We start from the raw sequence: 54532 nt of genomic DNA, 5'->3' as shown, positions 1-54532 counted from the left end.
TCAGCGTGCTGCAACCCGGCGACATCGACCCGGTCGAACTGGGCCAGATCACGCTGGCGCGCTTTTCCAACCCGCGCGGCCTGACGCCGGTGGGCGAGACCTTTTTGATGGAAAGCGTGGCCTCGGGCCCGGCCATCGTGGGCGAGCCGATGGCCGATGGCGCGGGCGCGATCCGGCAAGGCGCGCTTGAATCCTCGAACGTCAACGTGGTGCAGGAGCTGGTCGAGATGATCGAGGCTCAGCGCGCCTACGAGATCAATTCCCGCTCCATCTCGGCCGCTGACGAGATGATGCGCTACCTGTCCAACAAGCTGTGAGCCCCCGTATCATGACCCGTTCCACCCCCCTTGCCATGCTGGCGGCCCTGTCGCTCGCCGCCTGTTCCGAAACCGTGCAGGACCGCATCGCCGCCGACTGGGCGCCGGTCTACCCTGTGCCCGCGATCGAGACGACACGGCAGATGCCGACCGGCGCGATTTATTCAGAAACCGCCCCCGGCCTTTTCGCCGCCGACCGCCGCGCGGCGCAGGTGGGCGACATCCTGACCGTGGATTTCACCGAGCGATTCAGCGGTCGCGACGTGCAGGGCACCAGCCTGTCGCGCAGCGACGCCTCGTCGATCACCCTGCCCAGCGGGTTGCCCTTCGGCATCAACGATGCCGATCTGACCATGGGCGCCGAGCGCAGCTTTTCCGGCAGCGGCACCACCACGCAATCCAATTCGCTGACCGGGCGTGTCTCGGTCACGGTGGTCCGCGTTCTGCCCGGCGGCAATCTCGAGGTGCAGGGCCAGCGTCGGCTGACGATGACGAGCGGGGTGGAATATGTCCGCCTGCGCGGCGTCGTGCGCCCCTCGGACATCTCGCCTGACAATGTGGTCCGCTCCGACCGGCTGGCGCATGCCGAGATCGAATATGTCGGCGCCGGTCCCGCCTCGGATGCCGCGCGTCAGGGCTGGATGCGTCGGCTCGTCGACACGGCGTCGCCGCTGTGACCGGGGGGATCGCCATGCGCCGTCTTGTCCTTGCCCTCATGACTGTCCTTGCCGCCGCTGGCCCAGCCAGCGCCGACCGCCTGCGCGACATGGTGTCGGTCGCGGGCCTCAGATCCAACCCGCTGGTGGGCTACGGCCTTGTCGTCGGCCTCTCCGGCTCGGGCGATGGCAATGCGCAGCTGACGCGGCAATCCATCCAGTCCATCGTCTCGCGGCTGGGTCTCGAGGTCGAGGCGACCGCTTTGGACGCCCGCAACGCCGCCGCTGTCATGGTGACGGCCGAATTGCCCCCCGCGATGCGGCCGGGCCAGCAGATCGACGTCACCGTCTCGACGCTGGGCCGGGCCGAAAGCCTGCAGGGTGGCACGTTGTTGATGACCCCACTTCTGGGCGCGGATGGCGAGGTTTATGCCATCGCGCAGGGCAATCTTGTGGTCGGCGGCTTGGGCGTCAGCGCACGCGACGGCTCGTCCTTGACGGTGAACATCCCGACCGTGGGCCGCATCCCCGGTGGCGGCACGGTGGAGCGGCTGGTCGAAACCCCGTTCCTTGAGGCCGATTATCTGGTGCTCAACCTCAACCGTGGCGATTTCCAGACCGCGGCCGCGGTGCAAGATGCGATCAATGGCGTCTTCGGCGGGGGGGTCGCGCTGGCGCTCGACAGCACCTCGATCCGGGTGCGCGCGCCGTCGAACCCGTCGGACCGCGTGGCCTTCATGGGCATGCTCGAACAGATCGAGGTCGAACCCGCAGGCCCCGCCGCGCAGGTCATCGTGAACGCGCGCACCGGCACCGTCGTCATCGGCGGCCCGGTCCGGGTGACGCCCGCGGCCGTCTCGCATGGCTCGCTCACGGTGCGGGTAAACGAGAATTTCAACGTCGATCAGGCCGCCACGGTCGTTAACGGCGCAGGCGGCACGGTCGTGGTGCCGGGCGAGGCGGTGGTGACGCCCGACAGCGAGATCGTGGTGGATCAGGAGCCGGCCGTTGCCTTCGTCTTCGATCCCGGCGTGTCGCTGTCCGATCTGGTCGATGCGATCAACGCGGTTGGCGCGAGCCCCGCGGATCTGGTGGCGATCCTCGAGGCGCTGCACCATTCCGGCGCGCTGCGCGCCGCGCTGATCGTGATCTGAGGGGATAGACCATGGACCTGCCCCTGATCCGCCCGCAGATGTCGTTCCGCCCCGAGGCCCCGGTCAGTGCGACCGATCCGGCGCTCTTGCAGGCCGCCCAAGGTTTTGAGGCGATCATCTTGCAGCAGATGCTGCAGACGGCGCGCGCGGCCAGCCTTGGTGACGGGCTGTTCGAGGGCACGGGGTCAGACACAACCAACGCGATGCTCGACCGTGCGCTCGCCGAAAGCGGGGCGGGCCGCGCGGGTCTGGGGCTGGCCGAAACCATCGCGCGCCAGCTTGCGCCGCTGGCCGCGCGCGCCGGGCAAGGGGGCTGATCCATGGCTGACCTGTTCTCCATCGCGGCCAGCGGCGTTGCCGCGGCGCGCACGGCGCTGACCGTGACGGGCGAGAACATCGCCAATGTCGACACGCCCGGCTATCGCCGCCGCGACACGCTGCAGACCGAGAGCGTGGGCGCCGAGGCCTCGCCGTTCTTGCGCGGCATCGATCAGCAAGGTGTTCAGGTCACCGAGATCCGGCGCGCTTTCGACATGCTTCTGGCGGCCCGCGCCCGCGATGCCACCGGTGCCTTGGCCGGTGCTCAGGCCACGGCGCCGCATCTTCGATCTCTCGAAGCCAGGATGATCACCGATGGCGGTGGCCCGCTGCCGCAGCTCGATGCGTTCTTCGATGCGGTTGGTGCGCTGTCGGCCGCCCCCGACAGCACCGGCCTGCGGCGCGTGGCCCTTGAGACTGGGCGCGGGCTGGCCGCCAGTGTGGCCGATCTGGCGCTTGGCGTGGGCGCATTGGCGCGGGGCATCGCCGAGGAACGTGAGGTGGCTCTGGATCAGGCGAACCGGCTGCTGTCGGAATTGGCCGATCTGCAGGGCAGCTTGGCCGTGTCCAAGGGAACCGGCGCGCGCAACCCGCTGCTCGACCGGCGCGATGCGATGTTGCAGGAACTGGCCGGGCTGACCGACATCACCGTGACGATGGCCGAGGGCGGCCTTGCCGAAGTGCGGCTGGGCAGCCTTCCGGGTGGCCCGCTGCTGCTCGCGGGCGCCAAGGCCGCAAAGTTGGAAGGGGGGCCGCCGGGCCGGCTGGTCGCGCGCGCCATCGAGCCGGGACAGCCCGTGCAAACCCGCGCGGTGACGGGTGGCACGCTGGGCGGGCTTGGCGCCGCCGCTGCCGCGCTGGCCGAGGTGGCCACTCAGATCGACGACTGGGCCGGGGTGATCGCGCGCGACCTGAACGCGGCACATGGCGAAAGCCTCGATCTCGAGGGCCGTCCGGGGGGGGCGCTGGTCTCGCTGGCGGGCTGGCGTGCGGACGCGGTGGCCACCAATCGCGGTGCGACGGCAGCGAAGGTCACCGTGACCGATCCCGCCGCGATGCCCGAAGGGCCCATCACGCTTGTCCATGACGCCGCTGCGGGTCTGTGGCGCGCGCTTGGGCGTGACACGGCCGAATTGGCCAGGGGGGCAGGGCGGATCGGCCTGCCAGGGTTGATGGTCGAGCTTGACGGTCTGCCAGCCGATGGCGACCGGATCGTGCTGACCGACACCAGCGGCTGGGCCGGCCATATGGCCTGGCGGATCGACGATCCGGCGCGGCTGGCGTTGGCGGGGGCCACCCGCGTCGAAGCCGCGCCCGGAAATGCCGGGACCGGCACAATCCTTGTCGCGCCCGCGATCCCCGCTGCGGCGGCGGCACCGGATCTGGCCACGCTGTTCGGCGCAGGCGCGACGGTGGAGTTCTTGGGCCAAGGTGTCGTCGGACGCCTGCCGCAGGGCACGGTGTCGGCCACTCTGGCAGCGCTTCCCCGTCTGGCGACGCAAGACTTCGCCTTGGCGCCGGGTGCGCTGGTCGAGGGTCTGACACTGGGCAGCGGCGAAAGCTTTGCCGCGCCCGGACCGCTCGCGCCCGAGGATTTCGCCGCCGCGCTGAACAGCGGCGCGGTGCGCGGAGCAGATGGCCGCGTCTTGTCCGATCTGGGCCTGAGGGCGGCGGTCGAGGATGGCCGGCTGACCCTTGCGGCGGCCGAGGGAGCCACGCTTCCGTCTGCTTCGGTGCAGACATCGGCGGGCGCCGTCGCGGGCCTTATGGTGGCGGATGCCGCGCCTGCCGCCACGCTTGCGATCTTTACCCGTGAGGGGCGTCAACTGGCCGGTCCGCCCTTGAGTGCCGCGCAGGCGCTGGCGCTTGTGACCGAGGCGAACGGCTTTTTGCCCGGTGCCGTCTATGGCTTTGCCGGAGCGAGCGACGGGACGCGCCTGTCGGGCATGGGAGATTTTGCCCTGAGCCTTGGCACCGGCGCGGATATCGCGCCTTTCACCGGGGCAAGCGCTGCGCCGCGCTTGGCCGAAAGCCACCTGTCGCTGGACGGGCCGGGGGTCGCGGGCAGCGTGATCTTGCCCGAAGGCACCAGCGCCGCGCGCCGCGCCGCCCTGATCAGTGCGGCCCTGCCGGTCGAGGCCAGCGCGCTGACCATGGTGGAACTGGCCGCGCCTGCCTCGGGCCGGGTGAGCCTGACGCTGACCGGTGACAACCTGACCCCGCGCGCCATCGCCGCCGACCTGTCGGCAGGCGGTCTGGGCGCGCTGGCGGCCGCGGTCAACGCCGAGACGGCGGCCACCGGCATAAGGGCCGAGATCTCGCCCGATGCGGGGCGGCTGGTGTTGATTCATGGGGGTGGCGCCGACATCACCTTGGGCCGCGTGACCCATGACGGCGGCGGGGCGCTGGCCTTGCAGCGCCTTGGTGCCGATGGTGGTGTCTTGGGTGGTGCGGTGAGCCTGTCTGGCACCGGCCCCGATGGCGCGCGGATCACGGGCGTCGTCACGCTGGCCGGCCCCGGCGCGCTGTCGGCGAGCGAGGACGGGGTCCTGCGCTCCGGCACCGCCGACGCCTTTTTCGGGGGGGCGATGACGCGCGCGGTCTCGGCGGCGGGGGCCGTGCAGAGCTTGCGTTTCGCCGGGGCGGAGGGGTCTGCGGGCCTTGCGCCGGGGTTGGCCGTCGGCCTGCCGGGCGGGGGCGAGGCAAGGTTCGGCCCCGATCCGGCGTTGGCCGGTCTGTCCGGAACCGATCAGGCGGCCGCGATGCTGGCGAGCCTGCGGGTCGAGGCCCCCGCCAGCCGCCTTGTGGGCGCCCCCCTTGCCGAACCTCCGCCGCTGGGCGCGCAAGTGAAGCTGACCCTTGGCGCCGACGGTTATGCGATCCGCATGACCGAAATAGGGCCGGTGGTGGAAGGTCCCGAACCGGACCGTCTGACCGCGCGCTTCGACGCCGGTGGCCGGCTGGTTGTCGAGACGCGTGGCGGTGACACCGACGGTGCGGCGCTGATGCTGGCGACCGATGCGGGCGAGGCGGGGCGTTTCGGCCTTGGGCTTGCCGATGCGCCGATGACGCAGATCCTTGGACAGCCGCCCACTGCCTTGCCCGCGACCTTCGGGGTTGAGCTGGGCGGCACGCGGTTTGATCTGACCGTCAGCGGCGGCGGCGTGACGCTGCCGCCGGGTTTTCCGGGCAGTGCCACGATCGACGCGGCGACGGGCGGCGTCATCTTGTCGGTCGACCCGCACGCGGGCGCCCTGCGCATCCCGCCCGAGGCCGGGGCCAGGGACGCGGGCTTTGCCACGCTGGGGCTGAGCGCGCGGCTGTCGGGCGACACGCTGACCCTGACCGCGACAGATGCGCGGCGGCTTGACCTGCGCGCCCTGCCCGCAGGCAGCGGGCAGATGCTCAACCTCGACAGCCCGTCGGGTGAGGAACTGCTCGTGGTCATGACCGGGGCGGGCGCTTTGCGCCTTTCGGGCCAGATCACGACCGATCCGGCCGCCGCGCCGGGGCCGCGCGAATTGCGCGTGCTCGATGCCGCGACGGGCCGGATCGGACTTTACGACAGCGCCACCGGGACCCAGATCGCCACCCGCACGCTCGATGCGGGCCGCAGCGCCACGCTGGGTGGCTTCGCCGTCACGCTGGGCGGCGCCATCGCCACCGGCGACCGTTTTACTCTGACGCCCAACACACTTGCGCCGTCGGACGGGCGCGGGGCCGAGCGGCTGGCCGATCTGGCGCGCCGCGACAGCACGACCGACCGGGGCGGGTTCGCCGCTCTTTACGCCGACCTGCTGGGCGGGGTCGGGGCCAAGGTCTCGGCCGCGAACCTGCGGGTTGTCACCGCCACGACCCAAAAGGAAAGCGCCGACCGCGCCGAGGCGCAGTTGAGCGCGGTCGACCTCGACACCGAGGCGGCACGCCTCTTGCAGCAACAGCAGGCCTATCAGGCAAGCGCGCAGGTTCTGAGCGTCGCGCGCCAGCTGTTCGACACCCTGATCAACGCCTTGTGAGGCCCCGATGACGCTTGGCACCTCTTTGTTTCATAGCCTGAACACCGCAGCCTTCGGCCGGCTCGACACCAAGATCGCGGATCTGCAGACGCGGATTTCCGAAGGCCGCAACGACCCGCGCCCGTCCTCCGATCTGGGCCGGGCGGCGCGCCTGTCGGCGGCCGAGGATCAGCGCGCGCTGCTGGCGCGGTTTTCGACCACAATCGACCGCGCGACCGAGCGGCTGACGCTGACCGACACCACCTTGGCCGAGATTTCCACCGTGACCCAGCGGCTGGGCGAGATCGCGCTGCGCGGCGCCTCCGCCAGCACGCCCGACACCGAACGCGTCTCGCTGGCGACCGAACTGTCGACCTTGCGCAAGACACTGGTGGATCTGGGCAATGCGCGCGACGCCACCGGGCGGCCGCTGTTCTCGGGCTACCGGGCGGGCGTCGATCCCTTTGTCGAGGGACCGCATGGGGTGAGCTATCAGGGCGACGGTGGCAAGCACCGGCTGCGGGTGTCGGAAAGCGCGCGGATCGCCACCGGGCTGAACGGGGCCGAGGTGTTCATGGGCATTCCCGATGCCACCGGCGCGCGGCGCGACCTGTTTGGCATGATCGACGATCTGGCGCGCACGCTGGGCCGTGGCGGCAACGCGATGGTCGAGGCCACGCGTGCAAAGGGCGCGCTGACCCTCACGCCCGACCTGACGCGGACGGCTGCGGATTGGGGGCTGACCATCGAAGGGCCGCAAGGCACGGCCCGGATCGAGGTGGCGCTGGTCGCGGGTGCGCTTGGCCCTGCGGTCGAGGCGATCAATGCGCAGGCCGCCGCCACCGGGGTCACGGCCACGCTGGACGAGGCGGGCACGGGGCTGGTGCTGAGTGCGGCCGGTTCGGTCGGGGTCTCACGCCTGTCGGTGTCGCCTGCAAGGGGCGGCATCATTGCCGATGCGGGCGGCGTGCCGATGCTGGCCGAGGGGCGCGGTGCCGATGCGCTGGTCGCAGGCCTGCGCAACGCCGCCGAACATATCGCCGACCGCCGGGCGGAGGTCGGTGCGCTGGGGGCCGCCGCCGAGCGGCAGGGCGAGTTGGTGACGCGTCGTCAGACGGAACTGGCCGGCGTGATGGCGGGGCTGGAGGATCTCGACGTGGTCGAGGCCGTCACCCGGCTGCAGGAACTGATGCTGACCCGGCAGGTCAGCCAGCAAAGCTATGTCAAGATCGGGCAGTCCACGCTTTTCGACTGGTTGCGTTGATGGCGCGCGCGGCCGCCCTTCTGGCACTGGTTGCCGCGCTGGCCCTTCCGGGCAAGGCGCAGGCCACGGCGCCCGATTGCGAGGCGCTGGCCGAGGAGGCCGCAGCGCTTCACGGTATCCCCGAGGGTGTGATGGCCGCCATCGCGCGCACCGAAAGCGGCGGGGGGCCGCGCGCCTCGGCCTGGCCCTGGACCCTGAACATGGCGGGCGACGGGATGTATCTGGAAAGTCAGGGGGCGGCGCTGGTGCAGTTGCGCGCCGTGCTGGCCGAGGGGCAGCGCAATGTCGATGTGGGTTGCATGCAGATCAACTGGCACTGGCATGGCGAAGCCTTTGACAGTCTCGAACAGATGATCGACCCGGCCGCCAACACCGATTACGCCGCCCGCTTTCTTGTCGGGCTGTGGCGGCGCGAGGGCACCTGGGACGCGGCCGTGCAGGCCTATCATTCCGCCGACCCCGAACGGGGCGCGGCCTATCTGGCGCGTGTCGAAGGCAATCGTCGGACCGGCGGGGGCGGGGGCGCGCTTGTGGCGGCGGCCCCGGCCCCGGTCGCCCCTTTGGCCGCATCTCGCGCGGGGGATGGCCGCTTTGTCAGCCAAGCGCCACTTGTATCCCTTTCGCAGGGATCCGAGGCTGTGGCCCAAGACCCGGACCTGCCGGAGACGCCGGACACGCGCCTTGCGGCCCTGCCCGAAGGCGCCTTGCCTGACCTGCGCGCGGCGGCCACGCCCCGTGTCGCGGCCCCGATCGGCGACACGGACCGCCTGTCGCGCATCCGCGCCGAATTCGGCGCGGCGATACCGGCGGTCACACGCCCGTGATCCGTTCGCCAAGACAACTATCTTTAGTTTGACCCCACACCTACGGATGCCCAGGGCGTCGACCCCTCTGCGCGCCGCACCGGGGTAAACTCTTTCGATACACAGGTTTGTGAGGGATGCGAATCCGGTCCCTTTGAAGAAAGAAATTTTTCGAAAGCGCATCATGTCGACCCATTGGACCAGCATCTCCGCCGCGACCACGCCCGATCAGGACCTGCGACTTGCCCATCTTCTGGTGGGCGAAAGCCCGGCGATGGCGCGGCTCAAGACGATGATCGCCCGCGTTGCCCCCAGCCCCTTGCCGGTGATGGTGCAGGGCCCGACGGGTGCGGGCAAGGAAGTGGTGACGCAGGCGGTGCACATGCTGTCGGGGCGTCCCGGCCCGCTGGTCGCGGTCAATTGCGCCGCGATCCCGGCCGATCTGCTCGAATCCGAATTGTTCGGGCATGAAAAGGGCGCCTTTACCGGCGCGACCGACCGCCGCCCCGGACGGGTGGAACAGGCGCAGGGCGGCACGCTGTTTCTCGACGAGATCGGCGACATGCCCCCCGCGCTTCAGGCCAAGCTCTTGCGCGTGCTGGAAACGCGCCGCGTGCAGCGTCTTGGTGGCCGCGAGGAGATCGAGGTCGATTTCCGCCTTGTCACCGCGACCCACCGCGATCTGTCGCAAGAGGTCGCCGTGGGCCGGTTCCGTCAGGATCTGTTCTACCGCATCAACGTCATCGGCCTGAGCGTGCCGGGCCTGTCGGATCGGTCCGAGGATATTCCCGCGCTGCTCGACGCGATGCTGGCGCGCTACCGGGTCGAGGCCGGGCCGGGCATGGCCCCGCGCTTTTCCACCGCCGCGCTGCGGCTGTTTTCGGCGCATGTCTGGCCGGGCAATGTGCGCGAACTGCGCAACGTCTTCGACCGCGCGGCGGTGCTGTTTCCCGGCGAGGAGATCGGCGCAGATGACGCGCGCATGTTGATGATGGTGCCGGGCCTGATGGCCACGGACGCCGAGATGCCCCAAGGGCCGCGCAGTGCGCTGCCCGATGCCGATGGCCTGCGCAAGATGCTCGAGGGCGCGCCGTCGCTCCATTTGCGGAGCTATTTGCAGGACATTGAGGTGGCGCTGATCGAGGCGGCGCTCGACCTCAACAAGGGCTGCGTGGCGCAGGCCGCAAGGTCGCTGCGCCTGAAGCGCACGACGATGATCGAAAAGATGAAGAAGCTCTCGATCACCCGTGCCATCGCCTGAACCGGCGTGGCCGGGTCAGCGCTGCGCGTTGAAACTGTCGATCAGGCTGGTCAGATATTCGCCCGTACTGTTGAGCTGGGTGATGACCTTTTCCATCTCGGCGAACCGGGCGCGCATCCGGGCCTCATAGGCGGCGGCCTGTGTACCCAGCGTCTCGATCGCGTCGCCATCTTGGGCGAGCGAGGCCTCCAGCCTGTCTTGCTTGCGGCTGATGACGCCATCGCGCCCGGTCGCCGCGTCGATCCATGTCGACAGCTGCGAGGCAAGGCTGCGCCCGAAATCGATCGTGCTTCGCGTGACGCCCGGCTCGACGGTCAATACGATACCCGACAGCGGGCCGGTGGCGACGCGGTAGCTGGTCTGCCCATCGGCCTCGGCCACGGGGGTCAACGCCACCCCGTTCAGCGTGGCAGCCCCGGTGGCGGGGTCGCGCAGGAATTCGTAACGACCCGGCGTGGCGCCTCTGGCAGGCATTCCATTGATCGCCACACCGGGCCCCGTGCTGGCAAGATTGTCCTGCAGCACGGATCGGAAACGGGACGGGTCGGCGGAAAAAGCCGCCTCGAAAACGGATTTGTCGAGGCTGAGCCGCCCGTCGCGTTCTGTGCGCAGGCCCACATCGGCCAGAAAAATCGGCTGCGGGCCAAAGCCCGACATGCCACCCGCCAGCATCGCGTCGAGTTCGCGCAGGAGCGACATCACGCCCGCGTCGCCCGCCAGCGCACCGGGCTCGGCGCCGTTGCCGCCGCGCGCGGTGACCTGTTGCAGCAGGGATTTCAGCCCGTTGAATTCCTCCACCAGCCCTTCCATCACCGCCAGTGCCGTGCGCGGATCGGTCTCGGCCCGGATGGTGACGGGCGCGGTGGTCACGCCCGACAGGCCCAATGACAGGCCGGGGATCAGGTCGTCGATCTGGTTGGTGGGGCGCAGCACGGCGATGCCGTCCACGGTCAACAGCGCATCCGAGGCGACGCGGCGTTCCACGGGGCGGGGATCGGCGGCGAAATCGAGCGCTGCGATGTCCGGGGCGGCGTCCGCGCTGGCCGCGATGCGCAGACTGCTGGCAGCCCCGGTCTCGGACAAGATGCCCAAGGACCAGCTTCCGTCGCCCACCTCGATCGCGCGGGCGGTGACGCCGGGCAAGCTGCTCAGCGCCTCGGCCAACTGGGTCAGCGTCGCGCCTGCGGGCACGACAAGCTGCGCACCCGATTGGGCGGGGTTGGCGGTGAAGACGGGCGGATCGCCCTGCCAGCGGCCGATGTCGATGGTCAAGGTGCCGCCTCCCAGAACCTGATCGGGGCCGGAAAAGCCGCCAAATTCCAGCACCTGCGATTGCGCAAGGCCCAGGACCTCGATCTCGACCGGGCGGGCGGGCGCAAGGCTTGCGTCGCTCAGCGTGACATCCACAAGACCGGGCGCACTGCTTTTTGCCGACAGCGTATCGATGCCAGCCGCCGCCTGAAGCGTCGCCGTGAGGTCCGACATGCGCGCCGTAACCCGGTCCAGCGCCGAGGCCGACAGGTCCGCACGGTCCATCCGGGCCGTCAAAAGCGCGCGGCGCGGCTCGTAGGTCGCGGCGGCAAGCTGCGAGGACAGGTTGACGAGGTCAAGCCCCGAGCCCCCGGTGTTCAGCTTGCTCAGGATGTCGATGGCCATGGTGGGCAGTCTCCTTGGTGCCGACAACGGCGGGTCGGTCGCGCCTGTTAGCGGTGGGCGCGATCAATAGACGATCTCGATCTCGATCCGCCGGTTCTGCGCCCGCCCCTCGGGGGTGGCGTTGTCGGCGATGGGCGCGCTTTCGCCCCGGCTGGTGGCGGTCATGCGGTCGGGGTCGATGAGGCCCGTGCCCTGAAGTGCGCGCACCACGCTTGAGGCACGCGCCGCCGCCAGCCCCCAATTGTCGCGGAAGGCCGACCCCGCGCCCAGCGGCACATCGTCGGTATGGCCCGTCACCACGATATCGGACGCCTCGCCCATCGCGGAAAAGGCAAGGCGCGACATGATCTCCTGTGCCTCGGGCGTCAGTTCCGCATCGCCCGAGGGGAAAGCGCCGCCTGCGCCCACGGTGACGATCACACGGTCCTCGCGCTGTTCGACGGTCACAAGACCTTGCGCCACCTCTTGCCTCAACGCGACGCGCAATTGCGCCTCGGCCAGCGCCGCGGAGCGTTCGGCGGCACCCGTGGCGTCCTGACCCGCCGTATCGCCCGCGCCCGCGTCCGAGGTACCCAGCGTCTCGGCCAGCGCCTGCATCTGCCCGGCCAGACCCGCGATGCGGATCTCGGCAGGGTCGGCGCCCGTTTCGGCCGCGGCTTGTGACAATGCGGCGGCGGCCTCGGCCATGCTCTGCGACAGCTCTTCGGGGCTGGTATCGGGCGGAAAGCGCAAGGTGACCTCGCCATTTTCCACAGTGGCCTCGAGCAAGCTGTCCTCGGGCAGAGCATCCTGCAGCGCCTCCGCCAAGGCCTGCGCCGCATCGCCCGGGCTGCCGATGCCGTCATCGCCGCCGTCGCCGGTCTCGATCTGCGGATCCTCGGGTTCGGTGGTTTCTTGCGTGATCTCCTCGATCACGGCGGGGTCGGGCGAGGGGCTGAAGCTCTGGCTGATGATGGTGGTGCCCAGCGGCGTTTCCATCACCGGCATCTCGCGCTGGACGCCAAACGCCTCGCGCAGCGAGCCCGAGACCATCTTGAAGCGCGGCTGGTTGAATTCCGCGAAGGACAAGATCAGCACGAAGAACGCCATCAGAAGCGTGGCGATATCGGCGAAGGTCGCCATCCATGCAGGCGCGCCCTTGGGCGGGCACTTGGGGCACTCGGCCTCATCGGCGTCGATGGCCGGGATGGGCAGGGGGACGGGACGCTTGGCCATGGGTGTCGCCTCAGGCCGCCAGCATCTTGGCCTGCATCTTCGGCGGCATGGTGGCGATCATCTGTTCTTGCACGTTGCGCCCGGATTCGCCGCGCGCGATGTTGCGCAGACCCTCAAGCACCATCTCGCGGTAGACCACTTCGTTTGCGGAATAGCCCTCCAGCTTGGTCAGCATCGGGCCGAAGATCACGTTTGCCATGATCGCGCCATACATGGTGGTCAAAAGCGCCACGGCCATGGCCGGGCCGATGGCCTGCGGATCCTCCATCGCGCCCAGCATCTGCACCAGACCGATCAGCGTGCCGATCATCCCCATCGCGGGGGCGATGTCGATCCAGGCCTTGACCGCGCCCTGCTGTTCGGCATGGCGTTCCTTCATCGAGCGGATTTCTTGCTTCATCTGCTTGACCAGTTTCTGCTCGTCGGCGCCATCGACCAGCATCTGCATCCCCTTCTCGAAGAAGCGGTCCGGCACCTCTTGCCCCTCCAGCGCCATCAGCCCGTTCTTGCGGGCGATATCGGACAGCTCGACCATTCGGGCGATCAGGTCTTCGCGCTTCTTGGGCTTGGGCATGAAGGCCTTGGCCATCGCCCCGAAACTGCCCAAGAACACGCCCATGGGCGTCGTGAACATGACGGCGAAAAAGGTGCCGCCGATCACGATCAGGATCGAAGGGATGTCGACATAGGGTCCGACGCCCCCGGAATAGATCATCGAACCGACGATCATGGCGACGGCCCCGATCAGGCCGACGAGCGAAGCGATGTCCATGGATGGTCTCCGGCAGGGGGATTTCCCATCACAGGAGCAAGTCCCGTGCCAAGCCGGCGCGGCAGGTTCAGCAAGGTGGCGAATTTAATATATTAAAAACATAAGCTTGATCTGTTCTTCCACAGGGATTCTAAACATTTTTCGGCCGTGCCGTTGCAATCTCCGAGCGCTGAGGGCGCCAACCTCTAACCACCGGAGACTGGACCATGACGACGATCAATACCAACATCGGGGCCATCAACGCCCAGGCCAACATGACCCGCATCAACGACGACATGAACGAGTCGATGCTGCGCCTGTCCTCGGGCCTGCGCATCAACGCGGCCAAGGACGACGCGGCCGGCATGGCCATCGCGGAAAAGATGACCTCGCAGATCAAGGGCCTCAACCAGGCCGTGCGCAACGCCACCGACGGCAAGAACCTCGTCGACACGACCGAGGGCGCGCATGTCGAAGTGTCGAACATGCTGCAGCGTCTGCGCGAACTGGCCGTGCAATCCTCGAACGACACCAACACCGCGACCAACCGTAACAACCTGACCTCGGAAGCGCGCCAGCTGATCGCCGAGATCAATTCGGTCGCCGAGAACACCACCTTCAACGGCATGAAGGTTCTCGACGGTTCCTTCACCAACAAGCAGCTCCAGATCGGTGCGGACCGTGGCCAGACCATGACCGTCAACGTCGACAGCGCAGCCGCCACCGCCATCGGCGCCAACGTCGCCCGGTCGCAGTCGGCCGTCACCACCGGCACCGGCCTGACCGACACCGATGACGTGGTCGCAGGCGGCGTCACCATCACGATCACCGGCTATGCGGGTTCCGCCGAAGTCGAGACCACTGCAGGCCAGTCGGCCCGCGACCTCGCCGCTGAAATGAACAAGCTGACCGCCCAGACCGGCGTCGAGGCGACCGCCACGACCGCGGCCAAGCTGTCTGGCTTCACCACCGGCGACACCGTGTCCTTCAAGATCGGCACGACCGCAGCCAATGCCGTCTCCATCGGCGACGTCGCCATCGCGGACTCGACCGACATCCGCGGCCTGCGCGATGCGATCAACGCGGTCTCGGGCCAGACCGGCATCACCGCCGAAATGGCATCGTCCACCGACAATTCGGCCATCGTGCTGCGTGACGCCAATGGCGACGACATCATGCTGACCGATGTGTCCTCGACCACGACCGATTTCAGCATCGACTCGCTCGACGCCGATGGCAAGTCGACGGGCAATGCCGCCGATCTGGGCCAGACCTCCGACTCGGCGGCCGTGACCGGCACCGTGGAAGTCGCCTCGACCAAGTCCTTCACCGTCGCCTCCAGCACGGCCGAGCATTTCGCCAACACCACCGAAGGCTCCGAGCTGGAGTCGGTCGCGGAAATCGACCTGACGACGGCCGATGGCGCGGCCAAGGCGATCGGCGTGATCGACATGGCGCTGCAGAAGATTTCGCAGTCGCGTTCCGATCTCGGTGCCGTCTCCAACCGTCTCGACAGCACGATCTCGAACCTGACCAACATCACGGTCAACGTCGAGGCGGCGCGGTCGGGCGTCATGGATGCCGACTTTGCGAAAGAATCGTCGGCGATGGCACGCGGCAAGATCCTTGCCCAGGCGGCCACCGCGATGCTGGCACAGGCCAATGCGTCCCAGCAAAACGTCCTGAGCCTGCTGCGCGGGTGACGGAAAACTGACACCCAAGGGAAAGCCCGGCGCCCAAGCGCCGGTTTTTTCCGTTTGAAATCAGTGTGTCGAAAGTTGTGGGCGGGTGCTGTCAGACCGCCGCCCTAGGTGTCAAATCGCCGATCTTGTGAGGGGCTAAAATCGCGGGCTTTGGTGTCTTCGAACCCGGAGGATCAGGCATGACTCTACATCTCGCACCCAGAATGGCCCAGCGGCAGTCGCTGGTCATGACCACCCAGCTGCAGCAGGCGATCTGCCTTCTGCAACTTTCCAACCACGATCTGCACGCTTTCATCGAGAAGGCCGCCGAGGAAAATCCCTTCCTCGACGTCGCGGTCTCCAGCCGGCCGGTGCCGTCGCTGCCGATGTCGCGTGGCGCCGCGTCCGAGGATATGGATGATATCGGCAGCCGTCTGGCCGCCCATGACCTGTCGCTTTACGCCCATGTCTCGGCGCAGTTCGACGTCATGTTCCCCGACCCGCGCCGCCGACTGGCCGCCGAACGCTTCCTCGAAGCGCTTGAGCCCAATGGCTGGCTGGGTGAACCGCTGGCTGCGCTGGCCGCGGCCACGGGTCTCGACGAGGCGCAGGCACTGGCGCTGCTCCGCGACGTGCAACAGGTGGAACCTGCGGGCCTTTTCGCGCGCAGCCTTGCGGAATGCCTGGCCTTGCAGGCCGAGGATCGGGGCATGATGACCCCCGTCTTTGCCCGGCTGCTGACCAACCTGCCAATGCTGGCGGCCGCCGATCTGGCCGGCCTGTGCCGCGTGCTTGGCGTGGACATGGACAGCCTCAAGGCCATGTTGCGCCAGTTGCGCGGCCTCAATCCCAAGCCTGGCGCGGATTTCTCGCAAGGCGAGTTGACCGTGCGCGAACCCGACCTGATCGTGACCCGTGGCCCCGAGGGCTGGCGGGTGGACCTCAACCGTTCGACCCTGCCCACCGTGGTGGTGGACGAGGCGGCGGCCGACAGCGTGCGGCGCGCGCGTGACGCGGCGGTCTATGTGGGCGAGCGTCTTTCGCTGGCGCGCTGGCTGCGCCGCGCGATCGAGCACCGCAACCAGACCACGCTGCTGATCGGGGCCGAGATCGTGCGGCGTCAGGCGGCCTTTCTTCAGGGCGGCGCGGCCTATCTGCAGCCGATGACCCTGCGCGAGGTGGCCGATGCGGTCGGCGTGCATGAAAGCACCGTCAGCCGGGTGACCAGCGGGATCATGATGGCCACGCCCCAGGGCACGTTTGGCCTCAAGCGGCTGTTTTCCACCGCGCTGGCCTCGGATGGCGAAGGCTCGGCCTCCTCGGCGGCGGTGCGTCACCGCATCCAGCAGCTGGTGCGCGACGAAGACCCGTCCAACCCGCTGAGCGATGATGCCATCGCCAAGGTCATCAGCGACGAGGGCACGCATCTGGCCCGTCGCACGGTGGCGAAATACCGCGACATGCTCAAGATCGCATCCTCCTTCGAGCGCAAGCGCCGGGCGCGGCTCGCGGCGTAAGCGCCGCGGCCGCTCACGCGTTGCCGGGCAATCCCAGGCCCGAACGGGGCAGGGGCGCATGCAGGTAGCGCGCGCCCGGATGCCAATCGCGGATATGGGCGTGCAGCGCCGTTTCCGAGGCCGCGGCGATCACCCCATCGGATCGCAAACCGCGTGCCAGACGGTCCGCACGCCACAGCGCCGGGCCGGATTTCCAGAAATACACCGCGGCGATCAATTGCAGAACCGCCACGGCGGGCCATCCCAAAGGCACGCCCAGCAGCACCAGCGTCGCCCAGATCGACAACGCCCCCCAAAGGCGGGATTGCAACAGCCACAGCGGCGGCGCGACCAGCGCCATCAAGGGCAAGGCGACCGGCTGCACGTCGTAGCGCCCGTCGGGTGCGCGCAGCACTTCCCAGTTCTGCAGGATTTCGGGATGAATCCGCCCCTTGGGGTTTTCGGGCCGGTCAATCGGCGGCGGTCCGGGTCGCCAGCGGCCGAGGCCGGGCGTATCCGACAGCACCACCCAGACGAGTCCCGCACGCTCCAAGACCAGCGCGGCGGGTCTGCCCGTGGGGCCGACGCGACCGCTCAGCGCGGATGGGTCGGGCGCGATGGGCAGGCCGTTGACCGCGATCAGGCGGTCGCCCGCGCGCAGCCCGATGGCTTGGCCGAAGCGGTTGGGCTCGGAAAGGATCAGGCTGCCCTTTTCGGGCGCTTGAGTTTCGGTCATGGGCTTACGGGTAGCTGAAGGGATTGGATGGCGGCGGCGCAGCCGGGCGCGCCGTGGGCGCGGGGCGCGGGGCAGGGGCGGCGGCGGGTGCCGGTGGCGCGGGCGCGCGGTTGACCACCTCGCCGCCCGTGGCGGGCAGGCCCGTCGCCAGCATCCGCGACAGGGCAAGCTGCAGGTCGGATGCCCCGGCCGTCACCGCCTCCGTGGTCTGCGTGGCATTGGCCGCGATGGCATCGAGCAAGGCCGTCGTTGTCTGCGACTGGACGTTCTGAGCCGTCTCGGCCTGGGCCGTGGCATGCCCGATCAAGTTCTCGATGGCGTTGGCCAGCCCGGCTTCCATTCCGGGGGTGATGGCGGCGGTCTGCGTCTCGAGCGCGCTCAGGCGCTCGGTCATTGCGCCGACATCGGCCAGATGGGTGTCGAGCGTGCCGACGCGGGTGGAAAACACCGCGAGCGCCTCGATCTGGGCCGCGGTTGCGGTGCGCAGGTCGGCCATGGCGCGCAGGTGAAACAGCGCGCCAAGGCCCAGCACGGCGGTCGATCCGACAAGGCAGCCGATCAGCAGCGGGCCGATGCGCCCGGTGCTGCGATCAAGCCGCGCAAGCGCGGTCTCTGCGGCGCTGCGCAGCCCCTGCGCTTCGGTGGCGGCATCGGTGGCGGCCTCGGCCGCCTCGAGGGCGAGGCGGATGCTCTCGGGGGTTTCCGGGGTTGAACCTTGTGTCATCACGCTCTCCGCTCGGTCTGGGTCGCGGCGATGATGCAGGTTGCGTGCCAGATCCTCGGCGCGGCGGAACTATAACGCACGTCATCCTTGCCGTTGATCTGGCAACCGCCGCCATCGCCAGAAGGAAAGCCCATGGAAGATTTCGCCCATATGACCGACGCCCGCATCGACTCCGGCAGACCTGCCGTCTCGATGCCTTGCGCGGCGCCGGTCAGCTCTGCGCCCTTTGCCAAGATCGCCTTGGGCGACCGCGCCTTTCAGGTCTGCGACCGCGACGACATCGAAGGCGCGCTGGCCTTCCGCCCCGAGACCGGCGGCGCATGGCTGTGCCTGTCGCACAGTCTTGAGGACGGCTGGCTCAGGATCGGGGCCGACATCTTGCAATCCGACCCCGACGCGCTGCGCCATTTCCTGACCACCCATGCGGTGCGGCAGACGGGCTGGTACCGGATCGGCGAAGAGATCGTGTTCGACACGCTGGGCACGCCTTGGTCGGTGCGCCGGATGGATGCATCCCACGCGGAAGTGACCTTTGGTGACGAGGCCACGCGCCGGGTCGATCCGTCGGTCGCCACCTCGGATGATCCGCGCGAGCAGGCCATCGAGGTGCTGATCGCGGCCTATCCCGATCTGGGAGAGCGGTTCGGGCCCGAGATCGACCATTGGGCGGTGCGGCTGGCCAGCGGCGGCGTGGTCACGCCGATTTTCTGAACCAGCCGACGACGCGGGCGATCTGAAACCTGAGCGCGCCCGCCCCCGAGGCCACGGCGGTCAGCCACAGGCCTGCCGCGCGCAGCCCTTCGGCTTGCGCGGCGGCATCGGCCAGCGCAAGGCCCGCGCCCGCGAAACACAAGGTGGAGATCATCGCCCCAGTGGTCAGGCGCGTGCGGCTGTCGCTGTCTTGATCGCTGTCTCTGGTCATTTCTTGGGTCCTTTTCGCTGGTCTGTCTCATCGGGCCGTTCGCGCCGACCATTGGCGTCGAAGCGGAGCGTCTCGGGCAGGTCGATCTCGGGCATCGGATCGGCCAGCCCCTGTTCCAGCCGCCAGACATGGGCCAGCACGGTGGCCACGGCGGCATAAAGATCGACGGGAATTTCCTGACCGATGCCGCCTGCGAAATAGAGCGCACGCGCCAGCGGCGGGGCCGAGAGCGTGGGGATCGCGCGGCGCCGCGCCACGCCCCGGATGTCGCGCGCGACCAGATCGCGGCCCATCGCCACGATGATCGGCGCGCCAGGCTGGCCCGGCTCGTAGCGCAGCGCGACGGCGAAATGGGACGGGTTGGTGATAATGGCCGTGGCCTCGGCCGTCTGCGCGACCGAGGCGCGTTCGCCTGCGCGCCGCGCCGCTTGATACTGCAGGCTGCGCATGCGGCCCTTGAGTTCGGGCGAGCCTTCGCTTTCCTTGAATTCCTGTTTCACCTCCTGATGCGACATCTTGAGCGAGGAGGTGTGGCTGTGGATCTGCCACATCAGATCCAGCGCGCCGATAGCGGCCAGAACCAGCGTGAGGCCCGCCAGAACGCGCACCAGCGCCTGTCCGAAGACGGCCATGGCGTCGCCTGTCTGCATGCTGGCCGTGCGGTCGAGCGCGGGCAACATGCCCCAGAGCGCCAGAACGCCGACGCCGATCAGAAGCGCGACCTTGAGGATCGCCTTGGCCAATTCCACCGCCGATTGCACCGAAACCATGCGCTTGAGCCCGGAAAGCGGGTCGAGCTTGTTCCATTTCGGGCCGATCGCCTTGGGTGAAAACGCGATGCCGCCGATCGACAGTTGCGTGCCGATGGCGATGGCGACAAAGGGCAGGCCCACGATCAGACCGGCCGCGACCACCGTCCACAGCGCTTCGCCCAGTCGCGTGATGGCCAGCGCGTCCAGATCGGGGCCGGGCGCCAGCGTCAGGCCCCGCCCCCAAAGCGCGGGCAGATCCACCAACGCACCGCGCCCTACGGTCAGGGCCAGTGTGGCCAGCGCCAGCGCGGTGAACACATACATCTCGCGCGACGACAGCACGCGGCCTTCCTCGCGGGCATCGTCGAGTTTCTTTTGCGTCGGGTCTTCTGTCTTTTCCTGTCCGTCTTCACCCTCAGCCATCGCTGACGCCCCCGCCGATCAGGAAGCTGGCCATCAGGTCGAGCGCGCGCGGAAACAGCGACGCCATCGCATGGCCGAGCGAGGGGACGGTCAGGAACAACAGGCCGATGGCGGTGGTCAGCATCAAGGGAAAGCCAAAGGAAAACAGGTTCATCTGCGGCGCGGACCGGGTGATGACCCCGATGATGATGTTCACGATCAGCAAAATCGACACGACGGGCAGCATCAGGGCCGCCGCCGTCTCGAACAAAAGGCCCGCAGCACTCATCCCTGCGCCGGTCAGTGCGCCGGGCGCGATCGTGCCGCCGGGCGGGATGACGGCGTAGCTTTGGATCACGAGGCGGATCGCGGCCAGATGGCCGTCCTCGGCCAGAAAAAGGCCCAACAAAAGCAGGAACAAAAGCTGCGCCACCACGGGCGATTGCCCGCCGGTGTTGGGGTCCATCTGCGCGGCAAAGGACAGGCCCGCGGTCGCCGCGATCCAGTCGCCGGCCATGGTGGCGGCCGAGAACAGGATCTGCAAGACAAGGCCCGCAGCCAGCCCCAGCGCCAGTTCGACCGCGATCATCGGCACCACGCTCAGGCTGGCCAGCACCTCGGGCGCGGGCATCTCGACGGTGGTGACAACCGGAATGGTCAGGACAACGGCGATGATGATGCGCACCGGCAGGGGCACGAAGCGGGCGGCAAACAGCGGGGCTGCGATGACGAAGGCCCCGATCCTGAGCATGGCGAACAGGCCCTGCAGCAAGGCACCCGTCACCTCGGCAAGCGCAAGACCGGGCAAGGCTGTTGCGGCGGTTTCCATCCCCTTACCGGATCGTTGCGATGGCGTCGAAGATGTAGGTGAAATAATCGGTCATCACCCCCAGCATGAAGCCCGACATCAGCGCCATGGTGGTCAGCACGATACCCAGTTTCGGCACGAAGCTCAGCGTGGCCTCGTTGATCGAGGTGGCCGCCTGCAAGATGCCGATCATCAGACCCACGGCCAGCGCCACGCCCAGCACGGGGCCTGCGGTCAAGATGATGTTCCAAAACGCCAGCCGCAGATGGTCGATGTTCGCGTCGAAATCCATATCCGCTACCCCATCACGAAGCTGGCGGCGATCGAGCCCATGGTCAGCGCCCAGCCATCGACCAGCACGAAGAGCAAAAGCTTGAAGGGCAGCGAGACGATCACGGGCGACAGCATCATCATGCCAAGCGCCATCAGGATCGAGGCGATCACCATGTCGATCACCAAAAAGGGCAGGAACAGCAAAAAGCCGATCTGGAAGGCGGTTTTCAGCTCGGATGTCATGAAGGCGGGCAGCAGGATCGATAGCGGCACGTCGGCCTCGGTCTCGAAGCCCTCGTGGCCCGCGAGATCGGCAAACATCATCAGATCGGCCTCGCGCGTGTTGGCGAGCATGAAGCGGGTGATGATCACGCGCGCCTCCTCCAGCGCGGGTTCGGCGGCAATTTCGCCATCCAGATAGGGCGCAAGCGCGCGGTCGTTGATCTGGGTCAGGACGGGCTGCATCACGAAAAAGGTCAAGAACAGCGCAATGGCGATTAGCACCTGATTGGGCGGCGTCGATTGCGTGCCAAGCGCTTGCCGCAGGATCGACAGCACGATGATGATGCGGGTAAAGGCGGACATGCCCAGCACGATGGAGGGCAGCACCGTCAGCGCGGTCATCAGCGCCAGAACCTGGAAGGACAGCGAATAGGTGGTCGCGCCCTCGGCCTCGGTCAGGGTCAGGGCGGGCAGGGCGGCCTGGGCGGCGGCGGCATCCACGCCCAGCAGCAGCGCGATGGCGGCAAGGGGAATGAGACGTATCATGCCGCATCCTCTGCGCCGCGGTTGGCCACCGGCCCAAGGTCGAGCATCTGGCCGCCGCCGCGACGGCTGCCTATCACAAGGACCATGCGGCCTTCGGCTTCCAGCAGCAGGGCGCGCCCCTCGGGGCCAAGCGTCAGCGCTTCGCGCAGATGCAGGCGGCGATTGCCTGAAAGGCGCTTGGACAGGCCCGTCTTGTTGCGCTGCACAAGCGCCCAGACGCCGATCAGCGCGGCCATGAACAGGCCCACGATCAGCAGACGGTCAGGGGTCAGTTGGTCCATGGGCAAGGGTGCTCCGCTTCAGGGTCAGTGACCTGAACGGGGCAGGAATCGTGCCAAGGACCTGGTGGGGCCGCCCGATTGCCGCGGGCGCGCTGGAAGAGGGGGCTCTGCCCCCGTCGCGCAGGCGCGCCTCCCCCGGGATATTTGGGAAACAGAGAAGTGGGGGCGCCTGCGCCTGTGGGGAGGGCGGTCGTGGCCCGGGTTCAGATGCTTTCGGCGCGCGTGCGCGGGTCGACGATGTCGCCAAATCGGATGCCGAAACGCTCGCCCACCACCACCACCTCGCCGGTTGCGATCTGGGTGCCGTTCACCAAGATGTCGAGCGGGTCGCCCGCCATGCGGTCAAGCTCCACCACCGCGCCCTCGCTCAGGCGCAAAAGGTCCTCGATGGTGATCTGGGTGCGGCCGACCTCGACGGTCATGCGCACCTTGACGCTGGCGAGCATGCCCAGCCCTTTGGCGCTTGCGCTCACCTGCGGATCAGAGGGCTCGGGGGCCGGGGTCGTTGCGGTCATTGCGGTCTCTCCTTGGGTGAGCAAAAGGGGTCAGCGGCGCAGGCGCCGGGTCAGGTTGATGGCGGCATGGCCGGACTGGCTGCCGATGTCGCCTGCGAAATAGGGCTTGTCCTCCACCAGCAGCACGGGCGCGGGCGACAGGTCGACCGGCACCACATGGCCGGGCGTCAGACGGTCGAGCGCGGCCAAGGGAACGCTGGGTTCGGCCAGCCGCGCGGTCACGGTCAGCGGCACCGCCATCACCGCGCGGTGCAGCCTCTCGCGCCAGGTGATGTCGTCGTCGATCACGTCGGACTGCATCCGCGAGCGCAACTGGGCTGCCAGCGGCTTGAGCGCCTGCAACGGGTAGAGGATGTCGAGGTTGGCGGGGTCCGCGTCGGGCAGCTGGATGATGAAGGAGCAGTTGACCACAAGGTCCTTGCCTTCGACGAAGGTGGCGAACTGCAGGTTCTCTTCCTGGCTTGCCACCTGAAAGGTGAGGGGCGAGAGATCGCGCCACGCCGCCTCCAGCGCACGGTTCAGACCCTCGGTCACCAGTTCGATCACCCGGGCCTCGGTCGCGGTAAATTCGTTGCGCCGGTTGGGCAGGTTGCGGATCGCACCGCCGTAATAGGCATCGGTCAGAAGCGACACGAAATCGGGGTGCAGCGTGATCATGGAGGTGCCGCGCAGGGGCTCGATCCGGCTGATCGTGAGGCTGGTGAAATTGTCCAGCTCGTCGGAATACTGCGCGAAGGTCTTGATTTCCGGCGGAAAACTGGAGATCCGCGGATGCATGCGCAAGAATGGCAGGAACACCGGCCGCGCAAGGCGGCAGAAGCGTTCGTTGATCATGCGCAGCCCGTAGTAATCGCCCAGCATCGCGCGGTTGTCGGAGCCGAAGCGGTAGGGTTTCGCCTCGGTCGTTTCGGCGCCGCTGTCGCCGTCAAGATCGCGCAACCCGTCGACAAGGGCCGCGACCTCGAAGGAAGAAAGCTTGTGTGTGCTTGCCATGGTGGCCGGGCCCTATTGCAGAACGAAGGAGGGGAAGAAGACGTCTTCGACGCCGCCGAAGCCTTCGAGACGGGTGAGCCGCGCGTTGATCGCCTCGGCCAGCGCCGTGGCCAGCGCCGCGCGCCCCTCGGCGCCCGCGACGCCCTCTTCGGGAAAGCCCGAGATCACGGCCAGCATATCGGAGCGGATCGCCATGGCGTGGCGTTCGATATTTGCGATGACCTGCGCGTCGTATTGGGTCGATACACCGACCTGCACCTGCAGGAAGCGGCGCGATCCGGCGAGGTTCGTGGTCAGCGCGTCGGGGAATTCATAGTAGCTGGTCAGGAAGGGGCTTTCCTCGGGGCTGGGGCGCGGCACGCGCTCGGGCGTGACCTCGCCTGCGGCCTCGGGGCCTGAGGCGGAAGAGAGCATTGGAACGGCCCCTTGGTCGATCAGGCGCAGCACCTCTTCGGCGGGCGAGAGACCGCCACCGGCATGGAACATGCCCGCGGCAAAGCCCCCCGCGCCAAGGCCAGCACCCGCGACAAGCAGGGCAACGCCGCGAAGCAGGCGGCCGAGGAAGCCACGGCGGGGCGGGGTGACAGTCTGGTCGGTCATGGTCGGGTCATCCTCAGGCGATCAGGTCGATCCGGCGGTCGCGTGGCGCGCCTCCGGCTTGTGGGGGGGGGGCGGTGGCGTCGGGCCGGGCTTGGCCTGGCTGCGCGTGGGTATCGGTCGCGCGCTCGCGGCCAGATTGGCCGTTCTGGCCGCCGGTGCCCGCGCTGTGCTGGCCAAGGTCCAGCCCCGCGCGCGCCAGCGCCTCGGCCAGCCGGTGCTGGCTGTCGGTGAACAGCCGCGCGGCCTCGGGCGTCTGGGTGACGATGGCGACATGGGCGGTGCCGTCCGTCACCTCGAGCCGCAAGGTGACATGGCCAAGCGCCTCGGGGTCGAGGCGGATTTCCATCACACCGCCATTGCCGAAGCTGCGCAGGCTGGCCGTGGCGGCCAGTTCGGCGGCCAGATCCAGCGGCCAGTCGGCGCTTGCCATGGGGATCACGGGCGCGGCGGCGGGGGCGGCGTTGCCTGTGGTCTGGGTGGGCGCGGGGGCGGGCGCGTGGGAAATGGAAACTGTGACCGGTCGGGGCGTCTCGGCCTGGAGCGGGGCCTCCGGCGGGAAGGCGGGGGCGGGTTCGGGCTTGCCGGACATGGCCTCCGGCTCCGGGGTCATCCGCAGCGGCGCCGCGTCGGGGCGAGGAGCCGTCCGGCCCGGACCCGTGGCATCGCCGAGCGCGCCGGTTTTGTCGATGTCGGTCTTGTCTGCGACTGTCTTGCCGGTCGCGGTGGTCTCGGTCGCCATGATCGCCCCGCCAGACGCGGTGGCCGGATCTGGCGGGGTGACGGGTGGTTCCGCCATGCCGGGTTGGCCAAGGTCGGTCAGCCCGGCCTGATCGCCCTCTGGCGTGACGTCCGTCGCCGCGGGCGCGTCCCCGGTCCATGACTGCGGCGCCTCGGGCAACTGCGGTTGCACTACGGCAGGCGTGCCGGGCGGATCGGAAGGTGTCTTGTCCTCCGTCGTGGCAACCGTCTCCCCGGTCGGGGTGTCGGGCAGGACTTCGGCTTGGGCCTCCGCCTCCGATGATTGGGGCATGCCGTCTTGTGGTGCGGTCACGGGCACGGGCCGCAGCAACTGCGCAAGAACATCGGGAACGGTGTCGGACGCCGCGCCCTCGACCTCGGCCTCGGCCTTGGTGCCGGGCTGGTCGCTTGGCACGGCAGGCGCACCCGGCAGGTCGACAGCGGGCGGCAGGTCGAGCAGCAGGGCAAAGGATTGCGGCTGCCCCGGTCCCGCACCCGGCTGCACCGGCGCCGCAAGATCGCCCACACCCGCGAGAGGGGCGTGGGGGACGGTGCCAGGATCGAGAAGGGGCATCGGGGTCATGGTCTGGACGGGTCCGGGTTGGGCTGCGACGCAGGCGGTGTTGCAAGGGCGATGCCAAGCCGTGTCACGACCGGCGGCCCTGTTCCGTGCGGGCGATCTCGGCCCGGGTTTCGCGGGCGGCCATGGCCGAGCGGCGGGCGTGCTCGGCGCGGTCCTCGTGCAGGCGCAGGGTGGCGGTGGCGGCCGCCATGCGGGTCTGTTCGGCCTGCGCCTCGGCCTGGGCCTCGGAGGCCCGGTCTTGGCTTTTTCCCAGTTCGGCCTGAAGCGCGTTGCCCAGCCACAACGCGCTGGCCAGCGCACCGACCGTGCCGCCCGCAAGGCCCGCGCCGCGCGCCGTCAGCAGACCCGCGATTCGCTCGGCCATGGCCGTCGCATCGGCCGCACCGGCCCGGGCTGAGACCAGCGCGCGGGCGCGCAGGGCAAGATCGCGGCGCGCGCGCAGCGCCATCAGGCGGGCGCGATGCTCGGGTGTGCTCATGGGGTGGCTGTGAGCGAAAGAAGCGCGGTGCGCGCGTCTTGCAAGGGCGCGGCCTCGTGCCGGTCCTGCCCGATGAAGGCGGTGATCGCGGGCCAGACGCGGATCGCCTCGTCCAGTTCGATGTCCTGACCGGGCACATAGGCGCCCATCAGCATCATGTCGCGGTTTTCCAGATAAAGCGCGATCAGGCGGCGGAGGCGGCGCGCGGCGGCGTCATGGGCGGGGTCGACGATGTCGTTCATCACCCGGCTGACCGATTGCGGCAGGTCGATGGCCGGGAAGATGCCCATCTGCGCCTGCGCGCGCGACAAGACGATGTGACCATCCAGAATGGCGCGCGCGGTGTCGACCACGGGGTCGCTCGTGTCATCGCCATCGGCGAGCACGGTGTAGAAGGCGGTGATCGACCCCTCGCCGGCCAGACCGGGGCCAGCGCGTTCGATCAGCGTGGGCAACAGCGACACGACCGAGGGTGGATAGCCCCGCGATGTGGGCTGTTCGCCCAGTGCCAGCCCGATCTCGCGCCGCGCATGGGCCACGCGGGTGAGCGAGTCGAGGATCAGCATGACGCGCTTGCCCTTGGCGCGGAAGTATTCGGCGATGGCGGTGGCGCGGTTGGCGGCGCGGATGCGCAACAAGGGCGAGCGGTCGGCGGGGACGGCGACAACGACGGTCTTGTACGCCGATCCGCCCTTCATCACCTGTCCGACAAAGGCGCCGACCTCTCGCGCGCGTTCGCCGATCAGGCCCACGACGACGACATCGGCCTCGGTGTTGCGGGTCAGCATCTCGATCAGGACCGATTTGCCGACGCCCGAGCCCGCCACGATTCCGACGCGCTGGCCAAGGCCCACGGTCAGCGCGGCGTTGATCAGGCGCACGCCCACATCCAGAGCCTCGGCCACGGGCTGGCGGGCGAGCGGGTTTACGACATGGCCCGCAAGTGGCCACGGATCGGGGCAGTCGGGGTCAGGGCGGCCATCCAGCGGCGCGCCTTGCGCGTCGATCACCCGGCCCAGCAAGCCTTCGCCCATCTGCGCGTGGTGTCCACCGGGCATGCGGCGGACCATGGCGCCCACCGTGATGCGCGAGCCGGGCTGTTCGAGGAACAAGAGGTTGCGCCCCTCGGCAAAGCCCACGACCTCGCCCAGCACATGGCCGCCATCCTCGGTCTCGATGCGGGCGAGCGTGCCGGGGCTGGCGGGAAAGCCCGCGCATTCGAGGATCAGGCCGTCATAGCGCAGCACGCGCCCCGACATGGTGGGGCGTTCGGGCGGGGCGATTCGGCCCGTCAGCGTGACGATGCGGTCGAGGACAGGGCTCATCGCGGGCTGCCTGCGAGGATGTCCTCGATCACGATATCGCCCATGCGGATCACCGCGTCGCCGCGCGCAAGGCTTGCGTCGGCGACAAAGCGGCCAGCGGGCGCGTCGGGTTCCAGCGCCGCCAGATCGGCGGGGTTGAGCGTGATTTGGGCCATGGCCCCCGTGCGGGCGATGCGGGCGGCCAGCGCCTCGATCCTTGCGCGGAAAGGGGCGGGGTTGGCGTCGATCGCCATGCCCGCCCGGTCGGCGGCAAGCCGCAAGACCGCGGCCTCGACCGCCGCAAACAGGCTTGCAACCGCCGCCTCGGAGGCATCGGCCAGACTGTCGGCTGCGCTCAGAAGGGCGCTGCGCGCCTCCGTCAGGTCGCGGGCGGCTCTGGCCATCGCTTCGGCATGGCCTCGGGCATGGCCGTCGGCAAGGGCGGCGTCGATCAGCGCCTCGGCCTCGGCGCGACCTTCGGCGCGGGCCTCGGCGCGCAGGGCGTCGAGGTCGATCGCGGGCGGAGTCGGGGCAGGGTGAAACCCCGCATCGGGGGTTTGCGGGGGCAGGTCTGCGCGCGGCGCTGCCGCGACCGGCGCCGGGGCGGCCTGAAAGCCGGGTGTGCCGGCCCCGACTTGCGCAGGCAGCGCGGGGGTGGCGCGAAAGGCCCCGCCCTCGCGGATCAGGCGCATGATCTCGGCATGGTCGATGGCTTCGGGGGAAAGGTCTTGCATGGGTCAGCCTCAGACCATCTTCTCGCCGCCGCGACCGGCCAGCGTGATCTTGTCCTCGTCGGCCATGCGGCGCGCGATGGCGATGATCTGTTTTTGCGCCTCTTGCACCACGCTGAGACGCACCGGGCCAAGCGCTTCCATCTCGTCGCGGATATTTGCGGCGGCGCGTGCCGACACGCAGGACAAAAGCCTGTCGCGCACCGCTTCGTCCGCGCCCTTCAGTGCCAGCACCAGCTGTTCGGTGTCGATCTCGCGCAGAAGCGTCTGCAGCGCGCGGTCGTCGGATTTCACGAGGTTCTCGAAGACGAACATGTTGTCCTGCAACGCCTCCATCAGAACCTTGTCTTCCTTGCGGATGTCGCGCAGCACGCGGCTTTCCATGTCCTGACGGGTGAAGTTGAGGATGCGGGCGGCGGCCTTGATGCCGCCGATCTGGCTGGAGCGCAGCGTGGTGTTGGCGTTGAACTTGCGCTGCATCACGTCCTCGAGGTCGCGCAGCGCCTCGGGCTGGACTGTGGTCAGCTGCGCGATGCGCTGGACGATCTCGGGCTGGATCTCTTCGGGCAGCAGGCGCAGCACTTCGGCGGCCTGCGCGGGATCAAGGGCGGCCACGACCAGTGCCACGATCTGCGGATGCTCGTCATGGATCAACTCGGCAATCGAGGAGGCATCCATCCAGTCGAGGATCTCGATCGGGCGGTCGCTGGAGGCGGGCGTGATCCGGCTGAGGACAGATTGCGCCTTGGTGCTGCCAAGGGCATCGTTGAGGATCGTGCGCACGAACTGGCTGGCGCCGACGCCAAGGCCCGACTGGGTGCGCAGACGTTCGAACACCTCTTCCAGCACGGCATTGACGGTGGCGTGGCTGACGCCCGACAGGCCATACATCGCCCCGCCCAAGGCCTGCACTTCGGACGGAGAGAGGGATTTGAGGATCTCCGACGCGACCTCTTCGCCAAAGAGCATCATCAAGATCGCGGCCTTGTCGACCGGCGACAGGTTGGCAGCGGCGCTGACGCGCGGCTGGCCGGGCAGGGTGCCGTTTTGCGGGACGCGGGTCAGGGCGGTCATGTGCGGCGCGCCTCGGTTTCACTGAGCATGCCCGAGATGACCGAGGCGATGCGGCCCGCCTCGGCACGGCCCAGCAGGCGCAGCGCGGTCACCTTTTCCTCGTAGCTCAGTTGCGGCTCGGCCTCATAGGGCGTGCCCTCCGGGTCGCCCGACAGGCGCGCGCGCAGGGCCGAGAGGGATTCGCCCTGACCCACCTCGATGGCATCGCCAAAGCCCACCGGCGCAAGGCCCGGCATCGCGCTGGCCAGGGGCGCCTGCGGCAAAAGCCGCGACAGGAGCGGGCGCACGACACCCAGCACCACGATGGCCAGGATCGCAAGCTGCGCCAGCGTGCGGCCGAGGCCCGGAAGCCAATCGGATTCGGCCAGCGACGGGGCGGCCATCAGGTCCTCGACCGGCATGAAGGCCGCGGACGAGACGGTGACAAGATCGCCGCGGGTGTCGTCAAAGCCAATGGCGGTGCGGGTCAGCGTCTCGACCATCTCGATCAGGCCAGCGGCGGGCACGGCTTCGCCCTCGGGGGCGTCGGGGGTGCGCAAAAGGACGGCGGCATTGATCCGGGTCACCGTGGGCACGACCATCATGCGGGTTTCCACCTGACGGCTGACCTCGTAGTTGCGCACGAAGCTGGTGCTGCTGCTGCCGGTGGGGCCGGCCTCCGCGTCGGGGTCGGCATTGGCATCGACAAGATCGGCGGCGGGCGGTGGGCTGTTGGCCACGGCGCCGGGAATGCCCATGGCCGGGCCTGCGCTGTTGCCGTCAAAGCTGCCCTGTTCGCTGCGCAGCGCGGTGGCGTCAGGGCTGAAATCCTCGCGCATCACTTCGGAGCGGGTGAAATCCATGTCGAGTGTCACCTCGACGGCGGCATTGCCGGTGCCCACGATGGGCGTGACAAGGGCCAGAATGCGCTCGCGCAGCATCTGTTCCATCTCGCGGCGCTGGCGCATCTGGGCCGAGCCCTCTTCGGCCATGGCGTCGCCGCCCTCGGGCGTGGACAAAAGCCGCCCGGACTGGTCGACGACCGAGACCGCATCGGGCCCCATCTCGGGCACCGCACCCGCGACAAGGCCGATGATGGCGCGCACCTGTGCGGCGCTCAGGCTCTGGCCGGTGCCAAGCTGCAAGACGACGGACGCCGAGGCCTCTTCTCGGTCGCGCAAAAAGGCGCTGCGTTCTGGCAGGGCCAGATGCACGCGGGCGGCGCGCACGGGCTGCAGTTCGGCGATGGAGCGGGCAAGGTCCAGCTCCAGCATCCGCCTGAGCCGCGCCGCCTCGACCGAGCGCGAAGTGCCCAGCGGCATGTCGGTGATCGCGGCCATGCCGTCGGGCGTGCCCTGCGGCAGACCCTCGGCGGCCAGCGCCATGCGGGCGCGGTGGTATTCGGCGGAGGCCACGGTCAGCGCGCCGGTGGACGGGTCGAGGCGCGCGTCGAAGCCTTGGGCCTGCAACAGTTCCATCGCGCGGGCCTTTTCGCCTTCGGGCAGGCCGTTTTGCAGCGAGATGCGATCTGCGGGGCTGAGCGCGAGGTAGACCATCAGGCCCAACGCCACCACCGTCAGCACCGCGATGGCGGGCAGCGCACGGCGCAGGGCGGGTTGGGTGATCAGCCGGTCGGCCTGCATCATCATGGCCCGCGCGCGGGCGGGCAGGCCACCTGCGGCGCCGCCGGGCACGAGGGATGCGGTCTGGGGTTCCATCAAGATCGTCCTTGCTGTCGTCAGGGCTGTCGGTGGGGCCGGGTCCGGGTCAGACCGGCATGTTCATGATGTCGCGGTAGGCGCCGAGCGCCTTGTTGCGGACCTGCAGCGTCATCTCGAACCCCAGCGATGAGACCTGCTGCTGCACCATGACAGCGGCCAGATCGTCGGTGCGGCCCAGTTCGAAATCGCTGGCCATCCGGCTGGCCTGGTTCTGTTCGCGCGCGACCTGTTGCAGCGCATCGCCGATGCGTTCGGAAAACCCCGTGCCCTGATCGGCCGTGGCCGTGGAAGGGCGCTGAACCTGCGGGGATTGCGCGGCGGCAAGAACGCTCTGGGAGCCGGTGACGCCTGAGATCGACATGGGCTGCCGTCCCGTCAGGCGGCCAGCCGTGCGGCCAGCACGGCGGTGGACCGGCGGGCGCTCAGCATGATGTGTTCGGGGCCGATGCGGCCACCCTCGGCCAGCACGATGGCGCGCTGCATGACGTTTTCCAGCTCGCGCACATTGCCCGGCCAGGCGTGGTCGGCCAGCAGGTCGCAGGTTTCGGGCGAGAGCAGCGGCAGCGCCGTGCCGGTGATCGCATGGCGGCGCAGCAGGGATTGGGCCAGAACGGGGATGTCTTGTGGCCGGTCGGCCAGCGCCATGGTGTCGAGCGGAAAGACGTTGAGACGGTAGAGCAGGTCTTCGCGGAAGCGGCCTTCGCGCACCTCAAGCTCCATGTCGCGGTTCGAGGTGGCGATGACGCGGATGTCGACGGCGACCTCCTTGGTGCTGCCAAGCGGCGTCACGACGCGTTCTTGCAGCACGCGCAAAAGCTTGGCCTGAAGACCCAGCGGCATTTCCGAGATTTCATCGAGCAGCAGCGTGCCGCCGTCGGCCGCGCGCAAGATGCCGACATTGGCGGCCTGCGCGCCGGTGAACGATCCCTTTTCATGACCGAAGAGGATCGCCTCCAGCATGTTTTCGGGGATGGCGGCGCAGTTGATGGCGACAAAGGGCTTGGCCGCGCGGGGGGATCGCGCGTGGATCTGGCGCGCCAGAACCTCTTTGCCGGACCCGGTGGGGCCGTTGATGAAGACGCTGACGTCAAAGCGGGCGACGCGGGCGGCCATGTCGATCAGCGCGCCCGTGGCGGGGTCGGCGGCGGCCATGTCGGAGAGGGGGGACGCGATCAGGTCAACCAGCGCCATCAGCGCGCCGTCGCGCAGCGGATCGGCGGGGCCTGCGGGCAGGGTGACCCTTAGCAGGCGGCCGCCCAGATCCTCGGTCACGGTGAAGGCGTCGCCATCGGCCACGCTGACGATGCGGGTCGCGCCCAGTGCCTTGGCGGCCTCGACCAGCCCACGGGTACCGCCCATCGCGACGTCGGTCGCGGCACCGCAGATCATGGTGACCGCACCCTTGCCATCCTCGCCCAGCGTGTCGCGGGTGACGGAAAACCGGCGGCGCGCCAGCAGGTCGGCAAGGCCCGTGGCGCGCGGCAGGTCGGCGTCGATCATGTGCAGCTTGGTCATGGCGAAATCCCCTTGTCTGGTCGCAATGGGATAAGCAGGGATCGTGCCAGCTCGCGTGAATTCATTTTATAACATGAAAACAATGATCTGAAGTATGGCCTTTCGGCTTGTGGGTCGGCGGCGTCGATTTTCCGGCGGCTTCCCCGGCCCAGCGCCGTCGCTGTCGGAAAGCCGACGGACCCATGGTTGTGGGCCGCTATCCACCCGCTGACGCACGATGCCCAACTGGCCCGCGCGGATTATCGAAAGACAAAATAGTCGCAAAAGATATGACCCGCTTTCGGGGTCCGCCCCTCAACAATCCCCGCATGACGCCGTTCTTGCCCAAGATCATTCCCGACACGGCAGGCAGTCCATGTTGTCCAAGACATATCATCTCAAGTTCCCGAGCCTCGATGCCGCACAGATCGCGGCGCCCTTCGTCACCGAGACGCTGGGGGCGGCCATTCCCGAATGCCACCTGTCCGGGCTGACCGTCCTGATCAGCAAGGAGGGCGATATCTCGGTCAATCTGTTTTTCCCCTCGGTCGCCGATCTCAAGACCTTCGAGAAAAAGCACGGGGGGTTCGTCGACATGATGAAGAAGACCTTCTTGTTCCGCAGCACCGGCTTTGACGGGGTCTGCATTTTCAATTTCGACGCCAGCTCCGACAGCGCGGCCTGATCCCTCAAGGGTCCGGTCCGGGCATTCGGACATGGCATGCAGGTTGCACAATCGCTCTTGCCCCCGCGGCGCGACTGGACGGGCAGGGGCCTAAGGGCGGCGCAGCTTTGAGCCCGCAAACATGAGGACGAACGCATGACAGCCGAGGTCGATACCGAGGCGAGAGCAGCAGCCGGGGGCGCGCTATTGCGCGTCTCGTCCGACAAGATCGGGCGGCTGATGGATCTTGTGGGCGAGCTGTCGCTGTCGGTTGCCGAAACGGTGGGCTCCGCAGATCTGGCGGGCCTTGACCTGACCGATTTCGAGGCCGCGGCTCATCGTCTGTCGATGATCGTGCGCGAGGTTCAGGATGCCGCGACCGAATTGCGGCTGGTGCCCGTGGCCGAGGTGTTCCGCCGCCTCAAGCGCACGATCCGCGAGCTGGAACGCGAGACCGGCAAGAGCTTTGATCTGGTGATCGAGGGTGAAGAGACCGCCATCGACAAACTGGTGGCCGACCGTCTTTACGATCCGCTTTTGCATGTCGTGCGCAATTCCGCCGATCACGGCATCGAGCCGCCCGAGGATCGCCGCGCCGCCGGCAAACCCGAGAAGGGCCGTATCCTTTTGGCCGCAGCCCAGGTGGGCAGCGAGGTGCGCATCCGTGTGGCCGATGACGGGCGCGGGCTGTCGCGGGAGAAGATCCTGAAAAAGGCCCGAGAGCGCGGCTTTTTCGGCCCCGAGGAAGAACCGGAGCCCGCGCAACTGTGGAAGATGATCTTCGAGCCCGGCTTTTCCACCGCCGAGGCCGTCACCACCCTGTCGGGGCGGGGCGTCGGCATGGACGTGCTCAACACCACGATGAAGGATCTGCGCGGCCGCATCGCCGTGGACAGCGCCGAGGCGCAGGGCACGACCGTGTCGCTGCACATCCCGGTGTCGCTCGCGTTCCTCGACAGCATCTTGCTGAGGCTCGGGCGGCAGCTGTTCACCGTTCCGGTCGAGGACATCTCGGAAATCGTCAAGCCTGCCGCCGCCGACCTGATCCGCGTCTCGGCGCGGGGCGGGCAGGAAATGCTGCAACTGCGCGGCGTTTTGGTGCCGGTCTGCCGGTTGGAAACCTTTTACCGGGGCCTGCCGCCGGCGGACAAGCCGCTGTCGGACATGGTGGCCATCGTCTTCAACACCGCCGCAGGCCCGATCGCGGTGCCGATCGACGAGGTGATGGACCGCCAGCAGGTCGTGATGAAGCCCCTGTCGGGCGCGTTGGCGCAAGTGCGGGCAAGCTGGGGCTGCGCGCTACTGGCCTCGGGCGAGGTCGCCATCGTGCTGGATTGCGAGCGTCTGGCCGCGGAGGCGCTCAGATGATCCTCGAGCCCTTCTTGCCGATATCGCCTGACCCGGTGCGCGAGGCGCGCGCGCTGGAAGAGGTGCGCGGCTGGCTCAGCGCGCGCTGCGGCATGTCCTATCCCGAACACAAGGATGCGCTTTTGCAGCAACGCCTGTCGCGGGTGATGCGCAGCTTTGCGCTCGACAGCATCGACACGCTGGCGCGCGCCATGTTCACCGAAGCCCGCACCGATGTGCAGCTTGCGGTGATGCATGCCGCCTCGACCAATCACACCTATTTCTTCCGCGAACCCGAGGTGCTGCAAGGCTTCGTCGACACCGTCCTGCCCGAGATCGCGCAGCAGCGGCCGATGCGGATCTGGAGCGCCGCCGCCTCGACCGGTGATGAGGCCTATACCATCGCCATCTTGATCGCCGAACGGCTGGGGATGGAGGCGCTGGAGCGGGTGCAGATCCTTGGCACCGACATCAGCGCGCCGGTGGTGGAACGCGCCGAGCTGGGCGTTTTCCCCGCGCGCCAGTTCACCCAGACAAGCCCGGCGCTGCTGCAGCGCTATTTCACGCCCACGGGCATCGATCAGTATCAGGTGCGCGACCCGCTGCGGGCCGCCTGCACCTTTCGCCGCATGAACCTCAAGGCGCGGTCCTATCCCTTCACCAAGCCTTTCCACGCCGTCTTTTGCCGCAACATCTTGTATTATTTCGACCGGGCCGACCAATTGGCCACGCTCGAGGCGATCCATGACGCGACCGAACCGGGCGGCTGGCTGATCACCTCGGTGACGGAATCGATCCGTGATCTGGGCAGCCGCTGGCAGCCCGTGGCGACCGGCATCTATCGCAAGGTGCTGTCATGATGACCGGCCCCACGGATTTCAGCGTCCTGATCGTGGACGACAGCGCCGTGTTCCGCCGCGTTCTGTCGCGTGGTCTTGATGCCGTCAGCGGCGTGCGCGTGATCGGGTCGGTCGCCAGCGCCGCCGAGGCGCGCGCCTTTCTGGCCGTGCGCCGCCCGGATGTGATCGCGCTCGACATCGAGATGCCGGGTGAGGATGGCCTGTCTTTCCTGCGCGACCAGATGGCGCGCGACCCGATCCCCACGGTCGTGATCTCGGCGCTGACCGCGCGGGGCGTGCGCATCACCATCTCCGCGCTCGAGGCCGGCGCCGTTGATGTCGTGGCCAAGCCCGCGGGCCTTGCCCCCGGCAAGGTCATCCCCGATGGCGGGTTCGAGGACATCGCGGTCCGCTTGCGGTCTGCGGCCACGGCGCGCCTTACGGCCCGCGCGGGCCAGCGCGGCTTTGTCCAGCCGACGACGGCCCCGTTGCCCCTGCGACCGACCGCACCCGCGCCCGCCATCGTCGCCTTGCGCCCCGATTGGGTCATCGCCATCGGCTCGTCCACGGGCGGCGTGCAGGCGCTGACGACCCTTTTGCCGATGCTGCCCGCCGATGGCCCGCCGGTGGCGATCGTGCAGCACATGCCCGAAGGTTTCACCGCCGCTTTTGCCAAGCGTCTCGACACCTTGTGCGCGATGTCCGTGCGCGAGGCGGTCGATGGCGACGCGCTGACCCCCGGCAGCGTGCTGATCGCCCCGGGCGGCGAGCGGCACATGCGGATCGAGACCGAGGCGGGCGTCCTGCGCGCGCGCCTCGTCGACGGGCCGCCGGTCTGTTTCTCGCGCCCGTCGGTCGATGTGATGATGACCTCGCTCGCGGCTGCATGGCCCGCCCGCATCTCGGCCGCGATCCTGACCGGCATGGGCAGTGACGGGGCCGATGGCCTGTTGCGCATCCACGCCAGCGGTGGCCGCACCTTCGCCCAGGACGAGGCCACGTCGCAGATCTACGGCATGCCCGCGCGCGCTTGGGAACGCGGCGGCGCCGAGGACCGCGTGCCGCTCGACCAGATGGCCGCGCGGCTTCTCGCCTCGGTCGGGCGCGCGCCGCCCGATCGCGCCCTGTCCGACCCGGCAGAGTTTGCCACCCGCCCGCCTTCGCGCCTGTTCCAGAGTTGAAAGGACCGCACCCATGACCCAGACGCAGACCCAGACCCCCCCGCCCAACGGCGGCCTCGGCCAGGCAATGGCCGCCGAGGCCGACCACGAGGATACCGGCATCGACACCATGTACCTGACCTTTCCGGTCGGGGATGAAACCTATGGCGTGCCGATCACGCTGGTGACCGAGATCGTCGGCATGCAGCGTGTGATGAGCGTGCCCGACGTGCCCCATTACATCCGCGGCGTGATCAACCTGCGCGGCAAGGTCATTCCGTTGATGGATGTGCGCCTGCGCTTCGGGATGGCCGAACGCGCCTATGACGACCGCACGGTTGTGATCGTGCTTGATGTGGGCAATGCGCCTGTGGGCCTGATCGTGGACGGCGTGTCCGAGGTGGTCGACATCCCCGCCGACCGTCTGGACCGCGCCGCGGGCTTTGGGGGCGACGGCACCAGTGTCGTGCAGGCGCTGGGCCATGTCGGCGACCGCGTGGCGATCTTGCTCGACGTGCCCGTGCTGGTCTCGGATGTCGAGGTCATGCGCCCCGCGATGGCGGATGCCTGATCCATGCGGGTGCTCGTGTTCAACCAGAAGGGCGGGGTCGGCAAGACCACCACGACCATCAACCTCGGCGCGGCGCTGCTGCGGCAAGGCGTGGGGCGCGTGGTTCTGGCCGATCTCGACCCGCAGATGCACCTGACCGCTGGTCTGGGGCATATGCGGCCTGCCTTCGGGTGGCACGTCACCGACTGGCTGGCCGGCCGCGCGGGCAGCCCGCTGGCCACCGCCGAGCCCGGCCTCTGGCTGGTGCCGGGCTCTTCGATCGACGATCAGACCATCCCGGACAGCCCGCCCGACGATTTCGGTGCCGATTGGCTGGTGCTGGATGCCCCCCCCACATGGTCGCCACGACTGGGCAAGATCATGGCGCAGGCCGATCTGATCTTGTGCCCGCTGGAGCCCGATTTCCTCGGGCTGCAGGGGCTGAACCGCCTGTTGCACACGATGACCGAGGCGGGTGTGGCACGTGACCGCCTGCGCCTGCTGCTGACCCGGTTCGACCCGAGACTGGGCGTGCACCGCGAGGTTCAGGCGCGGCTGATGGCGCGCTTCGGCGGGGCGGTCTTGCGCTGCGCGATCCGCCGGTCCGTTCGGCTGTCCGAGGCGCCCGGCTACGGGGTTTCGGTCTTTGGGCACGCGCCGCGCTGTGGGGGTGCCCTCGATTATCTGGCGCTTGCCCAAGCGCTGACACAGCAAACCGTAGCAAGGGAAGAGGCCAGATGACCGAAAAGACCCCCAGATCCCGACCGGCGCGCGCATCCGCCCCGAAAAAGGCCCCGTCGTCTCTGGCCAACGATCCGCTCGAATGGGTCGGCACCGAGGCGGACCCGGCCATGCCGCCTGCACCCTTTACGGTGAAGACGCCGCCTGCCGATAGGGTGGGCGAGAACCTCGGAGCCGCCGGTCAGGCGGCTGCCGCCACCCCGACAGTCCCCCTCACCACCACCGACCTGCCGCCGCAGGACAAGCCAAGGACCCAAGAGATGACCAACCAGACCGACACCAATTCCAACCCTGCAATTGCTGCATGGGAAAAGATATCGCGGCCGGACCTTTTGAACCTGTTTGGCAACCCGATCATGATCGCGGATGCCAAGTACGATATCGTGTTCTGCAACGAAGCAGCCTACCGCATGTTCGAGGGGATCGAGGATGACATCCGCCGCGATCTGCCGCATTTCCGCGCTCGCGACGTCATCGGCAAGAACGTCGATATCTTCCACAAGAACCCGCAATATCAGCGCCGGATCATGGACAACATGGACCGTCCCCACAAAGGCGGTTTCACTATCGGGGGCCGCACGCTCCGCTTTATCGCGACGCCCCAGTTCGAGGGTGGCCGGGTCGCTTCGGTCGCGGTCGAATGGCAGGACGCGACCTCATCGCTTGCCGCCGACGCCGAGATCCTGAAAACGCGCGATCAGTTCGATCTGCTTCTCAAGCAGATGAGCCACATGTCCAAGGAGCATGATGCCGGCGACATCGACGTCTTCATCGACGCCGACCTTTTCGAGATGCCCGAGATCCAGACGGCGGCCAAGCTGGTCAACAAGATGGTGCTGGACCACATCAACACCAAGAAAAAGGCGATGGGCGTCTTTGCGGCCTTCGGCGAAGGCGATTTCGACGCGCCTTTCGATCGGATGCCCGGCAAGAAGGTGTTCCTCAACGAGGTGATCGAGCGCGTGCGCGGCAATTTCCGCATGCTGACCTCGGAAACGACGCGGATGGCCGATGCGATCGAAAGCGGCAAGCTTGATGCCGATGTCGACGTCAGCAAGTTCCAGGGCGAATACCGCACCATCGTGCAGTCCTTTGAACGCGCTTTCGCCAGCCTGAACAGTTCCTTCCGGATCATCACCGAGCAGGTGGAACAGGTTGGCCAGACGGTCGACCAGATGACCAACGCCAGCCAGTCGCTGTCGACCAACTCGCAGATCACCTCGTCCTCGGTCGATGAGGTCTCCGCCTCGGCTGAAGAAACCGATGCACAGGTCAAGGCCAATGCCGCCGCCGCCGAAAAGGCCGCGAAATCGGTCGGCAGCGCAGCAGCCTTCGCCGCCGAGGGTGCGGGCAAGGTGCGCGACATGGTCTCTGCGATGGATGGCATCAAGGTGTCGTCGCAAGACATCGCCAAGATCATCAAGGTGATCGACGAGATCGCGTTCCAGACCAACCTTCTGGCGCTGAACGCCGCGGTCGAGGCGGCACGCGCAGGCCAGCACGGGCGCGGCTTCGCGGTCGTCGCCCAAGAGGTCCGCAACCTTGCGGGCCGGTCGGCCAAGGCCGCACGGGAAACCAGCGACCTGATCGAAGATGCCGCAAACCGCGTGAATGCGGGCGTGCGCATCGCCGACGAGACGCGCGAGGCCTTCAGCCGCATCGCCGACGAGATCAGCGACGTGAAATCGGTGGTCGAGGAAATCGACCGTGCCTCCGAGGAACAGGCGCGCGGCGTGGCACAGATCAGTCAGGCCATCGCCGAGATCGCCAAGACCACGCTGTCCTCCAGCCAGCAGGCCGATGAACTGGCCGCGACGGCGGCGCAGATGAGTGCGGCGACCCAGCAGATGCGCGGTCAGGTGAACCGGTTCCAGCTGCGCAAGGCGGCCCCTGCCGACACCCGCATGCTGTCGCTCGATCAGCTGTCGCCCGAGGTTCTGGCGCAGTTGCAGCGCCTGATGGGCACCAACCCGGTGCATGCTGCCGCGGCCCCGGCCCGCAAGAACGGCGCCCACGGATCGCTCGACACCGACGCGCGCGGCTACGGCCCGTTCTGACCCCAACCCGGCGGGCAGGTCCGACCCTGCCCGCCGCCCCACCCAATCCCCCTTCCACAAGGACCGATGACATGCCCTACAATGTGATGGTTGTCGATGACGCCGCCATGATGCGGCTCTATATCTCCAGTTTTCTCAAGAGCTTGCCGGATTTCAAGATGGCAGCCCAAGCCTCCAACGGCAAGGAGGCGCTGGACAAGCTGGCCGACCTGCCCGATCTCGACCTGATCTTGCTCGACATCGAGATGCCGGTGATGGACGGGCTCGAATTCCTGCGCCATGCCAAGCTCAAGACGCGAGCCAAGATCTGCATGCTGTCCTCGGTGACGGTGGCGGGATCGCCGCTGGCGGCCAAGGCGCGCGAACTGGGTGCCGATGGCGTGGTCGCCAAGCCCTCCGGAACCGTGTCGCACGATCTGCATGAAAAGACCGGCGACGAACTGGCGCAAGTGATGCGCAGCCTGATGACGGCGGCTGCGGCCTGATCGGCCGCCCGCGCATCTTCAATCCAGCGAGGCGATCATGTCGGACGAGATGGACGAAATCTGGGAACTCTATGCCGACGACGGCGCGCAGGCGCTTGACGCGACCGAGACCGCGCTGGAGGCGGTGATGGCGGGCGCGGGCGATCCGGCGGCCCATGTCGCGGCGCTGTTTCGCGCGGTGCATACCTTCAAGGGCAATTCCCGTGTGCTGGGCCTGTCCGTGGTGGAAAGCCGCGCGCATCTGGCCGAGGATCTGATCGGTCTTGTCCGCGACGGGGGCGTGCCCCTGACGGCCGAGATCGTCGATTGCCTGATGGAAACCGCCGATATCTTGCGGCGGATGCTGGACGAAACCGTGCGCACCCGTGCCGATGTCGACCCGGCACCGTCCGAGGGCTTGATGGACAAGTTGCGGGTCTTGATCGCCAAACATGGCGGGGCAGGGGCCGAGGCCGCCCCCTCCGAGGCGGACACCCCGCTGTCGGTTGACCCAATGCCCGTCGATCAGACACCAGACCCTGAGATGGCGCAAGATCTTGTACAAGAACATGCGCTGGCCGATACGGACGCACAGACCGCGCCCGCCGATGCCGTCTCTGAGCCCGCCTTCGAGACCCGCCGCAAGACCAAGCCCAAGACCAAGGCGAAAGCCGCCCCGGTCGAGGCGGCTGCCGAAGAGGTTCCCCTCGTACCGGACGCGGCGCAAGGTGCCGCGTCCTTGCCCACCGATGGCCCAAGCGCTGCGGCCCTGTCACTGGACGCGGGCTACAAGGCGATCTTTCTGGAAATGGTCGAGGCCACGCTGGCCGATCTGACCGCGATGCAGGGCGGTGATCTTGCCCCCGCGCGCGGCAAGGCCGACGGGCTTGGCTATGCGGCCGGTCAGCTGGGGTTGGCCGACTGGGCCGCCACGTTGGCAGGGTTCACCGCCGGGGATGCGACCGATGACAGCCTCGCCGGGCTGATCGCCGATCTGCAGACGCTCAGTGCCCGGGATTTCGGCACCGCCGCGGCACCCGCCGCAACGGATGTGGCTCAAATACCGGCCCCCGCAGCCGAGCAGGCAGGGCAGGAGGCAGAGCACAACATTCTCGCCGATTTCGAGCCCCTGATTTCGCGCGTGGCCGATCTGGGTCTGCAAATGGCCGGCGACACGCCGCCCGATGCGCAGACATTGGGCCAACTGGCCGATGACATCGACGCGCTGGTGCTGCCGCAGGGTCTGGTGCGCCTGTCGCAGGCAGGTCATGCCTTTTCCGCCGCGCGCGAGCTGGAACAGTTCCGCCGTGCGCAACTGGCCTTTTTCGAGGAACTGGCCGCGCTGGAAGGCGTCTTGCCCGAGGCGATGGTGGAGGCCGCGCCGATGCGTCCCTCGGCGATCCTGCGCAGCTGGGCGGCCGACCATATCTTTGCGACCTTGCAGGATCTGCGGCTGGGCCTTGAGGCGACCAGCAAGGCCAGCGGGGCGGATTGGTTCAAGGGGTTCGAGCCGCTGATGCGGCGCGCCTTCCATGCCTGCGCGCATTTCCGGATGGAAACGGCGGCGCAACTGACCATGGCGCTCGTCGACCTTTTCGCCCGCAGCCGCGCCGAGGGGCGGGTGCCCGACGTGATCTTGATCCAGATCGCGCGCGGCTTTGTCGATACGATGGAACTGGTCTTCGACACGCTCGATCAGGGCGACACGCCCGACATCGCCCGCATCGAGCAGCTGTTCGAAGAGGCCGCGACCGTCAGTTTCGTGGCCTCGGGCGTGGTTACCGCCCGCGTGATCGAGGAGAAGCTGGGCCTGCCGCGCGAGTTCCACCGCGTGCTTTCGCCCGAAAGCGTCAAGGCCGCGCAATCTGCGATCGACGCCGGCATGCGGTTCTACGTCATCCGGTCCGACCTGAACGGCGACGATGCGCTGGCCGAGGGCTTTCTGGAATGGCTGACCTCCGCCACCGTTCGGATGATCACCAACGTTACGGTCTTTCAGGGCGATGTGACGCTGTTCGATTTCCTTGTCGCGGCGCCCTTGGGCGAGGACCGGGTGGTCGAGGCGCTGGTGCGTCTGGACCCGGCGGGAAAGCGCCTCAGCCTGCGCGAGGCCCTGCGCCCGCCGCAAGACAGCGCCGAAGCTGTGGCGCGCGGCAGCGATGAGGATGTCGCGCAGCAGGCCGCACTGGGCGCCAGCGGCATGGACAGCCTGCGGTTTCTCGAGACAATTGGCGAAATCTCGGCCGGGCAATCGATGATCGCGGCCATGCTTGACGAGGTGTCGGCATCCGATATGGGGCGTGACCTGCAGATCGCGCTGCGCCACGCCGGCTTGCCTGCGCCGGATCCGGCGCTGCGGGGCCTGTTGCGGGACCTGTTCGACGCTCACATGGCGCGCCTGCGCCAGATTAACGAGGCGCAGGCACAGCTGAGCGCGCAACTTGGCGCGCTGCAAGAACAGAGCGTGGCCTTGCGCTCGCGCCCGGCCGATGTGCTGCTCAAGCCCATGCAGGCCTTTGTCTCGGCCCGCGCGCGCGAGCTGGGTCATAGCGCGCGGCTGTCCATCGCGGGCGGCGACGTGCATCTGGATCAGGGCGTGATCGAACAGATGCGCGGTATTCTCAAGCGCCTTCTCAGTCTGCGGTTGGGGGCGGAGCCTGCACCCCGCCGCCTGCACCTGACGGTGTCGCGCGCCGAGGACCAGATGCGGATCGAGCTGTCCGATGACGGCGATCCGCAATCGGGCGCGGTGGAGATCGAGGGCATTTCCCAAGAGTTGCGCCGTCAGCGTGCCACCCTGCGCCGGGTGTTGCCGCCCGACGGGGGCCTGCGCCTGCATCTGAGCGTGCCGTTGCAGATGATCGCGCTCGAGGGCATGGTCGTGCGCGTGGGCGAGGTGCATTACGTCCTGCCGATCGAGGCGATCCAACGCATCCATCAAGGCAATGACAGTCTGGCCATCTCGGCCGCGGGTCAGCGCCGGATGCTGCGGCTGGCCGACAGCGAACTGGTGCCCGTGCGAAGCCTGCCGCGTGTGGGTCAGGGTAGCACCGATGCCGCGCCCGAGGCGCTGTATGTCATCGTCCACAATGCCGATCAGGCGCGCATGGCGATCCCTGTCGACGAATTGCTGGGCCAGCAGCTTGTGCTGCTCCGGCCGCTCGAGGGGGTTCTGGGCGGTCTGCGCGACATGTCGGGCGTCGCCATCCTGACCGGTGGCGAGGTCGGCGTGGTGGTCTCGGTCAGCCGTCTGGCCGAGGCGGCGTAATGGTCGGGCAGGGCTAAAGGTTTGCGGCGACCGGACGTTGTTTCCCACAGGAGGTGACGTCCGGTCACCCGTCGCAGAGGACCCGCCATGACCATCGCCCTTGCCCGTTCCCGCTACCGCCAGGCCGAGGCCGTGGGCCAGCCCCGCGTCGAGGATCCGCATGCTGTCATTGCCGTGACGCTGGCCGAGCTGATCCGCGCCATGGACGTGTTGGCCGCCGCGCGGGCGGCCAGCAGGCCCGCCCCCTCGGACCATAGCACGCGCGCGCTGACGGCGATCTACATCTTGCAGTCGAGCCTTGATTTCGAACAGGGCGGCGACATCGCCATGAGCCTGTTCGAGCTGTACGAATACGCGCGCCTTCAGGTGCTCAAGGCCGGGCGCGGCGAAGGCTGTGATCTGGACGCGGCGCGCGGCGCCGTCGCCGAGATCCTGTCGGCCTGGCGCGAGATCGGGCCTGCGCGGTGAGTGCCGTGTCCGTCCTCAGGATGAGCCGTGCGGCCCAGTCGGATCGGCTGCGTCAGCACTGCGCCGATCTGGCCGCCGCGGTCGAGGCCGTGGATCTGGCGCGCATCGCGTCGCTTGATCATGCGATCCGCAGCACCGTCATGGCGATGCTGGGCGAAGGCGCCCCCGATGGTCCCGCAGCGGCCGAGGAAGCGGCGGTGTTGCGTATCGCGCTTGAGGGGTTGGGGGAGGCCGTGCGCTGCCTGCGGGTTGCGCAAGGACAGGCGCAGCGCAAGCACGGGGCGCGGGCGCTTTACCTCGCGCCCAAGCGGCCGGTGTCGTGATGGCCCGCGCCGCGCCTTGCAAGACCTGCCAGCGCTTGCGCCTGTATCTGACCGTCGCCTTGCCGCTGGTGGCAATGATCTACCTGCAGCCCGACGGTGCGGTGCGGCTGGCGACATGGCTGCCCTCACCAACTGTGATCGGTTGGGGGATTATCGTGGTGGGTGTGGTGGGGTTCGCGCTCAAGCTGCGCGCGTGGCGCAGGGGCGGGGATACCTGAAGCCCCTGCGCGACCTGCGGCTCGTCCGCTCAGGCCGGGCGCTCGCCCAAGGGCGCGAGTGTGCGCAGATAGGCTGCAAGCCGGACACAACGGCTGGACCGCGGACGCCCTTGCGTATCACAAAACACGATCTGGATACCGATCTGGTCGGCCTCGTGGATGACGGTCTGCGGGCTGTCGGGAAGGGTTTGTATCTGCATGGCCGGCCTCTCCTTGGGACTGCCTCGCGGCTGCAAGTTCCGTGCCAGCGGGCAGGCTGCCTCCGTTGAGCGGGCGGCAAAATCCGCGCCCGATCAGCGGGCGGTAAAATCCGCGCCCGGTCAGCGGGCGGTGAAATCGATCACCAGCACCTCGAGAATCGGGCGGCCTTCGCCTGCCTGCTCGAAACGGTCGTTCATCACGGTGCGCATCGCTTCTGGCAGGGCGTGACGCAAGCTCGCCCAGCCTTGCGTTTGAACCTGATGGTCTTCGATCATCCTCAGCAGGGCCTCGCCCAACGGGGCGTTGACCGCCCCCGGCTGATCGCGCAGGTAGAGCTGCGCGCGCGACAGATCGGTCGCCTCGATCATTACGCCCAGTTCCAGCCCGATCCGGCCCGCCCCTTCCGCGGCCGTGACGACCAGTGGATCGCGCAGACCCATGTAGCGCAGGTCAGGGGTGGGTTCGGCCTCGGTCGGCGCTGATGGCGGGGGCACGATCACGCCCTGCGGCAGGCGCAAGGCGACAAGGCCGCTGGCCAAAAACCCCAGCGTCAGCGCCAGAGCCAATGCCGCGGCCCCGATCCGGGACGGAGGGAGGGACTGAATCATCCCTCCACCCTGTCACAACCGTCGGGATAGGCAGTGGGCGCATCGGTGATCCGGCATTTGTCCAAAGATAGACCCTAAACACGCTCGGTGCCGCGCCGTTGACAAGCTCAGAGCAAAGCGCGCTGCCCCGCAACACGAGATCCGACATGACCGACCCGCTCAGACCGACCCTGATCGCGCCGTCGCTGCGCCGGCTTGCGGCCCGCGCGGGCGCGGCGATGGCATCGCAAGACGGGCGCAGACGCGCCCAGCTCGCTCAGGCCGACCATGTCGTGATCGAGGGGCAGGCGACACCCGCGGGTGGCGCGGGCACCGGCCCCGAGGCCTATCGCACAGCGACCGGATCCGCCGGGCAGGCGCGCGGTCCGGCGCCAGAAGCCGGGGCCGAGGGCGATTTCCGCCTCGTGCGCAACCCGGTCGATCTGACTGACGCGCGCTTGGTCGAACGCTTCTTGCCCGACATCCTTGGCCGCGCCTTGGCGCGCAGCTGGGTCGACGGCGACTTCCGCGAGCGATTGACCGAAGACCCCAAGGCGCTGCTGGCCGAGCACGAGGTCTATCTGCCCGGCTCGATCTGGATCGAAACCCAGACCGGATCGAACGGCCGCCCGATGATCGTCGTCCACGAACGCCAGCCCGACGGCGCTTTGCGGCGGCTCTTGTATCTCCAGCTTGTCATGCTGGCGGGCAAATGACCCGCGCGCGCCATGCCTTGCTGGCCGGTGTTGCCGCGTTGAGCCTTGGCCTGTCCTGCAATGCCGCACGGGCCGAGGCCCCGACCTTCGCCGAGGCTATGGCGGCGGTAGAGGCCGGGCAGGCCGCGCGCGCCGTGGCGATCTTTGCGACGCTCGCCCAAGCCGGCGATGCGGCGGCCCAGTTGAACCTCGCGGTCCTGACCGCGCAGGGCCGGGGCCTGCCCCAGAACGACCTCGATGCGGCCTATTGGGCCTGGCGGGCGCGTCTGGGCGGCTTGCCCGCCGCTGTGGCCCCCTCCGATCACCTGCTGGCCCGGCTTGCGCCCGAGGCTGCAACGGTGCTGGCGCAGCGTCTTGCGGCCGATCTGGACATCTTGGCCGAGGAAGGCGCGCCTTTGGCCTTTCTGGCGCTGGCCAGACTGGAGCTGCAGCTTGCGCCCCTGCCCGATACGGCGCGCGCCTATGGTGCGGCGGCGGTGGCGGCGGCCTTGGGTGTCGCTGGGGCTGAGGCGCTGCGCGACGCGCTGGCGCAGGGTCTGGACGGCCCTGCGAGGTTGGCCGCGCAGGCGCAGGCGACGGCCCGCTTTGCCGATTGGTGCGACGGCCGCGCCATCCCCGAATGTGGCGTGGCGCCCGCGCCCGAAGAGGCCGACGCATCGCCCGACACGCCAGCCGCCGATCCGGAGGCCGCACAGGCGCAGGCCTCCTGATCTGCGCGACCTTGGTTTTTGGAACGCAAACGGCCCCGGGATTCTTCCGGGGCCGTTTGCGTCACCTTGGCTGGGTGCCGCGTGTCAGTGACGGCGGAACCGGCGGATCGCCTGCAACTCGTCGGCGCTGATGCCGGTTGCCTGCGCGATCTCGCCTTCGGTATGTCCGGTCCGCGCCAGCGATACCGCCTGCGTGATCAGGCTTTCGCCCACCACCCAGTCGAATTCCGCGCGCAGCTGGTCGATCTTGGCCGCGATGGTGTCGAGGCCGGTCTCGTCGGCCGCGCCCAGCGCGCCTGCGACCCGGCGGCTGATCGCGTCGATCTCGGCTTCGCCGAGTGCGGGCGCCATGACGGCGGCCTGCACGGTGGCGCGGCGGAGCTGGCTGGACAGGCGCAAGATCACGCCCGTGGCCGCAAGGATGGCCACGCCGGTGAGGATGAGAAGTACCTGAAGAACGGTCACGCTATGGCCCCTGTCTAGACGATCAATTCGGAGAAACCCGCGAACAGGCTCTCGGCGATGGCTTGGGTGTCGATCGGATAGCGGCCTTCGGCGATGGCCTGCTTGATGCGCGACACGGTTTCAAGGTCGAAGGGCGGCGACTTGGCCGCCAGCGTCTCGCCCATCTGGAGCGCGGCGCTGTCACTCAGCGTGACCTGATCGGCAGGGGCCGCGGCGGTGGCGGGGCCACTGCCGGAGGCGCTGCGCGGGGCGGTGCCGGTCGGGTCCGCCATGTCGCCAAGGCGCATGCGCGGCGGGACCGAAGGGGGGATGGTGGGCAGGCTCATGGCTGTATGCCTCTCTCTCTCTGGTCTCAGGCTTCGATCCCCTTAACGGCGCCCTTTCAATTCATGTTAGGTCTGACGGCCACGCTGTCCGGCCCGGTCACGATGGCCTCGATCACGCGCCCCGAACCGGCGTTGCGCACCGTGATGCGGTCGCCGCGCTGGCCGTTCTGCAGTGCCTGACCGGCGGTCGTCACGCTGATGCCCGACCCGCCCGAGGCGATGGCGACCGCCGTGCCCTCGGCGATCAGCCAATGCTGTTCGAGATGGCGTGCAAGGATCACGCGCCCTGCCGCAAGGTTTACCGCCAGCCTGCGGCCGACGACCGTGTCGGGGTCCGTGACCTGTCCCGCGGTTGAACCTGTGCCTGCGGGGGCAGGGGCGAGATCCTCGGCCGCGATCACGGCGCCGCGGGCAAGGCTTTCGCGCAGCACAAGGCCGGGTCCGGTGGCGGGGGGCTCCGTCTCCTCGACGCCGGGGTCGGTTGATGCGGGCACCGGCGCGCCCGTGCGCAGCGTGCGCACCCAGACGGGCGCGGTGCAGCGCAGATCGACCGTGCGCCAGTCGCCCGGCGTGCTGGGCCCTACCTCGGGCCAGTGCGCGCAGGCGGGCAGCGGGCGGGCGGCGGCGATCCGGGCCTGCCCCGGCACACGCGCGGCCTGCATGGCTGCGGCCACCAGCGCCTGCGCCTCGGCCCCTGAGACGCCATCGCCGGGGTCGGCGCGGGCGGGCAGGGGCAGGCACAGCAGCACGCCGAAGGCCAGCGCCCGGGTCAGCCTCAGGCTCACAGGCCCGTCTCCACGAAATGCACCCGTGCACCCGCCAGCGCAGCGGCGTTGACGCTCGGGTCAAGCGGGCGCAGCGTGGCGCGGTCGCCCCGCAGCGTGACGATTTCCAGCAGGGCCGTTTCGGGGCCCGCCCCTTCGATCACGCCGAGACTGCCACGGCTCAGGCCGTGGCGCTGGCCGATCGGCACCTCCAGCCCGTCGCCAGACCGGGCGAGGATGGCCGAGGGTGCCTGACATCCGGCGCTGTCGAGGAGCGCGTCGAGTGTATCCGACAGGCCGCGGGCGAGATCCGCCTCGGCGCGCGCGCGGGTGCGGCCGGTCACAAGGTCCAGCGCCTCGCCGCGCGGCAGGCGCGCGTCGGTGACGATCTGGCGGCGCTGGCTCTGCCCATCGGGGCCGCTCAGGGTGATGTCGGTGGTCATGGCCAGCGCGTTGCCCTGCGGCGCGAGCCTGAGCGAGAGCGTCAGAACATGCGCGCCGGGCTGTGGTGCGACCGTTCCGCGGGTCAGCGCGACATAGTCATGCTGTGCCGCGATGCCGGATGATGCGGGCGCGCGGGCCAGCACGCCGTCGAAAGCGACGCGGGGGTGACCTGCGGCCGTGGCGACCAGATCGGCGGCCAGCGTTTCGGCCAGAACTGCAGCCCAGGCCGGGGCCTGCGGGGGGGCGGTGATCTGCGGCTGGGTGATGCTCAGCGCCAGAACCCGGCCGCCCGCGCATTGGCGCGCGGCCAGGGGGGCCACCTGCGCCTCGACCTCGATGATCCAGGTCTGGCCGTCCAGCCGCGCGCCGATGACGCGGTGCGACAGAACCTGCCCGGTGGCGCGCAACACGGTCAGGTCGCTGGTGATGCGCGCCTGCGACATGGCGCTGTAGCCCACAAGCTGCGCACCGCCCGCCAGCGCGGCCCCCACCAGCGCCTCGCCCAGTGCGCGGCGGCGCGCGGCGTCGCTGTCGGCGGCCGATTGCATCGTGGCCTGCCCCGTGGCGATCACCGTGCGGGCGGTGTCGGACCGGGCGGCGCCGCTGAACGCGAAGGCCAGCGCGATCAGTCCGGGCAGCATCACGGTGCGGCGCATGGCTCAGAGCCCCCGGCGTGCGGCGCGCAGGATGTAGCGCACCGTGTCGGGATCAAGCGCCATGACGACCTCGAAACTGTCGGCATCGCGCGGCGTGATCGACAGCGTCCGCGCGCCGCGGATCTCGCCCTCGACCAGCGCATTGATGGTGTCGTTCGTCATGCTGGCGTCGCGCAAGGTGGAACTGGAACTGATCTGCACCCCGTGAACCTGTTCGGTCAGGTCGCGCAGCGCCTCCATCCGGGCCGCGCGGATCGCCATCAGGCGACGTTCGTTGGCGGTGCCGCCGGGCTGGCCCGCGACCTGTCCGAAGCCGCGACCGATGATCTGGACCGGCACCGCCTCGCCCCCGGCGCGCGCGGCGCGGTCTTGCGACAGACGCTCCAGATCGTCGGCGATCTGGGCCAGCGCCATGGTCTCGGGACCGGCGTCGTGAGGCACGACATCGAGCGGGCCGGGTTGGCCCACGCAGGCCGACAGCGCCAGCACTGACGCAAGCGAGAGGACGGGGGGCAGGGTGCGGCGCATCAGGGGGCTCCTTGCGGGTTGCAGACAGGCCCGTCCTGCAATCGGCGTGCCATGCGGGGCGCCCGGACTGGCAGGCGGACTGGCAGGCGGTCTGGCACGCGGCTTGCAGGCAAACCCTGACACCGCCGACCCGTCCGGCACCTTCGGAGAGCCCGCCCAGATGAGCACACCCCTGTCCTCCAGCCTGACCGCCCGCCTTGCCGCGCCCGGCCAGATCGGGGGCGTGCTGTTGCCCGTGGGTATTCTTGCGCTGGTGGCGATGATGGTGCTGCCGCTGCCGGTGCTGCTGCTCGACATCTTCTTTGTCTTCAACATCCTGCTGTCGCTGCTGATCCTGATGGTCGCGCTCAACAGCTACCGTCCGCTCGATTTCTCCAGCTTTCCCAGCCTCTTGCTGATCGCCACCGTGTTGCGGCTGGCGCTCAACGTCGCCTCGACCCGGATCGTGCTGACCGAGGGGCACACCGGCGCGGACGCGGCTGGCCGGGTGATCGAGGCCTTCGGCGCCTTCGTCATCGCGGGCAATTTCGCGGTCGGCATCGTGGTCTTCATCATCCTCGTCATCATCAACCTTGTCGTGATCACCAAGGGTGCGGGCCGCGTGTCCGAGGTGTCGGCGCGCTTCACGCTCGACGCGATGCCCGGCAAGCAGATGGCCATCGACGCCGACATGAACGCGGGCAACCTGACGCCCGATCAAGCCCGCGAGCGCCGCGCCGAGATCGCGGAAGAGGCTGATTTCTACGGCTCCATGGACGGCGCGTCGAAATTCGTGAAGGGCGACGCGGTCGCGGGCATCTTGATCCTTGCGGCCAACATCATCGGCGGCATCATCATCGGCACCAGCCAGCACGGCCTCGCGCTGGGACAGGCGGCCGAGGTCTATGTGCTGCTGTCCATCGGCGACGGTCTTGTCGCGCAGATCCCGTCGCTGCTCTTGTCCATCGCCACCGCGATCATCGTCACCCGCGTGTCCTCGGACCATGATTTTGCGGGCCATATCGGCAAGCAGGTCGGCCTGACCCGGGCCTGGGTGCCGGTGGCGGCGGTTCTGGCGATCATCGGCCTTGTGCCGGGCATGCCCACGGGCCTGTTCCTTTTTGCCGCGCTGGCCTCTGCCGCCGTGGCCTGGGTGCGGCGCGGGCAGGACGGCGCGGCCGACGAAGGCACGGCCACGCTCCGTCAGGGCGGCACACGCGCGGCCCTGCCTGCGCCCGCCAAGGCGGAAGACGCCAACCCGTCGGTCATCACCACCGAGGATGTCACCGATTACGCGCGCATCACGATCCAGATCGGGTTCGGACTGATCCCGCTGATCGACGAGGCCGAGGGCGGCGCGCTGGTGTCGCGCATCACCGGCATCCGCCGCGAAGTGTCCAAGGCCATGGGTTTTGTCGTGCCCGCCGTGCGGGTGCGCGACGACCTGAGCCTTGGCTCGAACGCCTACCGCATCCGCATCGGCCAATCCATCGTGGCCGAGGATGTGGTCTATCCCGACCGTAAGCTGGCGCTGCCCGGCGGAACCTCGGTGCGCAAGCTGCGCGGCGTCGAGGTCAAGGACCCGTCCTTTGGTCTCGATGCGGTCTGGATCTTGCCCCACCAGCAGGCCGAGGCCGAGGCCGACGATCATGTCGTCGTGGAACCCGACAGCGTCATCGCCACCCATCTGAGCCAGATGCTTTATGCCCATGCCAGCCGTCTGCTGGGGCCCGATGACGTGCAGGGTCTGGTCGATGTGCTGGACCGCAGCGCGCCGACGCTGGTGCAATCGGTGGTGCCCAAGCTGGTGCCGCTGCATGTGCTGACGGCCGTGATGCGTCACCTCTTGGCCGAGCGCATCCCGGTGGGCGACCTGCCGCGCATCCTTGAAGGTCTGGCCGAGCTGTCGGGCCGCACGCTGGAGGCCGCCGACATGGCCGAGGCGCTGCGCCCGGCGCTGGCGGGGCAACTGCTCCAGCAGATCGCGCCGATCAAGGAGTCGCTGCCGCTGGTCACGCTTGCCCCCGATCTGGAGGAGCTTCTGGTCCGCAGTCAGGCCAAGGGCGCGGGTCTTGTGCTCGATCAATCGCTGGCCGAGCGCATCCTGAAACGACTGGCCGAGATTTCCGATGATCTGGCAGGGCAGGGGCGGCAACCCGTCGTGGTCGTCTCGTCCAGCCTGCGCCGTCTCTTTGCCGGCTTCCTCAAAAGCCATGCCGTCGACGCCATCGTGCTGGCGGTCAGCGAACTGCCCGAAACCCGCCGGATCGAGATCGTGGGCACCCTTGGCGGTGCGCAGTCAGGCGTCCCGGCCCGTGATCTTGCTGCCTCTGGAGGACAAATCTGATGCCCGTAGTGACGGTGCGCGCCGCCGACAGCGCCACGGCGATGGATGAGATCATCCGCCGCCTTGGTCCCGACGCGATGATCCTGTCGACCCGCGCCCGCGACGGGCAGGTCGAGATCATGGCAAGTGACGAAGCCGCGCCCATGCCCGCGCGCGCGCCCCGGCCCGAGCTGCCCGCCGACCCGCACGTCGATGCGTCGCCGCAGGCCAACGTGCCAGAGCCCGAGGCCTTCACCGTGCCGGGTTGGGCGGCGGGCTTTGCCGCCCATCTGGCCCAAGCCATCGGCACACCGTCGGGCCTTGTCGCTACCCCTGACCCCGCCGCGCCCGTGGCAACCGTGCCACCCGGACCGCCCATCGGCATCGCCCCCGTCGCGGCTGCCATCCTTGCCGCGCCCCGCGTCGTTCTGGTGGGGCCGCTGGGCGCAGGAAAATCCGCCCTTGCCCTGCAGATCGCCGAGGCGCGGCTGGCCGCGCAACCAGATGGCGACAGCGCCGTGCCCGGCTTCGTCTTTTGCGGCACCGGCTCGCAGTGCGACGGGGCCTACCTGTCGCAAAAGGCGTGGTTGCTGGGGGCCGAGATGGGCTTTGCCGCGGCAGAGACGCTGTTGGTTGCAACCCCCGATGCGCCGCAGATCGTCGTTGTCTCCGATCTGCACCCCGATCCGGTCGCCGCCGCGCGGGCGCTGATGGCGCTGGATGGTGCGGTTTGCCTACTGGTGCTGCCCGCGGGCCTGACCGCGGCCCGCGTGGCGGGCCACGGGGCGCGCTGGGACGGGATCGCCTCGGGGGCGGTGCTGACGCTGGCCCCCTCCGACACGGCCCTGTCCGAGGATGCCGACGCTCTTGCACAATCGGGCCTGACCCATGTCTGGACCAGCCGCCGCGGCAAGCTGATCGACGGGCTTGTCCCCCCGGCCGAGGCCATGGCTCCGGCCGAGGCGCCGTGGTCCAGCGGTCGCGTCAAGACAACGGCCGACGCCGGACGCCTCGCGCATCCGACCGCGCGCCCCGAGGGCCTGCACCCGTTTCACCCACACACCTTGACCAATCCAGCAGCGGGATGACCTTGATGATCGCGCCGAAATCCTATGCCGAACAACTGCCCCGCCCCGAGAAACTGGTCGAGGACAACCTCAAGCTCGTGGAACGCCTCGCCTGGCACTACCGGGGCCGCGTCGGACGCTTTGCCGAGATCGAGGATCTGCTGCAGGCGGGTTATCTTGGCCTTGTCGACGCCAGCCAGCGCTACAGCCAGCGCGAGGGCGTCGGTTTCGCCGCCTATGCCGCGATCCGCATCCGTGGCGCCATCATCGACCAGCTGCGCCGCAACTCGAACCTGTGCCGCAGCTCGATTACCATGCGCACCTCGATCGAAAAGGCGCGCCGGGCGCTGGAATCCAAGCTCGAGCGCACGCCCGAGTCCGCCGAGGTCGCCGAAAGCCTCGGCATCACGCTGATCGAGCTGCAAGATTGGGAGGCCAAGTTTCAGGTCAACCAGCTGCAATCGCTTGACGAGGTCTACAGCGATTTCTCGCTTCTCTTCGCCGACCGCTCGCACAGCGCCGAGGATGCGATGCAGATGACGCAGATGAAGGGCCTTCTGGCGCAGGCGTTGGGCAAGATCCCCGAGCGCGAGGCGCAGGTGCTGCAACTGTATTATGTCGAGGAACTCAACGTCTACGAGATCGGCGCGATCCTCGACGTGACCACGGGGCGGGTGTCGCAGATCAAGAAGGCCGCGATCTTGCGCTTGCGCGAGATGCTGTCGGAGGCCATGGCCTGAGGTGAGGGGGCGCGCGCAAGGCCGGGCCCGTCGTCGGGTGGCCTGCCTGTGTCAGGACGCGGCCGCGCGCCGCACATCGAGCGTGGCGGCATCGCCCCGCGCCAGGTCGATCATCGCGGCCAGATCCTCGGCAAGCTCGGGGATCGCATGCGCCTCGCCTGTGATGGCGGCCTGTTCGATCTCGCGCAGCACGGCGGCAAGGTCTTGCCAGCCGACCATCGAGGCCGAGCCGAAGGCGCGGTGCGCCGCATGGCCGATTTCGGCCAGACCCGCGTGCCCGTCGCGTGCCCGGTCCAGGGCCTCGTCCGCGTCGGCAATGGTTCCGTGGACCAGCCGCGCGGCGGTGTCGGCGCCCACAAGATCGCTCAGGCCGGCGAAGTCGAATCCATAGCATGTTGGGAATGACGCGCCGTAGAAGGTTATGGCCGCCTGCTGCGCAATTCTGGAGGCTGCGCAGGCGGCCATAACCGGGTCTCGGGT

59 protein-coding genes (1 of these 59 cut by a window edge) are annotated in these 54532 nt (G+C 68.6%); 28 read left to right on the top strand and 31 right to left on the bottom strand.

The features are described from left to right. From flgG to C7455_RS09455, 8 genes are all read left to right on the top strand, one after another. A protein-coding gene (flgG, locus tag C7455_RS09490; RefSeq protein WP_109667672.1) for a flagellar basal-body rod protein FlgG crosses the window boundary here: on the top strand, positions 1–317 show its end. The gene continues 472 nt to the left of window position 1, outside the view; 317 of the gene's 789 nt are visible here — the last part of the coding sequence; the start codon falls outside the window, past its left edge; it ends in the stop codon at positions 315–317. A gap of 11 nt (positions 318–328) precedes the next feature. Beyond that, the gene (locus C7455_RS09485; RefSeq protein WP_109667670.1) at positions 329–994 is read left to right on the top strand and encodes a flagellar basal body L-ring protein FlgH; all 666 of its coding nucleotides are present in this window, start codon (positions 329–331) and stop codon (positions 992–994) included. 14 nt (positions 995–1008) lie between these two features. Further along, positions 1009–2127 (top strand): flagellar basal body P-ring protein FlgI, encoded by a 1119-nt coding sequence (locus tag C7455_RS09480; protein ID WP_109668150.1) that lies wholly within the window; start codon positions 1009–1011, stop codon positions 2125–2127. Between the two features lie 11 nt (positions 2128–2138). Continuing rightward, the gene (locus C7455_RS09475) at positions 2139–2444 is read left to right on the top strand and encodes a rod-binding protein (protein WP_109667669.1); all 306 of its coding nucleotides are present in this window, start codon (positions 2139–2141) and stop codon (positions 2442–2444) included. A gap of 3 nt (positions 2445–2447) precedes the next feature. Then, positions 2448–6461 carry a FlgK family flagellar hook-associated protein gene (locus C7455_RS09470; protein ID WP_109667667.1) on the top strand — a complete coding sequence of 1338 codons (4014 nt, stop codon included), beginning with the start codon at positions 2448–2450 and terminating at the stop codon, positions 6459–6461. A 7-nt stretch (positions 6462–6468) separates the two neighbouring features. Beyond that, positions 6469–7704, top strand: a complete 1236-nt coding sequence (gene flgL / locus C7455_RS09465) for a flagellar hook-associated protein FlgL (protein WP_109667666.1) — start codon at positions 6469–6471, stop codon at positions 7702–7704. Continuing rightward, a complete protein-coding gene (locus tag C7455_RS09460; RefSeq protein ID WP_109667664.1) occupies positions 7704–8528 on the top strand; it encodes a transglycosylase SLT domain-containing protein in 825 nt (274 codons plus the stop codon). Before flgL ends, C7455_RS09460 begins: the two co-directional genes overlap by 1 nt. Positions 8529–8691: 163 nt before the next feature. Beyond that, positions 8692–9768, top strand: coding sequence for a sigma-54 interaction domain-containing protein (locus tag C7455_RS09455; protein WP_109667662.1), 1077 nt, complete (start codon positions 8692–8694; stop codon positions 9766–9768). Positions 9769–9783: 15 nt separating this feature from the next. Here C7455_RS09455 and fliD read toward each other — a convergent pair whose 3' ends face one another. From fliD to C7455_RS09440, 3 genes are all read right to left on the bottom strand, one after another. Further along, entirely contained in the window at positions 9784–11424 is a 1641-nt protein-coding gene (gene fliD / locus C7455_RS09450) for a flagellar filament capping protein FliD (RefSeq protein ID WP_109667660.1), read from the bottom strand. Positions 11425–11487: 63 nt separating this feature from the next. Then, positions 11488–12639 (bottom strand): OmpA family protein, encoded by a 1152-nt coding sequence (locus tag C7455_RS09445; protein WP_109667659.1) that lies wholly within the window; start codon positions 12637–12639, stop codon positions 11488–11490. Between the two features lie 10 nt (positions 12640–12649). Next, positions 12650–13411, bottom strand: coding sequence for a motility protein A (locus C7455_RS09440; protein WP_109667657.1), 762 nt, complete (start codon positions 13409–13411; stop codon positions 12650–12652). Between the two features lie 206 nt (positions 13412–13617). On the opposite strand from C7455_RS09440, the gene C7455_RS09435 reads away from it, so the two are divergent. Then, positions 13618–15093 (top strand): flagellin N-terminal helical domain-containing protein, encoded by a 1476-nt coding sequence (locus tag C7455_RS09435; RefSeq protein WP_109667656.1) that lies wholly within the window; start codon positions 13618–13620, stop codon positions 15091–15093. 179 nt (positions 15094–15272) lie between these two features. Then, positions 15273–16589, top strand: coding sequence for an RNA polymerase factor sigma-54 (rpoN, locus tag C7455_RS09430; RefSeq protein ID WP_109667655.1), 1317 nt, complete (start codon positions 15273–15275; stop codon positions 16587–16589). Positions 16590–16602: 13 nt separating this feature from the next. On the opposite strand, the gene C7455_RS09425 is transcribed toward rpoN, so the two are convergent. The 3 genes from C7455_RS09425 to C7455_RS20605 are packed head-to-tail and all read right to left on the bottom strand — an operon-like array spanning position 16603 to position 18162. Then, the gene (locus tag C7455_RS09425) at positions 16603–17304 is read right to left on the bottom strand and encodes a hypothetical protein (RefSeq protein ID WP_109667654.1); all 702 of its coding nucleotides are present in this window, start codon (positions 17302–17304) and stop codon (positions 16603–16605) included. A 4-nt stretch (positions 17305–17308) separates the two neighbouring features. Beyond that, positions 17309–18028 (bottom strand): hypothetical protein, encoded by a 720-nt coding sequence (locus C7455_RS09420; protein ID WP_109667653.1) that lies wholly within the window; start codon positions 18026–18028, stop codon positions 17309–17311. Next, positions 18028–18162 (bottom strand): hypothetical protein, encoded by a 135-nt coding sequence (locus C7455_RS20605; protein ID WP_281269409.1) that lies wholly within the window; start codon positions 18160–18162, stop codon positions 18028–18030. Before C7455_RS20605 ends, C7455_RS09420 begins: the two co-directional genes overlap by 1 nt. Here C7455_RS20605 and C7455_RS09415 point away from each other — a divergent pair. After that, a complete protein-coding gene (locus tag C7455_RS09415; protein ID WP_109667651.1) occupies positions 18161–18739 on the top strand; it encodes a hypothetical protein in 579 nt (192 codons plus the stop codon). The genes C7455_RS20605 and C7455_RS09415 overlap by 2 nt on opposite strands. Here the strand turns inward: C7455_RS09415 and C7455_RS09410 are convergent. From C7455_RS09410 to C7455_RS09330, 17 genes are all read right to left on the bottom strand, one after another. Continuing rightward, a complete protein-coding gene (locus C7455_RS09410; RefSeq protein ID WP_109667650.1) occupies positions 18723–18950 on the bottom strand; it encodes a hypothetical protein in 228 nt (75 codons plus the stop codon). The genes C7455_RS09415 and C7455_RS09410 overlap by 17 nt on opposite strands. Beyond that, positions 18947–20125, bottom strand: coding sequence for an EscU/YscU/HrcU family type III secretion system export apparatus switch protein (locus C7455_RS09405; protein ID WP_109667648.1), 1179 nt, complete (start codon positions 20123–20125; stop codon positions 18947–18949). Before C7455_RS09405 ends, C7455_RS09410 begins: the two co-directional genes overlap by 4 nt. Next, positions 20118–20933 carry a flagellar biosynthetic protein FliR gene (fliR, locus tag C7455_RS09400; protein ID WP_109667647.1) on the bottom strand — a complete coding sequence of 272 codons (816 nt, stop codon included), beginning with the start codon at positions 20931–20933 and terminating at the stop codon, positions 20118–20120. Before fliR ends, C7455_RS09405 begins: the two co-directional genes overlap by 8 nt. Before the next feature lie 4 nt (positions 20934–20937). Then, complete coding sequence (gene fliQ / locus C7455_RS09395; RefSeq protein WP_109667645.1) at positions 20938–21204, bottom strand: flagellar biosynthesis protein FliQ; 267 nt, start codon at positions 21202–21204, stop codon at positions 20938–20940. Positions 21205–21209: 5 nt separating this feature from the next. Continuing rightward, positions 21210–21953, bottom strand: coding sequence for a flagellar type III secretion system pore protein FliP (fliP, locus tag C7455_RS09390; protein ID WP_109667643.1), 744 nt, complete (start codon positions 21951–21953; stop codon positions 21210–21212). Next, positions 21950–22234 carry a hypothetical protein gene (locus C7455_RS09385; RefSeq protein WP_109667642.1) on the bottom strand — a complete coding sequence of 95 codons (285 nt, stop codon included), beginning with the start codon at positions 22232–22234 and terminating at the stop codon, positions 21950–21952. Before C7455_RS09385 ends, fliP begins: the two co-directional genes overlap by 4 nt. 203 nt (positions 22235–22437) lie before the next feature. After that, positions 22438–22680, bottom strand: coding sequence for a flagellar motor switch protein FliN (gene fliN, locus C7455_RS09380; protein WP_245904302.1), 243 nt, complete (start codon positions 22678–22680; stop codon positions 22438–22440). Between the two features lie 99 nt (positions 22681–22779). Then, positions 22780–23742, bottom strand: coding sequence for a flagellar motor switch protein FliM (fliM, locus tag C7455_RS09375; protein ID WP_109667635.1), 963 nt, complete (start codon positions 23740–23742; stop codon positions 22780–22782). A 12-nt stretch (positions 23743–23754) separates the two neighbouring features. Continuing rightward, complete coding sequence (locus C7455_RS09370; protein WP_109667633.1) at positions 23755–24342, bottom strand: flagellar basal body-associated FliL family protein; 588 nt, start codon at positions 24340–24342, stop codon at positions 23755–23757. Between the two features lie 13 nt (positions 24343–24355). Then, positions 24356–25663, bottom strand: a complete 1308-nt coding sequence (locus C7455_RS09365; protein WP_109667632.1) for a flagellar hook-length control protein FliK — start codon at positions 25661–25663, stop codon at positions 24356–24358. A gap of 64 nt (positions 25664–25727) precedes the next feature. Further along, on the bottom strand, positions 25728–26141 hold the full coding sequence (locus tag C7455_RS09360) for a hypothetical protein (RefSeq protein ID WP_109667630.1): 414 nt from the start codon (positions 26139–26141) through the stop codon (positions 25728–25730). Continuing rightward, a complete protein-coding gene (locus C7455_RS09355) occupies positions 26138–27400 on the bottom strand; it encodes a FliI/YscN family ATPase (RefSeq protein ID WP_425450637.1) in 1263 nt (420 codons plus the stop codon). The genes C7455_RS09360 and C7455_RS09355 overlap by 4 nt, the downstream gene beginning before the upstream one ends. A gap of 62 nt (positions 27401–27462) precedes the next feature. Then, the gene (locus tag C7455_RS09350; protein ID WP_109667627.1) at positions 27463–28179 is read right to left on the bottom strand and encodes a FliH/SctL family protein; all 717 of its coding nucleotides are present in this window, start codon (positions 28177–28179) and stop codon (positions 27463–27465) included. 9 nt (positions 28180–28188) lie between these two features. Beyond that, positions 28189–29250 (bottom strand): flagellar motor switch protein FliG, encoded by a 1062-nt coding sequence (fliG, locus tag C7455_RS09345; RefSeq protein WP_109667626.1) that lies wholly within the window; start codon positions 29248–29250, stop codon positions 28189–28191. Beyond that, a complete protein-coding gene (gene fliF, locus C7455_RS09340) occupies positions 29247–30947 on the bottom strand; it encodes a flagellar basal-body MS-ring/collar protein FliF (RefSeq protein ID WP_109667624.1) in 1701 nt (566 codons plus the stop codon). Before fliF ends, fliG begins: the two co-directional genes overlap by 4 nt. 49 nt (positions 30948–30996) lie before the next feature. Further along, positions 30997–31311 carry a flagellar hook-basal body complex protein FliE gene (gene fliE / locus C7455_RS09335; RefSeq protein WP_109667623.1) on the bottom strand — a complete coding sequence of 105 codons (315 nt, stop codon included), beginning with the start codon at positions 31309–31311 and terminating at the stop codon, positions 30997–30999. A gap of 14 nt (positions 31312–31325) precedes the next feature. Further along, positions 31326–32465: a sigma-54 interaction domain-containing protein gene (locus tag C7455_RS09330; RefSeq protein WP_281269408.1), complete on the bottom strand. Its 1140-nt coding sequence runs from the start codon at positions 32463–32465 to the stop codon at positions 31326–31328. A 355-nt stretch (positions 32466–32820) separates the two neighbouring features. Here C7455_RS09330 and C7455_RS09325 point away from each other — a divergent pair, with 355 nt between their 5' ends. The 12 genes from C7455_RS09325 to C7455_RS09270 all read left to right on the top strand — a co-directional run bounded on the left by C7455_RS09325 (position 32821) and on the right by C7455_RS09270 (position 44543). Next, entirely contained in the window at positions 32821–33129 is a 309-nt protein-coding gene (locus C7455_RS09325; protein WP_109667621.1) for a hypothetical protein, read from the top strand. Between the two features lie 135 nt (positions 33130–33264). Continuing rightward, positions 33265–34476, top strand: coding sequence for a chemotaxis protein CheA (locus tag C7455_RS09320; protein ID WP_109667620.1), 1212 nt, complete (start codon positions 33265–33267; stop codon positions 34474–34476). Further along, positions 34473–35315 carry a CheR family methyltransferase gene (locus C7455_RS09315; protein ID WP_109667618.1) on the top strand — a complete coding sequence of 281 codons (843 nt, stop codon included), beginning with the start codon at positions 34473–34475 and terminating at the stop codon, positions 35313–35315. The genes C7455_RS09320 and C7455_RS09315 overlap by 4 nt, the downstream gene beginning before the upstream one ends. Continuing rightward, positions 35312–36475, top strand: a complete 1164-nt coding sequence (gene cheB / locus C7455_RS09310) for a chemotaxis-specific protein-glutamate methyltransferase CheB (RefSeq protein ID WP_109667617.1) — start codon at positions 35312–35314, stop codon at positions 36473–36475. The genes C7455_RS09315 and cheB overlap by 4 nt, the downstream gene beginning before the upstream one ends. 13 nt (positions 36476–36488) lie before the next feature. Then, the gene (locus C7455_RS09305) at positions 36489–37025 is read left to right on the top strand and encodes a chemotaxis protein CheW (RefSeq protein WP_109667615.1); all 537 of its coding nucleotides are present in this window, start codon (positions 36489–36491) and stop codon (positions 37023–37025) included. Positions 37026–37028: 3 nt separating this feature from the next. Further along, complete coding sequence (locus tag C7455_RS09300) at positions 37029–37745, top strand: ParA family protein (protein ID WP_109667613.1); 717 nt, start codon at positions 37029–37031, stop codon at positions 37743–37745. Beyond that, positions 37742–39802, top strand: a complete 2061-nt coding sequence (locus tag C7455_RS09295) for a methyl-accepting chemotaxis protein (protein ID WP_109667611.1) — start codon at positions 37742–37744, stop codon at positions 39800–39802. The genes C7455_RS09300 and C7455_RS09295 overlap by 4 nt, the downstream gene beginning before the upstream one ends. 71 nt (positions 39803–39873) lie before the next feature. Beyond that, positions 39874–40287, top strand: coding sequence for a response regulator (locus tag C7455_RS09290; protein WP_109667610.1), 414 nt, complete (start codon positions 39874–39876; stop codon positions 40285–40287). Positions 40288–40324: 37 nt separating this feature from the next. Continuing rightward, positions 40325–43534: a chemotaxis protein CheW gene (locus C7455_RS09285; protein WP_109667608.1), complete on the top strand. Its 3210-nt coding sequence runs from the start codon at positions 40325–40327 to the stop codon at positions 43532–43534. An 87-nt stretch (positions 43535–43621) separates the two neighbouring features. Further along, the gene (locus C7455_RS09280) at positions 43622–44002 is read left to right on the top strand and encodes a flagellar export chaperone FliS (RefSeq protein ID WP_109667606.1); all 381 of its coding nucleotides are present in this window, start codon (positions 43622–43624) and stop codon (positions 44000–44002) included. A gap of 20 nt (positions 44003–44022) precedes the next feature. Continuing rightward, on the top strand, positions 44023–44325 hold the full coding sequence (locus tag C7455_RS09275; protein WP_109667604.1) for a hypothetical protein: 303 nt from the start codon (positions 44023–44025) through the stop codon (positions 44323–44325). Further along, complete coding sequence (locus C7455_RS09270) at positions 44325–44543, top strand: hypothetical protein (RefSeq protein ID WP_109667602.1); 219 nt, start codon at positions 44325–44327, stop codon at positions 44541–44543. Before C7455_RS09275 ends, C7455_RS09270 begins: the two co-directional genes overlap by 1 nt. A 29-nt stretch (positions 44544–44572) precedes the next feature. Here C7455_RS09270 and C7455_RS20125 read toward each other — a convergent pair whose 3' ends face one another. Further along, positions 44573–44743, bottom strand: a complete 171-nt coding sequence (locus tag C7455_RS20125) for a hypothetical protein (RefSeq protein ID WP_170119042.1) — start codon at positions 44741–44743, stop codon at positions 44573–44575. A gap of 120 nt (positions 44744–44863) precedes the next feature. After that, positions 44864–45352 carry a hypothetical protein gene (locus C7455_RS09265; protein ID WP_146199970.1) on the bottom strand — a complete coding sequence of 163 codons (489 nt, stop codon included), beginning with the start codon at positions 45350–45352 and terminating at the stop codon, positions 44864–44866. 146 nt (positions 45353–45498) lie between these two features. Here C7455_RS09265 and C7455_RS09260 point away from each other — a divergent pair, with 146 nt between their 5' ends. Both C7455_RS09260 and C7455_RS09255 read left to right on the top strand, forming a co-directional pair. Further along, positions 45499–46047 (top strand): hypothetical protein, encoded by a 549-nt coding sequence (locus C7455_RS09260; RefSeq protein ID WP_245904280.1) that lies wholly within the window; start codon positions 45499–45501, stop codon positions 46045–46047. Then, positions 46044–46757: a sel1 repeat family protein gene (locus tag C7455_RS09255; RefSeq protein WP_109667599.1), complete on the top strand. Its 714-nt coding sequence runs from the start codon at positions 46044–46046 to the stop codon at positions 46755–46757. The genes C7455_RS09260 and C7455_RS09255 overlap by 4 nt, the downstream gene beginning before the upstream one ends. 84 nt (positions 46758–46841) lie before the next feature. On the opposite strand, the gene C7455_RS09250 is transcribed toward C7455_RS09255, so the two are convergent. From C7455_RS09250 to C7455_RS09230, 5 genes are read right to left on the bottom strand one after another with little or no spacing between them, the layout of a single operon-like run. Further along, the gene (locus tag C7455_RS09250; RefSeq protein WP_109667598.1) at positions 46842–47222 is read right to left on the bottom strand and encodes a hypothetical protein; all 381 of its coding nucleotides are present in this window, start codon (positions 47220–47222) and stop codon (positions 46842–46844) included. A gap of 14 nt (positions 47223–47236) precedes the next feature. Beyond that, positions 47237–47548, bottom strand: coding sequence for a flagellar biosynthesis anti-sigma factor FlgM (gene flgM / locus C7455_RS09245; protein ID WP_109667596.1), 312 nt, complete (start codon positions 47546–47548; stop codon positions 47237–47239). 56 nt (positions 47549–47604) lie between these two features. Beyond that, complete coding sequence (flgA, locus tag C7455_RS09240; protein WP_109667595.1) at positions 47605–48333, bottom strand: flagellar basal body P-ring formation chaperone FlgA; 729 nt, start codon at positions 48331–48333, stop codon at positions 47605–47607. Beyond that, a complete protein-coding gene (locus C7455_RS09235; protein WP_109667593.1) occupies positions 48330–49412 on the bottom strand; it encodes a hypothetical protein in 1083 nt (360 codons plus the stop codon). The genes flgA and C7455_RS09235 overlap by 4 nt, the downstream gene beginning before the upstream one ends. A gap of 3 nt (positions 49413–49415) precedes the next feature. Beyond that, positions 49416–49940: an LPP20 family lipoprotein gene (locus tag C7455_RS09230; RefSeq protein WP_109667591.1), complete on the bottom strand. Its 525-nt coding sequence runs from the start codon at positions 49938–49940 to the stop codon at positions 49416–49418. Positions 49941–50100: 160 nt separating this feature from the next. Here C7455_RS09230 and flhA point away from each other — a divergent pair, with 160 nt between their 5' ends. From flhA to C7455_RS09215, 3 genes are read left to right on the top strand one after another with little or no spacing between them, the layout of a single operon-like run. Beyond that, on the top strand, positions 50101–52266 hold the full coding sequence (gene flhA, locus C7455_RS09225) for a flagellar biosynthesis protein FlhA (RefSeq protein WP_109668146.1): 2166 nt from the start codon (positions 50101–50103) through the stop codon (positions 52264–52266). Beyond that, positions 52266–53333 (top strand): flagellar biosynthesis protein FlhF, encoded by a 1068-nt coding sequence (locus C7455_RS09220; protein ID WP_109667590.1) that lies wholly within the window; start codon positions 52266–52268, stop codon positions 53331–53333. The genes flhA and C7455_RS09220 overlap by 1 nt, the downstream gene beginning before the upstream one ends. After that, positions 53330–54052 carry a sigma-70 family RNA polymerase sigma factor gene (locus tag C7455_RS09215; RefSeq protein ID WP_245904279.1) on the top strand — a complete coding sequence of 241 codons (723 nt, stop codon included), beginning with the start codon at positions 53330–53332 and terminating at the stop codon, positions 54050–54052. Before C7455_RS09220 ends, C7455_RS09215 begins: the two co-directional genes overlap by 4 nt. Before the next feature lie 51 nt (positions 54053–54103). Here the strand turns inward: C7455_RS09215 and C7455_RS09210 are convergent. Further along, positions 54104–54532, bottom strand: a 429-nt coding sequence (locus C7455_RS09210) for an Hpt domain-containing protein (protein WP_170119041.1), incomplete at its 5' end; no start/stop codon positions are given.

Origin of the sequence: Roseicyclus mahoneyensis, from assembly GCF_003148775.1 — a bacterium.
Lineage (GTDB): Bacteria > Pseudomonadota > Alphaproteobacteria > Rhodobacterales > Rhodobacteraceae > Roseicyclus > Roseicyclus mahoneyensis.
Note: the sequence above shows the minus strand (reverse complement) of the source record. Positions and strands in the feature narration are given on the sequence as shown.

Excerpts from the sequence above, each read along its gene's own strand:
- C7455_RS09485 (WP_109667670.1), top strand. The coding sequence starts at position 329 with ATGACCCGTTCCACCCCCCTTGCCATGCTGGCGGCCCTGTCGCTCGCC.
- C7455_RS09480 (WP_109668150.1), top strand. The coding sequence starts at position 1,009 with ATGCGCCGTCTTGTCCTTGCCCTCATGACTGTCCTTGCCGCCGCTGGC.
- C7455_RS09475 (WP_109667669.1), top strand. The coding sequence starts at position 2,139 with ATGGACCTGCCCCTGATCCGCCCGCAGATGTCGTTCCGCCCCGAGGCC.
- C7455_RS09470 (WP_109667667.1), top strand. The coding sequence starts at position 2,448 with ATGGCTGACCTGTTCTCCATCGCGGCCAGCGGCGTTGCCGCGGCGCGC.
- flgL (WP_109667666.1), top strand. The coding sequence starts at position 6,469 with ATGACGCTTGGCACCTCTTTGTTTCATAGCCTGAACACCGCAGCCTTC.
- C7455_RS09460 (WP_109667664.1), top strand. The coding sequence starts at position 7,704 with ATGGCGCGCGCGGCCGCCCTTCTGGCACTGGTTGCCGCGCTGGCCCTT.
- C7455_RS09455 (WP_109667662.1), top strand. The coding sequence starts at position 8,692 with ATGTCGACCCATTGGACCAGCATCTCCGCCGCGACCACGCCCGATCAG.
- fliD (WP_109667660.1), bottom strand. The coding sequence starts at position 11,424 with ATGGCCATCGACATCCTGAGCAAGCTGAACACCGGGGGCTCGGGGCTT.
- C7455_RS09445 (WP_109667659.1), bottom strand. The coding sequence starts at position 12,639 with ATGGCCAAGCGTCCCGTCCCCCTGCCCATCCCGGCCATCGACGCCGAT.
- C7455_RS09440 (WP_109667657.1), bottom strand. The coding sequence starts at position 13,411 with ATGGACATCGCTTCGCTCGTCGGCCTGATCGGGGCCGTCGCCATGATC.
- C7455_RS09435 (WP_109667656.1), top strand. The coding sequence starts at position 13,618 with ATGACGACGATCAATACCAACATCGGGGCCATCAACGCCCAGGCCAAC.
- rpoN (WP_109667655.1), top strand. The coding sequence starts at position 15,273 with ATGACTCTACATCTCGCACCCAGAATGGCCCAGCGGCAGTCGCTGGTC.
- C7455_RS09425 (WP_109667654.1), bottom strand. The coding sequence starts at position 17,304 with ATGACCGAAACTCAAGCGCCCGAAAAGGGCAGCCTGATCCTTTCCGAG.
- C7455_RS09420 (WP_109667653.1), bottom strand. The coding sequence starts at position 18,028 with ATGACACAAGGTTCAACCCCGGAAACCCCCGAGAGCATCCGCCTCGCC.
- C7455_RS09415 (WP_109667651.1), top strand. The coding sequence starts at position 18,161 with ATGGAAGATTTCGCCCATATGACCGACGCCCGCATCGACTCCGGCAGA.
- C7455_RS20605 (WP_281269409.1), bottom strand. The coding sequence starts at position 18,162 with ATGGGCTTTCCTTCTGGCGATGGCGGCGGTTGCCAGATCAACGGCAAG.
- C7455_RS09410 (WP_109667650.1), bottom strand. The coding sequence starts at position 18,950 with ATGACCAGAGACAGCGATCAAGACAGCGACAGCCGCACGCGCCTGACC.
- C7455_RS09405 (WP_109667648.1), bottom strand. The coding sequence starts at position 20,125 with ATGGCTGAGGGTGAAGACGGACAGGAAAAGACAGAAGACCCGACGCAA.
- fliR (WP_109667647.1), bottom strand. The coding sequence starts at position 20,933 with ATGGAAACCGCCGCAACAGCCTTGCCCGGTCTTGCGCTTGCCGAGGTG.
- fliQ (WP_109667645.1), bottom strand. The coding sequence starts at position 21,204 with ATGGATTTCGACGCGAACATCGACCATCTGCGGCTGGCGTTTTGGAAC.
- fliP (WP_109667643.1), bottom strand. The coding sequence starts at position 21,953 with ATGATACGTCTCATTCCCCTTGCCGCCATCGCGCTGCTGCTGGGCGTG.
- C7455_RS09385 (WP_109667642.1), bottom strand. The coding sequence starts at position 22,234 with ATGGACCAACTGACCCCTGACCGTCTGCTGATCGTGGGCCTGTTCATG.
- fliN (WP_245904302.1), bottom strand. The coding sequence starts at position 22,680 with ATGCTCGCCAGCGTCAAGGTGCGCATGACCGTCGAGGTCGGCCGCACC.
- fliM (WP_109667635.1), bottom strand. The coding sequence starts at position 23,742 with ATGGCAAGCACACACAAGCTTTCTTCCTTCGAGGTCGCGGCCCTTGTC.
- C7455_RS09370 (WP_109667633.1), bottom strand. The coding sequence starts at position 24,342 with ATGACCGACCAGACTGTCACCCCGCCCCGCCGTGGCTTCCTCGGCCGC.
- C7455_RS09365 (WP_109667632.1), bottom strand. The coding sequence starts at position 25,663 with ATGACCCCGATGCCCCTTCTCGATCCTGGCACCGTCCCCCACGCCCCT.
- C7455_RS09360 (WP_109667630.1), bottom strand. The coding sequence starts at position 26,141 with ATGAGCACACCCGAGCATCGCGCCCGCCTGATGGCGCTGCGCGCGCGC.
- C7455_RS09355 (WP_425450637.1), bottom strand. The coding sequence starts at position 27,400 with ATGTCGGGGCGCGTGCTGCGCTATGACGGCCTGATCCTCGAATGCGCG.
- C7455_RS09350 (WP_109667627.1), bottom strand. The coding sequence starts at position 28,179 with ATGCAAGACCTTTCCCCCGAAGCCATCGACCATGCCGAGATCATGCGC.
- fliG (WP_109667626.1), bottom strand. The coding sequence starts at position 29,250 with ATGACCGCCCTGACCCGCGTCCCGCAAAACGGCACCCTGCCCGGCCAG.
- fliF (WP_109667624.1), bottom strand. The coding sequence starts at position 30,947 with ATGGAACCCCAGACCGCATCCCTCGTGCCCGGCGGCGCCGCAGGTGGC.
- fliE (WP_109667623.1), bottom strand. The coding sequence starts at position 31,311 with ATGTCGATCTCAGGCGTCACCGGCTCCCAGAGCGTTCTTGCCGCCGCG.
- C7455_RS09330 (WP_281269408.1), bottom strand. The coding sequence starts at position 32,465 with ATGACCAAGCTGCACATGATCGACGCCGACCTGCCGCGCGCCACGGGC.
- C7455_RS09325 (WP_109667621.1), top strand. The coding sequence starts at position 32,821 with ATGTTGTCCAAGACATATCATCTCAAGTTCCCGAGCCTCGATGCCGCA.
- C7455_RS09320 (WP_109667620.1), top strand. The coding sequence starts at position 33,265 with ATGACAGCCGAGGTCGATACCGAGGCGAGAGCAGCAGCCGGGGGCGCG.
- C7455_RS09315 (WP_109667618.1), top strand. The coding sequence starts at position 34,473 with ATGATCCTCGAGCCCTTCTTGCCGATATCGCCTGACCCGGTGCGCGAG.
- cheB (WP_109667617.1), top strand. The coding sequence starts at position 35,312 with ATGATGACCGGCCCCACGGATTTCAGCGTCCTGATCGTGGACGACAGC.
- C7455_RS09305 (WP_109667615.1), top strand. The coding sequence starts at position 36,489 with ATGACCCAGACGCAGACCCAGACCCCCCCGCCCAACGGCGGCCTCGGC.
- C7455_RS09300 (WP_109667613.1), top strand. The coding sequence starts at position 37,029 with ATGCGGGTGCTCGTGTTCAACCAGAAGGGCGGGGTCGGCAAGACCACC.
- C7455_RS09295 (WP_109667611.1), top strand. The coding sequence starts at position 37,742 with ATGACCGAAAAGACCCCCAGATCCCGACCGGCGCGCGCATCCGCCCCG.
- C7455_RS09290 (WP_109667610.1), top strand. The coding sequence starts at position 39,874 with ATGCCCTACAATGTGATGGTTGTCGATGACGCCGCCATGATGCGGCTC.
- C7455_RS09285 (WP_109667608.1), top strand. The coding sequence starts at position 40,325 with ATGTCGGACGAGATGGACGAAATCTGGGAACTCTATGCCGACGACGGC.
- C7455_RS09280 (WP_109667606.1), top strand. The coding sequence starts at position 43,622 with ATGACCATCGCCCTTGCCCGTTCCCGCTACCGCCAGGCCGAGGCCGTG.
- C7455_RS09275 (WP_109667604.1), top strand. The coding sequence starts at position 44,023 with ATGAGCCGTGCGGCCCAGTCGGATCGGCTGCGTCAGCACTGCGCCGAT.
- C7455_RS09270 (WP_109667602.1), top strand. The coding sequence starts at position 44,325 with ATGGCCCGCGCCGCGCCTTGCAAGACCTGCCAGCGCTTGCGCCTGTAT.
- C7455_RS20125 (WP_170119042.1), bottom strand. The coding sequence starts at position 44,743 with ATGCAGATACAAACCCTTCCCGACAGCCCGCAGACCGTCATCCACGAG.
- C7455_RS09265 (WP_146199970.1), bottom strand. The coding sequence starts at position 45,352 with ATGATTCAGTCCCTCCCTCCGTCCCGGATCGGGGCCGCGGCATTGGCT.
- C7455_RS09260 (WP_245904280.1), top strand. The coding sequence starts at position 45,499 with ATGACCGACCCGCTCAGACCGACCCTGATCGCGCCGTCGCTGCGCCGG.
- C7455_RS09255 (WP_109667599.1), top strand. The coding sequence starts at position 46,044 with ATGACCCGCGCGCGCCATGCCTTGCTGGCCGGTGTTGCCGCGTTGAGC.
- flgM (WP_109667596.1), bottom strand. The coding sequence starts at position 47,548 with ATGAGCCTGCCCACCATCCCCCCTTCGGTCCCGCCGCGCATGCGCCTT.
- C7455_RS09235 (WP_109667593.1), bottom strand. The coding sequence starts at position 49,412 with ATGCGCCGCACCGTGATGCTGCCCGGACTGATCGCGCTGGCCTTCGCG.
- C7455_RS09230 (WP_109667591.1), bottom strand. The coding sequence starts at position 49,940 with ATGCGCCGCACCCTGCCCCCCGTCCTCTCGCTTGCGTCAGTGCTGGCG.
- flhA (WP_109668146.1), top strand. The coding sequence starts at position 50,101 with ATGAGCACACCCCTGTCCTCCAGCCTGACCGCCCGCCTTGCCGCGCCC.
- C7455_RS09220 (WP_109667590.1), top strand. The coding sequence starts at position 52,266 with ATGCCCGTAGTGACGGTGCGCGCCGCCGACAGCGCCACGGCGATGGAT.
- C7455_RS09215 (WP_245904279.1), top strand. The coding sequence starts at position 53,330 with ATGACCTTGATGATCGCGCCGAAATCCTATGCCGAACAACTGCCCCGC.